This is a genomic window from Arenicella chitinivorans (assembly GCF_014651515.1).
In the GTDB taxonomy this organism is placed as follows: Bacteria; Pseudomonadota; Gammaproteobacteria; order Arenicellales; family Arenicellaceae; genus Arenicella; species Arenicella chitinivorans.
Genome location: NZ_BMXA01000001.1, coordinates 461371 through 519041, shown reverse-complemented (window position 1 = coordinate 519041; position 57671 = coordinate 461371). Strand labels below are relative to the sequence as shown.

50 protein-coding genes (1 of these 50 running past the window's edge) are annotated in these 57671 nt (G+C 51.0%); 26 read left to right on the top strand and 24 right to left on the bottom strand.

Features of this window, described 5'->3' with window-relative positions; translation table 11 throughout:
- Positions 1–566 precede the first annotated feature (566 nt).
- Complete coding sequence (xerD, locus tag IE055_RS02320) at positions 567–1475, bottom strand: site-specific tyrosine recombinase XerD (RefSeq protein ID WP_189398388.1); 909 nt, start codon at positions 1473–1475, stop codon at positions 567–569.
- Positions 1476–1611: 136 nt separating this feature from the next.
- Here xerD and IE055_RS02315 point away from each other — a divergent pair, with 136 nt between their 5' ends.
- Entirely contained in the window at positions 1612–2199 is a 588-nt protein-coding gene (locus tag IE055_RS02315) for a Maf family protein (protein WP_189398387.1), read from the top strand.
- Positions 2192–2965: a glycosyltransferase family 2 protein gene (locus IE055_RS02310; RefSeq protein WP_189398386.1), complete on the top strand. Its 774-nt coding sequence runs from the start codon at positions 2192–2194 to the stop codon at positions 2963–2965. The genes IE055_RS02315 and IE055_RS02310 overlap by 8 nt, the downstream gene beginning before the upstream one ends.
- A 10-nt stretch (positions 2966–2975) precedes the next feature.
- Here the strand turns inward: IE055_RS02310 and IE055_RS02305 are convergent, their stop codons facing one another.
- From IE055_RS02305 to IE055_RS02290, 4 genes are read right to left on the bottom strand one after another with little or no spacing between them, the layout of a single operon-like run.
- On the bottom strand, positions 2976–3962 hold the full coding sequence (locus IE055_RS02305) for a S49 family peptidase (RefSeq protein ID WP_189398385.1): 987 nt from the start codon (positions 3960–3962) through the stop codon (positions 2976–2978).
- A gap of 44 nt (positions 3963–4006) precedes the next feature.
- Entirely contained in the window at positions 4007–4378 is a 372-nt protein-coding gene (locus tag IE055_RS02300) for a Rieske (2Fe-2S) protein (RefSeq protein WP_189398384.1), read from the bottom strand.
- Positions 4375–5043, bottom strand: a complete 669-nt coding sequence (locus IE055_RS02295; RefSeq protein WP_229794081.1) for an HAD-IA family hydrolase — start codon at positions 5041–5043, stop codon at positions 4375–4377. The genes IE055_RS02300 and IE055_RS02295 overlap by 4 nt, the downstream gene beginning before the upstream one ends.
- Positions 5043–6026, bottom strand: coding sequence for an RluA family pseudouridine synthase (locus IE055_RS02290; protein WP_189398383.1), 984 nt, complete (start codon positions 6024–6026; stop codon positions 5043–5045). Before IE055_RS02290 ends, IE055_RS02295 begins: the two co-directional genes overlap by 1 nt.
- Before the next feature lie 1336 nt (positions 6027–7362).
- Here IE055_RS02290 and IE055_RS02285 point away from each other — a divergent pair.
- From IE055_RS02285 to IE055_RS02275, 3 genes are all read left to right on the top strand, one after another.
- Positions 7363–9468, top strand: coding sequence for an Rne/Rng family ribonuclease (locus tag IE055_RS02285; RefSeq protein WP_189398382.1), 2106 nt, complete (start codon positions 7363–7365; stop codon positions 9466–9468).
- Between the two features lie 294 nt (positions 9469–9762).
- On the top strand, positions 9763–11538 hold the full coding sequence (asnB, locus tag IE055_RS02280) for an asparagine synthase (glutamine-hydrolyzing) (protein WP_189398381.1): 1776 nt from the start codon (positions 9763–9765) through the stop codon (positions 11536–11538).
- On the top strand, positions 11528–12733 hold the full coding sequence (locus IE055_RS02275; RefSeq protein ID WP_189398380.1) for a glycosyltransferase: 1206 nt from the start codon (positions 11528–11530) through the stop codon (positions 12731–12733). Before asnB ends, IE055_RS02275 begins: the two co-directional genes overlap by 11 nt.
- Before the next feature lie 4 nt (positions 12734–12737).
- Here the strand turns inward: IE055_RS02275 and IE055_RS02270 are convergent, their stop codons facing one another.
- Both IE055_RS02270 and rlmD read right to left on the bottom strand, forming a co-directional pair.
- Complete coding sequence (locus tag IE055_RS02270; protein ID WP_189398379.1) at positions 12738–13208, bottom strand: Dps family protein; 471 nt, start codon at positions 13206–13208, stop codon at positions 12738–12740.
- A gap of 145 nt (positions 13209–13353) precedes the next feature.
- Positions 13354–14709 (bottom strand): 23S rRNA (uracil(1939)-C(5))-methyltransferase RlmD, encoded by a 1356-nt coding sequence (gene rlmD, locus IE055_RS02265; RefSeq protein ID WP_189398378.1) that lies wholly within the window; start codon positions 14707–14709, stop codon positions 13354–13356.
- Positions 14710–15020: 311 nt separating this feature from the next.
- Here rlmD and IE055_RS02260 point away from each other — a divergent pair, with 311 nt between their 5' ends.
- Positions 15021–15413, top strand: coding sequence for an MAPEG family protein (locus IE055_RS02260; protein WP_189398377.1), 393 nt, complete (start codon positions 15021–15023; stop codon positions 15411–15413).
- Between the two features lie 26 nt (positions 15414–15439).
- On the opposite strand, the gene IE055_RS02255 is transcribed toward IE055_RS02260, so the two are convergent.
- The 4 genes from IE055_RS02255 to recJ all read right to left on the bottom strand — a co-directional run bounded on the left by IE055_RS02255 (position 15440) and on the right by recJ (position 19690).
- Positions 15440–16228, bottom strand: coding sequence for a 3'-5' exonuclease (locus IE055_RS02255; RefSeq protein WP_189398376.1), 789 nt, complete (start codon positions 16226–16228; stop codon positions 15440–15442).
- 9 nt (positions 16229–16237) lie between these two features.
- Positions 16238–17137, bottom strand: coding sequence for a cysteine synthase CysM (gene cysM, locus IE055_RS02250; protein WP_189398375.1), 900 nt, complete (start codon positions 17135–17137; stop codon positions 16238–16240).
- A gap of 27 nt (positions 17138–17164) precedes the next feature.
- Positions 17165–17872, bottom strand: a complete 708-nt coding sequence (locus IE055_RS02245) for a Bax inhibitor-1/YccA family protein (RefSeq protein ID WP_189398374.1) — start codon at positions 17870–17872, stop codon at positions 17165–17167.
- Positions 17873–17959: 87 nt separating this feature from the next.
- Positions 17960–19690 (bottom strand): single-stranded-DNA-specific exonuclease RecJ, encoded by a 1731-nt coding sequence (gene recJ / locus IE055_RS02240; RefSeq protein ID WP_229794080.1) that lies wholly within the window; start codon positions 19688–19690, stop codon positions 17960–17962.
- Positions 19691–19733: 43 nt separating this feature from the next.
- On the opposite strand from recJ, the gene IE055_RS02235 reads away from it, so the two are divergent.
- Positions 19734–20168: a hypothetical protein gene (locus tag IE055_RS02235; protein WP_189398373.1), complete on the top strand. Its 435-nt coding sequence runs from the start codon at positions 19734–19736 to the stop codon at positions 20166–20168.
- Between the two features lie 151 nt (positions 20169–20319).
- Positions 20320–24852, top strand: a complete 4533-nt coding sequence (locus tag IE055_RS02230) for an ATP-binding protein (protein WP_373299166.1) — start codon at positions 20320–20322, stop codon at positions 24850–24852.
- Between the two features lie 75 nt (positions 24853–24927).
- Here IE055_RS02230 and IE055_RS02225 read toward each other — a convergent pair whose 3' ends face one another.
- Positions 24928–25653, bottom strand: a complete 726-nt coding sequence (locus IE055_RS02225; protein WP_189398371.1) for a DNA-3-methyladenine glycosylase I — start codon at positions 25651–25653, stop codon at positions 24928–24930.
- Positions 25654–25725: 72 nt separating this feature from the next.
- On the opposite strand from IE055_RS02225, the gene IE055_RS02220 reads away from it, so the two are divergent.
- Genes IE055_RS02220 through IE055_RS02210 form a run of 3 tightly spaced genes read left to right on the top strand, consistent with a single transcriptional unit; the run spans position 25726 to position 29505 of the window.
- Positions 25726–27654: an ATP-binding cassette domain-containing protein gene (locus IE055_RS02220; RefSeq protein WP_189398370.1), complete on the top strand. Its 1929-nt coding sequence runs from the start codon at positions 25726–25728 to the stop codon at positions 27652–27654.
- Positions 27651–28673 (top strand): 2-dehydropantoate 2-reductase, encoded by a 1023-nt coding sequence (locus IE055_RS02215; RefSeq protein ID WP_189398369.1) that lies wholly within the window; start codon positions 27651–27653, stop codon positions 28671–28673. The genes IE055_RS02220 and IE055_RS02215 overlap by 4 nt, the downstream gene beginning before the upstream one ends.
- Positions 28654–29505 carry a Rossmann-like and DUF2520 domain-containing protein gene (locus IE055_RS02210; protein ID WP_189398368.1) on the top strand — a complete coding sequence of 284 codons (852 nt, stop codon included), beginning with the start codon at positions 28654–28656 and terminating at the stop codon, positions 29503–29505. The genes IE055_RS02215 and IE055_RS02210 overlap by 20 nt, the downstream gene beginning before the upstream one ends.
- 74 nt (positions 29506–29579) lie before the next feature.
- On the opposite strand, the gene IE055_RS02205 is transcribed toward IE055_RS02210, so the two are convergent.
- Entirely contained in the window at positions 29580–31106 is a 1527-nt protein-coding gene (locus IE055_RS02205; RefSeq protein ID WP_189398367.1) for a fumarate hydratase, read from the bottom strand.
- 264 nt (positions 31107–31370) lie between these two features.
- Between IE055_RS02205 and IE055_RS02200 the strand changes: the two genes are divergently transcribed.
- Together IE055_RS02200 and IE055_RS17790 are read left to right on the top strand one after the other, a co-directional pair.
- On the top strand, positions 31371–33098 hold the full coding sequence (locus IE055_RS02200) for a proline--tRNA ligase (RefSeq protein ID WP_189398366.1): 1728 nt from the start codon (positions 31371–31373) through the stop codon (positions 33096–33098).
- 23 nt (positions 33099–33121) lie between these two features.
- Entirely contained in the window at positions 33122–33889 is a 768-nt protein-coding gene (locus IE055_RS17790) for a lytic transglycosylase domain-containing protein (protein ID WP_229794079.1), read from the top strand.
- Positions 33890–33891: 2 nt separating this feature from the next.
- Here IE055_RS17790 and IE055_RS02190 read toward each other — a convergent pair whose 3' ends face one another.
- Positions 33892–34779 (bottom strand): YihY family inner membrane protein, encoded by an 888-nt coding sequence (locus IE055_RS02190; RefSeq protein WP_189398365.1) that lies wholly within the window; start codon positions 34777–34779, stop codon positions 33892–33894.
- A 25-nt stretch (positions 34780–34804) separates the two neighbouring features.
- Here IE055_RS02190 and arsC point away from each other — a divergent pair, with 25 nt between their 5' ends.
- Positions 34805–35155 carry an arsenate reductase (glutaredoxin) gene (gene arsC, locus IE055_RS02185; protein ID WP_189398364.1) on the top strand — a complete coding sequence of 117 codons (351 nt, stop codon included), beginning with the start codon at positions 34805–34807 and terminating at the stop codon, positions 35153–35155.
- Positions 35152–35742, top strand: a complete 591-nt coding sequence (wrbA, locus tag IE055_RS02180) for an NAD(P)H:quinone oxidoreductase (protein ID WP_189398363.1) — start codon at positions 35152–35154, stop codon at positions 35740–35742. Before arsC ends, wrbA begins: the two co-directional genes overlap by 4 nt.
- On the opposite strand, the gene hda is transcribed toward wrbA, so the two are convergent.
- Both hda and IE055_RS02170 read right to left on the bottom strand, forming a co-directional pair.
- Positions 35739–36464, bottom strand: coding sequence for a DnaA regulatory inactivator Hda (hda, locus tag IE055_RS02175; protein ID WP_189398362.1), 726 nt, complete (start codon positions 36462–36464; stop codon positions 35739–35741). The genes wrbA and hda overlap by 4 nt on opposite strands.
- Positions 36464–37018 (bottom strand): CDP-alcohol phosphatidyltransferase family protein, encoded by a 555-nt coding sequence (locus IE055_RS02170; RefSeq protein ID WP_189398361.1) that lies wholly within the window; start codon positions 37016–37018, stop codon positions 36464–36466. The genes hda and IE055_RS02170 overlap by 1 nt, the downstream gene beginning before the upstream one ends.
- Positions 37019–37172: 154 nt before the next feature.
- On the opposite strand from IE055_RS02170, the gene purM reads away from it, so the two are divergent.
- The 3 genes from purM to IE055_RS02155 all read left to right on the top strand — a co-directional run bounded on the left by purM (position 37173) and on the right by IE055_RS02155 (position 39652).
- Positions 37173–38216: a phosphoribosylformylglycinamidine cyclo-ligase gene (gene purM, locus IE055_RS02165; RefSeq protein ID WP_189398360.1), complete on the top strand. Its 1044-nt coding sequence runs from the start codon at positions 37173–37175 to the stop codon at positions 38214–38216.
- A 6-nt stretch (positions 38217–38222) separates the two neighbouring features.
- Positions 38223–38882: a phosphoribosylglycinamide formyltransferase gene (gene purN, locus IE055_RS02160; protein ID WP_189398359.1), complete on the top strand. Its 660-nt coding sequence runs from the start codon at positions 38223–38225 to the stop codon at positions 38880–38882.
- A 155-nt stretch (positions 38883–39037) separates the two neighbouring features.
- A complete protein-coding gene (locus IE055_RS02155) occupies positions 39038–39652 on the top strand; it encodes a DUF3108 domain-containing protein (protein WP_189398358.1) in 615 nt (204 codons plus the stop codon).
- Positions 39653–39770: 118 nt separating this feature from the next.
- Here the strand turns inward: IE055_RS02155 and clpA are convergent, their stop codons facing one another.
- Positions 39771–42053, bottom strand: a complete 2283-nt coding sequence (clpA, locus tag IE055_RS02150) for an ATP-dependent Clp protease ATP-binding subunit ClpA (RefSeq protein WP_189398357.1) — start codon at positions 42051–42053, stop codon at positions 39771–39773.
- Between the two features lie 51 nt (positions 42054–42104).
- The gene (gene clpS / locus IE055_RS02145) at positions 42105–42443 is read right to left on the bottom strand and encodes an ATP-dependent Clp protease adapter ClpS (RefSeq protein WP_189398356.1); all 339 of its coding nucleotides are present in this window, start codon (positions 42441–42443) and stop codon (positions 42105–42107) included.
- Positions 42444–42729: 286 nt separating this feature from the next.
- On the opposite strand from clpS, the gene IE055_RS02140 reads away from it, so the two are divergent.
- Entirely contained in the window at positions 42730–42939 is a 210-nt protein-coding gene (locus IE055_RS02140) for a cold-shock protein (RefSeq protein ID WP_189398355.1), read from the top strand.
- Between the two features lie 168 nt (positions 42940–43107).
- Here the strand turns inward: IE055_RS02140 and IE055_RS02135 are convergent, their stop codons facing one another.
- The gene (locus IE055_RS02135) at positions 43108–45345 is read right to left on the bottom strand and encodes an NADP-dependent isocitrate dehydrogenase (protein ID WP_189398354.1); all 2238 of its coding nucleotides are present in this window, start codon (positions 45343–45345) and stop codon (positions 43108–43110) included.
- Positions 45346–45676: 331 nt separating this feature from the next.
- On the opposite strand from IE055_RS02135, the gene IE055_RS02130 reads away from it, so the two are divergent.
- The gene (locus tag IE055_RS02130) at positions 45677–46117 is read left to right on the top strand and encodes an NUDIX hydrolase (protein ID WP_229794078.1); all 441 of its coding nucleotides are present in this window, start codon (positions 45677–45679) and stop codon (positions 46115–46117) included.
- Positions 46114–47208, top strand: a complete 1095-nt coding sequence (gene mnmA / locus IE055_RS02125; protein ID WP_189398352.1) for a tRNA 2-thiouridine(34) synthase MnmA — start codon at positions 46114–46116, stop codon at positions 47206–47208. The genes IE055_RS02130 and mnmA overlap by 4 nt, the downstream gene beginning before the upstream one ends.
- A gap of 49 nt (positions 47209–47257) precedes the next feature.
- On the opposite strand, the gene IE055_RS02120 is transcribed toward mnmA, so the two are convergent.
- Entirely contained in the window at positions 47258–48049 is a 792-nt protein-coding gene (locus IE055_RS02120) for a DUF2726 domain-containing protein (protein WP_189398351.1), read from the bottom strand.
- Positions 48050–48425: 376 nt separating this feature from the next.
- The gene (locus IE055_RS02115) at positions 48426–48629 is read right to left on the bottom strand and encodes a dodecin family protein (RefSeq protein ID WP_189398350.1); all 204 of its coding nucleotides are present in this window, start codon (positions 48627–48629) and stop codon (positions 48426–48428) included.
- A 147-nt stretch (positions 48630–48776) separates the two neighbouring features.
- Between IE055_RS02115 and IE055_RS02110 the strand changes: the two genes are divergently transcribed.
- Entirely contained in the window at positions 48777–49373 is a 597-nt protein-coding gene (locus tag IE055_RS02110) for a TetR/AcrR family transcriptional regulator (protein WP_189398349.1), read from the top strand.
- 97 nt (positions 49374–49470) lie between these two features.
- Positions 49471–49755, top strand: a complete 285-nt coding sequence (locus tag IE055_RS02105; RefSeq protein WP_189398348.1) for a hypothetical protein — start codon at positions 49471–49473, stop codon at positions 49753–49755.
- A gap of 430 nt (positions 49756–50185) precedes the next feature.
- Here IE055_RS02105 and IE055_RS02100 read toward each other — a convergent pair whose 3' ends face one another.
- The 3 genes from IE055_RS02100 to IE055_RS02090 form a co-directional block, all read right to left on the bottom strand.
- The gene (locus IE055_RS02100; RefSeq protein WP_189398347.1) at positions 50186–50746 is read right to left on the bottom strand and encodes a DUF2799 domain-containing protein; all 561 of its coding nucleotides are present in this window, start codon (positions 50744–50746) and stop codon (positions 50186–50188) included.
- A 3-nt stretch (positions 50747–50749) separates the two neighbouring features.
- Positions 50750–51733, bottom strand: a complete 984-nt coding sequence (locus tag IE055_RS02095) for an aminopeptidase (RefSeq protein ID WP_189398346.1) — start codon at positions 51731–51733, stop codon at positions 50750–50752.
- A 128-nt stretch (positions 51734–51861) separates the two neighbouring features.
- The gene (locus tag IE055_RS02090; RefSeq protein WP_189398345.1) at positions 51862–53724 is read right to left on the bottom strand and encodes a DEAD/DEAH box helicase; all 1863 of its coding nucleotides are present in this window, start codon (positions 53722–53724) and stop codon (positions 51862–51864) included.
- A gap of 317 nt (positions 53725–54041) precedes the next feature.
- Between IE055_RS02090 and IE055_RS02085 the strand changes: the two genes are divergently transcribed.
- The 3 genes in view from IE055_RS02085 to IE055_RS02075 are tightly spaced (at most 35 nt apart) and all read left to right on the top strand, a layout consistent with a single transcriptional unit that may run on beyond the window.
- Entirely contained in the window at positions 54042–55451 is a 1410-nt protein-coding gene (locus tag IE055_RS02085) for a hypothetical protein (protein ID WP_189398344.1), read from the top strand.
- 35 nt (positions 55452–55486) lie between these two features.
- Entirely contained in the window at positions 55487–56581 is a 1095-nt protein-coding gene (locus IE055_RS02080) for an SMP-30/gluconolactonase/LRE family protein (RefSeq protein WP_189398343.1), read from the top strand.
- Between the two features lie 27 nt (positions 56582–56608).
- On the top strand, positions 56609–57671 hold the 5' portion of the coding sequence (locus IE055_RS02075; RefSeq protein WP_189398342.1) for a di-heme-cytochrome C peroxidase. The gene runs 1169 nt beyond the window's last position; the window shows 1063 of its 2232 coding nt (coding positions 1–1063); the start codon lies at positions 56609–56611; the stop codon falls past the right edge of the window.

Sequence of the window (57671 nt, the reverse complement as noted above, 5' to 3'; positions counted from 1 at the left end):
GGCCAGCAACTGACTGTACCTCGCCAACATGAGGATGCCACCGCTGGTCACAGCATGGCACAAACCTGACCTCACATATTCCAGTATTCAAAACACGCTGTATTGAGTCGATACAGCGAGCACTAAATACCAGGCTCTAATGCTAGTTACCCAGTTATCGTAAAACGTTAAACCAGCAACACCGTGGAGCGTGTCGCACTGCCGATACGCGATGGGGCCGCGCCGTCGATCAAACCAAGTTCTACCTAACAGACACGCTCAAAGGCAACTGTCTGATACGGGGCCGAATCGGAGCGATGTCAAGAAATTAACAAAGGCTGTCGCACCTTCCCTACAACTAGAATGCGTTTTCGCTGGATTAACCTTTATATAGTGACGAACACGATTTGTTAAACCCCGCTCGTCCTGGCCACGGCGATGATAATACGCAGCAACGTGTGCCGCCATCTATGTGCCAGATCGACACGCAAATTATTCTTCTTCGACTAGCTGCGTGCTGGAATCAATTTTCCAGTCCACATTTTGCCCAACTTCGCCCCCAGTTACCAGTACTATTTAATAAAAAATCAGCCTCTTGGGTGGTGACGCATATGCAGTGCTTGGAGTCGTTCACGGGCGATGTGTGTGTAGATCTGTGTGGTAGAAAGATCAGCATGTCCAAGCAGCATTTGCACGGAACGCAAATCTGCACCATGGTTAATCAGGTGAGTGGCAAATGCGTGACGCAATGTGTGCGGCGACAACGTCTGCCGAATACCGGCTGCCAATGCGTATTTCTTTATCAAATGCCAGAATGCTTGACGCGTCATTGGACCACCGCGCGTCGTCACAAATAAGGCGTCACTGTGTTTAGTCTTGAGCAATTCATCACGTGCACTATTTTGATAGTGCTGAATCCAGTCAATTGCCTGTTCCCCTAATGGCACGAGACGCTCTTTATTGCCCTTCCCAACGATGCGCACCACGCCAACATCGAGATTAATCTCGAGCAAGGTAAGCGCAACCAGCTCGCTGACACGCAGACCCGTAGCATATAAGGTCTCAAGCATTGCGCGGTCGCGCAATCCGAGCGGACCCTGAACATCTGGAGCCTCTAGTAGCTCGGTCACCTGGCGCTCACTCAGCGTCTTCGGCAATGGACGGCCTTGCTTAGGCGATCGCACTTGTGCACAGGGATCATCCGGCATCGTGCGCTCACGCACAGCGTAGCGATAAAAACGCCTCAGGGTGGACAACACGCGCGCACTGCTGCTGCTCTTCATGCCTTGCGCCATCAGCGCAGCTAGAAAACGCTGAATATCCACCTGTTCCACCGCGTGCAACGACTTTGCCTGCAAGAACTGTGCAAAACTGGTCAGATCCGATCGATACGCAGCGAGTGTATTGTTTGATAACCCGGATTCGACCCACACCGCATCAGTAAAAAGATCAATTAGGTCTGCGTTGCTGGACGTTATGTCCTTTTTTTCACTCATAAGATGGACTATACCATTAGTTTCGAAAGAAACCTTGAAGACCCAGTTTGACCATACCGACTGCGGCACAGGGTGCAAGTGCACGCGGTTTGACGCATAATCGCGTGTTAATCAACCTTTTTATCACTACTCGCGCATGCTAAACCCGCCACTGATCCTAGGCTCATCCTCCCCGTTTCGAAAAATGTTGCTGGAACGCTTACAGGTCAACTTCACAACGGAAAGCCCGGCTATCGACGAAACGCCACTTACTGGTGAATCACCGATCGCGTTAGTAGAACGCCTCGCGGTAGAAAAAGCACAAAAAATCGCAGAACAGCACCACCAAGGCTTGATTATCGGATCCGACCAAGTCGCAATGCATGGCGCTGAAATCGTTGGCAAGCCGAACACGCACGAACGTGCCGTTGAGCAATTGCGCACCGCCTCAGGCAAATCAATCAAGCTATACACCGGGCTCGCGCTTATCAATGCGCACACTGGCAATATTCAGTCCGAGGTCGTTCCTTTTACAGTGCACTTCAAACCACTGAGCGACGAGATTATCGAACGCTACTTGCGCAAAGAGCAACCGTATAATTGCGCGGGCAGCGTGAAGTCCGAAGGGCTCGGCGTGGCGTTGTTCGAGCGTTTTGATGGTGATGACCCGAACGCGCTGATTGGTCTACCTTTAATTCGCTTGGTATCGATGCTGGAAGCCGAAGGATATGATCTTTATGCCTGACGCCGGTTTTCTGTCCTGCATCACCCCGGTCATTTTAACCTATAACGAGGCAGCCAATATTGAACGGACTCTAGCGCGTTTGAGTTGGGCGAAGCGTGTACTGATCCTCGATAGCTTAAGTACGGATGACACGCAGGCACGCTGCCTGGCGTTCCCCAATGTTGATTTCAAACAACGCCAATTTGATCAGCACGCCAAGCAATGGAATGCAGCAATCGAGCATGTAAAAGATGCTGAGTGGATTCTTTCTTTGGACGCGGATTATGTGCTCAGTGAAGCTCTGATTGACGAGCTGAGGAGCCTCGAACCCGCCGATGACGTAATCGCCTACTGGTCAACATTCATCTACAAAATTCGCGGCAAGAGCCTCAGAGGCTCATTGTACCCACCGGTACTGACACTGTTCCGGCGCGGTGCTGGTCACTACGTTCAGGATGGCCACACGCAACGCTTAGAGGTCCATGGTAAAACGGTTGAGCTAACCCATCCGATCTACCATGATGATCGCAAATCGGCAAAGCGTTGGCGTCAATCTCAACGCAAGTATGCGCTGCAGGAAGCGCACAAGCTTGCCAGCACTCCATTCAACTCGCTGCGACTGCAGGACAAACTGCGCGTCCTTGGGCTCGCGCCCCTGCTGGTAATTCCCTATACACTACTCGTACGTAAGGTGCTTTTCGATGGTTTGCCAGGGCTTGAATACACCTGGCAACGCACCTTAGCTGAATGCTACCTGCAACTGGCTCGCATCGGCATATTTAAGTAATCACCCGCGCTTAACGAATGGTCGTGGCGTTCAACCCTAAGGCATTGACGACACCGGCCCCGACTGACGCACCAAAATCTTGAGTTAGCTGCTCGAAAAAGCCGGGGCGGTAGGTGTAATCCACCACCGTTTCCTGGCCAATCACATCCCGAGCCACTGTTCCCAAGCTTCCATATTCATCGACTAACCCCAGTGACTTAGCCTGCGCGCCACTCCAAAACAAACCTGTAAATAAATCCGGGTCATCAACCAGCTTGTCACCCCGCCCAGCTTTGACTTTATCAATAAACTGCTGATGCACAATGGCCAACATGGTCTGCGCGTGCGCTTTTTGCTCAGCCTGTACTGGCAGGAATGGATCTAAAATCGACTTGTTCTCACCGGCGGTCAGCGAACGACGCTCCACCCCCAGCTTTTCGATGGCATCAACAAAGCCAAAACTGTCCATACGCACGCCGATGGAGCCGACAATAGATGAAGGATTCGCGTAAATCTTATCCGCCGCCGCCGCGACATAATAGCCACCCGAAGCACACACATCTGAAATCACCACATGAAGTGGCTTTTCCGGATACTTGGCACGCAAGCGCGATATCTCACTATTGATATCGTCAGACTGTACCGGGGATCCGCCCGGACTGTTGATTCGCAGCACCACTCCCTTCGAGTTCTTAGAGGCGAATGCGCGACGCAAGCTACGATTCATTTGATCTGCATCAACCCCACCACTGACACCAATTGGCCCTTCTAGCTCAACCAAGGCCGTGTGCGGTTTAGACGCATTCAAATCGGTGCCAGCACTGCCAGCAAAAAGCATCAACGACATCAAATACAACACCACCAAACCCAGTACCAGAAACTTGAAAAACCGACGCCATTTCCGGTCATTCATATAATCCTGCGCAAGGCGCTCCAGAATTTCATCGCTTGACACCCCAGCCCGATTACTTCCAGGTAACGGGCCAGGGTAGGTCTTATTCTCTTTACGTCCAAACATATTTTCTCTCGTTAACTCATTGCTCAAATGACTGATTGCCCTCGTCAATCAACCAGCGTGTAATTGTCATTGGCCAAATATAAGTGTTGGTTTTCTTCTACGATTTCAATAGGTGTCAACCCCACACCATAACAAGGCCCACCCAGACACGCACCTGAATCCGGCGCATATTCAGCACCGTGTGTCGCACAAACCAAGGTGCGCCCATCATCACTAAAAAACTCACCCGGCATGTAATCTAACTGAATAGCAATATGCCCACACTGGTTAAGATAGGCAAAATATTGACCATCAAAACACACCACAAAGGCTGGAATAAGGACCCCGGCGGCATTGCGCACATCAAAACGCACGCCTTTACCACCCTCATTCAAATCGGCGGTACTGGCCAACGCAACTCGTTTATGACTGCTCATGTGAACACCTTTTGCAGTCGGCCGCTGGATAACCATGAACTGACATCATGAAAGGAAGACACCACATCCAACGCCGAGGTGGCACCAAGGTCGGACGCCCCGTGCACACCATAGCTGACGGCCAAACCGTCAATATCGGCATGCGCGGCCATCTCCATGTCAAAGGTGGTATCACCAATCATAAGCGCCTTATTTGGGTCAACTGCGGTGAAATTCAGAATCTCCTCCAACATTTGCGGATGCGGCTTGGATCGCGTTTCGTCGGCACATCGCGTATAGGTGAAATGTGAACCCAACCCTGTGGTTTCAAGGGCGCGCGTCAACCCAGCGCGCGACTTTCCGGTCGCCACGGCCAGCAATGCACCGCTATCGGCGATATACCTAAGCCCTTCGAGCACGCCATCAAACAATCGTTGCTCGGTGACATCGCCGGTAACAAAGTGATATTTGTAGGCCGTGATCAACGCTTCCAGCTGCTCGGGCGAGGCTTCAGGAAAAAGGCGTTGCATAGCCTCCAGAAGTCCCAAACCAATAATCTGCTGAGCGTCATGCGTCGAAGGAACCGCTAGCCCGACATCTCGGGCAGCCGCTCGAATACAGTTAGATATTTTGGCAGCCGAGTCCATCAGCGTGCCGTCCCAGTCGAAGATAATTAATTGATACATCAGTTCAAGCTTAGCGTTAATTGAGTCAATACGGCGTTCAAGTCGTCTGATAACGGCGCCTCGACTTGCAATTCGGCATCCGTAATCGGGTGACGAAAACGCAGACTCACCGCATGCAGAAATAACCTTGATAAACCGAATGCTTTCATGGATTTATTAAATTCCAGGTCCCCATACTTTGGATCGCCGGCAATTGGATGACCTTCTGACAGGGCGTGCACGCGAACCTGATGGGTACGTCCGGTCAACAACTTGACTTCGACCAGTGATGCAAGGTCGGACACACTAACCGGACGCATGATTGAGCGCGCGTACTTGCCCTGCGCATCCACAATGACCACGCGCTCACCATGTTGTCGTGCCTCGGTGTTCAGCGGCTTAACCACATTACGTTCTCCATGACGCCAGCGGCCTTTCACTAACGTATAGTAACGCTTATCTAATCGGCCTGTGGTCAATGAGTTGTTCTTAAAATCTTCATGTAGAGCTTTTAATACACTGGCTTTTTTAGCGAGCACCAAACACCCCGATGTAGCACGATCCAGGCGGTGTACTAATTCCAGATACCGCAAATCCTGTCTTACCGCGCGCAACGCTTCTATCAGGCCAATCTGAATACCACTTCCAGCATGCACAGCCATACCAGAAGGCTTATTGATAATCAGTAAGGCGTCATCTTCAAACAGGGTTGCTCGCTTTAGAAACTCGTAACGCGTGGCGTCAATATTTGCCGCAGTACGCTCTGCCAACCGGATTGGTGGAATACGCACTTGGTCACCGACCTTAAGCTTAGTGGTTTGTTTAACTCGCCCTTTGTTAACCCGCACCTCACCTTTACGGATAATGCGATAAATATGCGTTTTTGGCACACCCTTTAAATGCGTGAATAAAAAGTTATCCACGCGCTGACCAGCATGCACGTCATCAATCGTGACAAATGAGACCTGGTGATGCTGTTTTAGTGTTGGCGGAGTTGGAGACACACGGCTTCTCGGCAGAATCAAAGGCGTGATTATACGGCAGTTTTACATCTCGCCCAATCACCGCCAGCGCTAATATTGGTGCGCAATTAGGGCAATTGCGTATTCGATTCTTAACTGTTATTATCCGCCAGTCCGGTGCTATTGATGGTAACCGCGATGGTTTTTCGGGCCACGCATCCGAACACCTCGCGGCCATGTGAGATATCACAATTCATCTTGCATCGAACACGACAAAACTCTGTAAGTTGTATTGCCACTGAATGGCTCGCCCCGCGTTCCTCCAGTTCACAATAGACTTACCGGAATCAGTAAAGACAAAATCGGTTTATACACACTAAATGAATCGAGGCTGGTCAAGCTGGTTACACCACCTAAATGCTTGCCTCTCACTTATTTGATTAGCTGGCATCCTACGGTGGCTTCTGCTGCATTGGAATCGCAAAATGATGGACTTCACATCTCGTGAACATCATTTTCATCGCATGATCGACACACGCTCGATCTGTTGAACAGCGTAGCACTCTAGCGCACAGGCGTTAATAGACGTAACCACCGCCACCTCTTTTTTCGCAAACCGACGAGCAACACATGGCTCATTTGTACTTTACACCCAGGGCAATGCGCTTCACCCTGATTTATGAAACGCAACGGGCAGCTAAATTTAATTAAACACTGCCAAAACAGTTGATGATCAAGGACTAGGCACAGCAGTTATTGCGCTTACTTGATCGTGATGAGCGAGCAGAATTTTCTGCGCGAATCGGACCATAGGACCGTTTCAGTGCAGGCAAGCCAGTTCTGACGTTCGCAAGCTAGCGAAATCGTTAGTGATTGAACAGATTACGCTCGACACTTGATGACGAGCAACCGGACTTGGTTGGAGCCCGAACAAGCCGCACATACTTCAGTGACGAATTATTGAAGTCAGTACGGTTAGATCGAAGAACTGTCGATACGGCAAATCCACCAAGTACGTAATGACTGGTCCACACACGCGACAGGCACCACGCCGACGCAATGTTAGATCCGTTATCAATGCAGCCCAACACAAGGCCTTATGATTGACTTACAGTCAGTCGTCTCAGCCTTGAACCTGATTAGGCGAGGCGCATTTCATAACGACTTTGACTTATAGTGTCACGACCATGACAACTCAGTTGAATCACTGACGCCGGTGTTCTACCGGTTTATTTCGCCACATATCGCGTGCAGCTTGGCCATCCGAATGGTCTAGTTACACACTCTATGGCCGGTTTGCAGCCTCACGATTTAGCGCATCGCTTGGTGCCCTCCCGACACCACTGTTTTCGAACTTGCCAACGGCAAAGAGGAAGACATGAAAAGAATGCTTTTTAACGCAACGCACCCAGAAGAACTGCGCGTTGCGATTGTAGATGGACAAAAACTGGTTGACTTGGATATAGAGTCAGCCAGCACTGCTCTTAAGAAAGGCAATATCTACAAAGGCAAAATCACTCGCATCGAGCCAAGTCTCGAAGCGGCGTTTGTTGAATATGGCGGCAATCGCCAGGGCTTCTTGCCAATGAAAGAAGTGTCGCGCACTTACTTTCAAAACTATAAATCAGAAACACCTATTTCGCAGGTCAAGATCGCTGACGCATTGAAAACCGGTCAAGAACTGCTGGTCCAAGTCGAAAAAGACGAGCGTGGCAACAAGGGCGCAGCTCTGACCACCTTTATTAGCCTAGCAGGACGTTATTTGGTGTTCATGCCGAACAACCCGAAAGGTGGCGGCATCTCACGTCGCATCGAGGGCGAAGAGCGTCAAGAACTGCGTGACGCCATGTCACAACTCGAAATCCCCAAAGAACACGCCTTAATTGCGCGTACTGCGGGTATCGGAAAAAGCCCTGAAGAACTGCAATGGGATCTGGATTATCTGCAACGCTTATCTGACGCTATTCAGGAAGCGGCCGAATCACAACCAGCACCTTTTCTTGTCTACCAGGAAACCAATCTGGTAGTTCGTTCGATTCGAGACTATTTCCGCAGCGACATCACCGAAATCATCATTGATGACAAAGAAATTTTCGAGCGCGCTACTCGCTTTATGAATCAAGTGATGCCGCAAAACGTCATCAAACTTAAGCTTTACGAAGACACAGTACCGCTGTTTTCACGCTATCAGGTTGAGCATCAAATCGAGTCGGCTTACGCCCGCGAAGTCCGTCTACAGTCTGGCGGCGCACTGGTCATTGACCCAACTGAGGCGTTAACCTCAATTGATGTCAACTCCGCACGCGCGACCAAAGGCGGTGACATTGAGGAGACCGCATTGCAAACCAATTTGGAAGCGGCCGAAGAAATAGCACGTCAGTTACGTATCCGCGACCTCGGTGGCCTCGTCGTCATTGACTTCATCGATATGCTCGCAAACAAAAACCAACGTGCTGTAGAACAGTGTTTACAGAAAGCGCTGAAGGCGGATCGGGCACGGGTGCAAGTAGGACGCATTTCGCGCTTTGGCCTGCTGGAGATGTCACGTCAACGCTTACGCTCCTCAATCAGCGACTCAAACTATCATGTCTGTCCACGCTGCGAAGGTAATGGCCATATCCGCAGCGTCGGCTCGTCGGCCCTAAGCGTGCTGCGAATCATTGAAGAAGAGGCGTTGAAAGAGAACACAGAGGCGATTAATGCGCACTTACCAATCAAAACAGCAACGTATCTGTTAAACGAGAAACGCCACGAAGTCAGCTTACTTGAAAACCGACTTGGCACAAACATCACGATCGTGCCGACGATTGAGCTCGAGACACCGCACTTTAAAATTCAACGCCTGCGCAGTGAAGATTTGGATGAGATGCCGAATTTGCCGAGCTATAAAACTGAAATTCAAGAGCCCAAAGAAGATACGCGCAAGGCCAAATATCAAAAGAAGAATCAAAGCAGTAGCGTCGTAATCGCGCCGAACACGGCACCTGCGGTCGCCATTGAATCGATCCAAATGGACAATGCACCTGCCCCCGCACCGAAACCTGAACCAGTACAACCTGGTCTTTTCGTACGGTGGTGGCGCGCACTGTTCGGCACAGGCGAAATTGAAGAAACCAAGCCTAAGAAGAAAAGCCATAAGGGCAATAATCAAAAGTCACGTCAAGGTGGTAACAACCGCGGCGGCAAAAAAGGCGGTAACAGCAACCGGAACCAGAATAACCGCGGCGGCAAAGGCAAACAACACAGCCAAGGCGGTAACAATAGAAATAGCGACCAAGGCAAGAAGGACGGCGGTGCGCCGAACAACAATTCCGAAGGCAAGCCAGGCGGAAACAACCGTAACCGGAATCGCAACCGTAACCGCAATCGCAACCGCAATCGCAACAACCAAAACGGAAATAAGCAGCAAAATTCGAACGATCAAGCTGCAAAGCCCGCTAACAAAGCGGCCAACACCGCGCCTGCAGCGGAGAAAGCCAGCTAAACCCGTCTAAACGTCGGCAGCACATTATTAATAAGTGCCCGCCGCTAACCCGTGACGTCACCCAGCCCTCGATTGGCATACTTCAAGCTAATCGAGGGTTGCTCGTTGGGGATTCATTCTGCAACCAAAGCGCATACGGCACACGGACGCCGACCAAAAGGATGAAATCGGTCTTACGAGGTAAAAAAACACCCTCGAGCACGCCATTCCAGAGGCGCATTCTGCGACGAACTACGCATTTCGCTAAGTTGCTGATATAGTTACCAATCTTGTAGCTATTCACGTCATAAAATTATGTGTGGTATTGCCGGATTACTCAGCACCAAACCTCGAAGTGACATTGCCACGCCACTCGCGGCGATGCAAAAAGCGCTCCGCCATCGTGGTCCCGACGGCCACGGCGATTACGTCGCTCCGTCCAAGCAGGCGGCCCTCACCCACACGCGTCTCGCGGTTATTGACCTGTCTGCCAACGGCAAACAGCCAATCAGCACCTCAGACGGTCGTTTCACCATTACCTTCAACGGCGAGATATATAACTACCTGCAACTCAGACGCCGATTGGAAGCCGATGGCGAAACGTTTAGCACCCAAACCGACACCGAAGTCATTCTTAAAATGTACCGAGCCAAAGGCAGCAAATGCATTCACTTTCTGCGCGGCATGTTTGCATTTGTAATTTGGGACGAACAAAAGAAGGAGGCATTTGCAGCACGCGACCCGCTTGGCATCAAACCGTTCTATTATGTGCAACACACATCGGAATTCGCCTTTGCCTCTGAACTGCGGGCTACGTTGGCCAGCGGACTAAGTCATCGTAAACTATCGAGCGGCGGGTTGACCGGCTATTTTCTACGTGGCACCCCGCAAGAACCTGCCACGCTAATCCGCGACATACGAATGCTGCCGGCCGGCGCCTACCTCACTTGGCGACAAGGCAAAGTACGCGTTAAAAATTACTGGTCTTTGAAATTCAAACCACAGTATGTCAACCGCAAACAAGCTACCGAAATCACTCGCACGGCACTCGAAGACAGTGTGCGCGCACACTTCGTGAGCGACGTCCCGGTAGGCATCTTCCTAAGCGGTGGTATTGACTCTACGGCACTCGTGGCGTTAGCAAAAAAGGTTACCAATAAGCGCATCAACACGTACTCATTGGCATTTTCCAACCCCGAGTGGAACGAAGCAGACATCGCGAAGCGCACAGCCGCACATTTCGGCACCAACCACACCGAACTAACGATGACGCCGATGCTGGCTTTACCGCTTTTCCAGCAATATCTGGATGCGGTAGATCAACCTACTATCGACGGATTCAACACGTTTTGCGTTGCCAAACTGGCACATGACCACGGCGAAAAAGTTGTGCTTTCGGGGCTTGGCGCCGATGAGCTGTTCGGTGGCTACAAGTCCTTCAGCTTGATCCCAGACATGTTGCGTCAGAGCGCACGCGTCCGACCGGCACTACCGATTATTCAGGCCTTAAAACCTAGCTTGCAGAAGTTTGTGCCCGTCAAATATCGTCGCATGCTGGACGCACTGTGCAATCCGAAATCCATTGCAGCCGCGCATCGAAGTTTGCGGGGCATTTTTGCCACCGGCGAAGCACTCGTACTGACTTCACAATACGCTGATAAAGCGGGCGGTATCCCTAGATTGCCGAAAGACGCATTCGAAGACATGGCAGACAATATCAGCGCACATGAAATCAATGTATATATGCGCAATCAACTGCTACGAGATAGTGATATGGCAAGTATGGCTTGGGGCTTGGAACTACGTGTTCCGTTTGTCGACAAAATCTTGGTCGACCGGGTCAGCACGATCCCATCGGATATGCGACTTATGACCGGCAAACAACTTCTAATCGATGCGGTACCCGAGCTACCGAAATGGGTAACAGAACGTGAAAAGCGAGGTTTCCGCTTCCCTTTTGACGAATGGTTTTCCGATGAATGGCAGTCCCTCACACGTCCGTCTGTGCCAAAATGGATTCCGTTAACACCATGGTACCGTCAATGGAGTTTGATTGTGTTTGAAGAATGGCGAAAACGGCATGTCCGCTAAGTTAGCTGCTATGCGGGTACTGCACGTCATCCCATCCGTGGCTCCATGCCGAGGCGGTCCCAGCAAAGCAGTAATCGAGATGGTTTCAGCCTTGCGACGAGCCGGCATCAATGCCGAAATCGCGACCACCAACGATGATGGCCCGCGTAAGCTTGGGGTCAACATCAACGCGTTGACTGAATATCAAGGGGTTCCGGTTCGCTACTTCAACCGGATCTCGTTCCCAATAACAGCATTGCGCGAATACAGTTACGCACCGGGGTTTGGGCATTGGTTGAAGCATCATATTCATGACTACGACATCATTCACGTACATGCGATATTTTCGTACTGCTCAACAAGGGCAATGCAACTGGCACGCAAAAACCGCGTACCGTACGTAGTTCGTCCCATCGGGCAACTTGAAAGATGGTCATTACAGCAATCGAAGGGGCGTAAGCAGTGGTACCTTGATTGGATCGAACGAAAAAATATTACCAACGCTGGCTTTGTGCAATTTACCGCCGCTGCCGAAATGCAGCAAGCTCAAGAAGTCATTCATGCGATGAAGTCGGAGGTCATCCCGCTTGGGCTTGAAATGCCAATGGAAGTTCGCGGCGCTCGTGAAAAACTTGTTGCCCGACTGAAACTCAAGCGTGAATGTCCGATCGTGCTTTTCTTATCACGCCTACACCGCAAAAAAGGGTTGGAAATACTATTCGAATCGGTGGCTAAAATTCCTGACTTAAACGTTCAGCTCATCGTTGCTGGTGACGGCGAACCGGACTATGTTCAGCATCTCAAAAACCTTTCCACATCCTTGAAAATAAACAACAATTGCCACTTCGTTGGTTTTGCCAAAGGTGCCGAGAAAGCCCTATTACTGCAGGGCGCAGACCTGTTTGCATTGACTTCTTTTTCAGAAAATTTTGGTATCGCTGCATTGGAAGCATTGGCCGCTGGCACACCCACCTTATTAAGCACCGAGGTTGCCTTGTCGCGTACGGTGGCTGAACATGACGTCGGGTACGTCACCGAACTTGATGTCGACGACATTGCCCGCACTCTGGCACACGCCGTGACGGACCTCGAAGCACTACAGGAGATGGGCAATGCGGCCAGAGACTACGTGGAACAACACTTTCAATGGTCCCACGTAGTTCAGCAATTAATCAGAAACTACACGGCAATACGAGATTCATCGCCAGTGCGATAACACCTTAAGGGTTCAACGCACGCAACATCCACGCTGTTTTTTCGTGAATGCGCATTCGGTCTGAAATCAACGCGGCAGACGATTCGTCATCAGCCTCTTGGGCAACGGTTAACGCTGCTCGGCAAGTTTTTACCACCTGCTCATGCCCTGCTGTCAAGATAGCCACCATGTCGTCGGCAGATGGAACACCGTCGACTTCTTTAATCGAACTCAACTGCGCAAACGCTTTGTACGTGCCTGGCGCTGCAATGTCCAGACTACGAATTCGCTCAGCGATATCATCTACCGCCACAGCCAACTCAGTGTAGTGCTCTTCAAACATCAAATGCAGTTGATGGAACATCGGCCCAGTGACATTCCAATGAAAGTTATGGGTCTGCAAGTACAGGGTATATGAATCCGCCAGTAGCTTCTTGAGATGTTGTGCGACGGCTTCGCGATCAGCTTGGTTAATTCCAATATCAATATCACTCATGGTAATCCTCATCGTGTTGGGTAAAGTAGGAATAATTCGTTACTTGAATAGAGTACAAGGGCTCTCGATTAATGTGAAATCAATAATACCGAAGCTTATGATCTATTTTACAAAACGAAAGCGAGCCAACAATCTATTAGATAAATCAATCTTTTTCGAATACCGCGATCGACTCAACGTGCGCAGTGTGCGGGAACATATCTATCACGCCAGCATGCGTCATGCGATACCCATGCTCATTTACCAACACACCAGCATCGCGTGCAAGTGTGGCTGGGCCGCACGACACATACACTATTTTACTCGGATTGAATTGGGGGATACGCTTAACCATCTCTGCCGCGCCAGAGCGCGGTGGGTCCAGCAACACTTTATCAAAAGACTGTTCCAGCCAGCCGCCATGCGACTCACTCGTCATGTCTTCTTTAAACAAGTCGCCGAAATGGAATTCAAGGTTGTTCAGCTTATTGAGCGCTTTGTTATGGTCAGCCCGATCGACCAACGCACGATCACCCTCGACGCCAACCACGTGGGCTGCACAGCGAGCAAGCGGCAAGGTAAAATTACCTACCCCGCAAAACAAATCCAGCACGCGGTCGGTTTCTTGTAAGTCAAGTAACTCGATTGCCGTAGCCACTAAGCGATCGTTTATGCCGCCATTCACTTGAATGAAGTCTGTTGGCAGAAACTCAACCGTGATATCAAACGCATCAAACCGGTAATAAAGTGGCTCTGGACTCGGCGGATACAACGGGTGTACGCTTTTGAGGTTGCCCGGCTGTAAAAATAGCTGGATTTCGTGCTGCTTGGCAAATGCTGTCAGCAGATCTAGATCTTGTTGAAGCAACGTCTCCAGATGGCGCAAAATCATGACCGTGGCATTATCCGCAACCGAAATTTCCACCTGCGGTAGCTTGTCATTGCACGAGATTTTCCCCAGCGTGTCGCGTAACGCCGGAATTAAATTCGACACTTGCGGATACAACACCTCGCAGCGCTCGGTAGGTTGAATATAACTTGAATTTCGTTCCCGAAAACCGACAATCATCCCGCCCTTCTTGGGCACAAATTTAGCACCCAGACGGGCACGACGGCGATATCCCCATTGTGGACCGACCATTGGTGCCAACAGTGTTTCAGGTTGAACGTCGCCGATTTTTTTGAAGTTTTCCAGCAAGGCTTGCTGTTTGTAGTGGATCTGTTTCTCAGGCTCTAGATGTTGTAGCACACACCCACCACACTGACCAAAAACCGCACACTTTGGCTCAATTCGATGTGGCGACGCCTCTAATACCTCGATGGTGGTCCCGAATAAATAGCTTTTACGGTTCATCACCGGCACATACTTAACACGCTCTCCCGGCAACGCGAAGTCAACAAACACCACCTTACCGTCTTCACCACGACCAACACCACGGCCGTCATGTGCCAGCGAATCAATCTGAATTTCGCGCGGCGTTAAATCCAGTTGCTTACGGGCACGTCTGCGTCTTCTTGCCATACTCTGATCTCTATTTGGAGCAATTAAGTTGATTAGGACTCCATATCAGAGTCGGTTGCGACGGATAAACCGCCTCCGCCTGAAACCAAAGTGGCCTGTCGGCAGCAAAAGTGGCGTGATTTAACCAGTTAAGCGCGCCACTGACAACTAAGTCGGGTAGAAAAATCCGCTCGACCTCGCGTACCGATTACTAATGGTGTGGTTTCGACTACGTCTACGAAGCGATTGACGATCAAAACGACAACTGTACAAAACCAATTACCGCAGGCTATGCTAAGTGGCTTTGGACTACCCATTACAGGAGAGATGACATGACGCTTCACTACGTCGCACTGGTATCGGTGCTCATTCTGGCACAATACATTTACTTTATTGCGCTCGCCGGTCAGGCACGCGGCAAAGAAGGCGTTAAAGCACCCGCCATGACCGGCGGTGTCCGCTTCGAACGCGCTTTGCGTGTGCAGTTAAATACCTTGGAGCAAATGGTATTAGCCCTACCTGCGCTGTGGCTGTGCGCCACGTTTTTTCGCCCCGATGTCGCAGCCGGGCTCGGTGTGGTTTATTTAATCGGACGGTTTCTGTATGCCCGCGGCTACCTGTCAGATGAGCCATCGCGGCGCGGTCCCGGCATGTTAATTACCGGTCTGGCCAGCGTGGTAATGCTGTTGCTAACAGTATTTGGCGTTATTCGAGACTTGCTGTAAGTTTCGGTAAATAAGTTTCTCGGTACCTACGACGCTCTACCCTGACCCCACGCGTCCAGAAATGCGATCAAGTGCGGCTCTGACTCTGCCAGCGCCGTACGCACCACCGCTTGTTCCGCGGCTAGGCCTGTAGCGTCTAGCTGACCGCGCATAAATTGCCATTGCAGATACACTAGATAGGTATTTAAGGCGTCGGTTTCACAGTAGTCTCGAATCGCTTTGATTTCGCCAGCCTTATACTGCTCCCAGACGTGCGCGCCGCTCATGCCCATCTTGCCGGGTAAGCCAAGTAACACGGCAATTTCATCCAGCGGCGCAAATGCACGATTATTGTAACCGGCCATCACATCCATCAAATCAGTATGACGCAAGTGAAACCGGCCAATGTAATTGTTCCAGCGGAAATTCGAATCGTCTTCCCCCAACTCCCAGTATCGTGCAGCCTGAATTCCGTTGATCAAGGCTCGGTAGTGCAGTACGGGCAAATCAAAACCAGACCCGTTCCAGGTCACCAAAGTTGGCGTGTGCTTATCGATGCCGGCAAAAAAATTCTCTACAATCTCCGCTTCCGTACTTTGCTCATTTCCGAGCGTCCATACCGAAAATTGATCTTTGTGGCTGTTCCGATACACCGCCGAGATGGCCACCACCTTCTGTAAATGTGTGGCAATAAAGTCCGACCCCGTTTTCTCTCGTCGCTTAGCAAACATAGCCTCAGCCACGTCCGCATCGGAGAGCTCATCGGACAAGCCCAATAGCCGTCGCCCTCCAGCTACATCGGGAATGGTCTCTATATCAAATGCCAATACGTTCATAACGGTTAATTAATACACACCAGTCGACAAGTAGCGGTCACCACGGTCACACACAATCGTGACAATCACTGCCGTGTTGCCCAGCGCTTCTTGCTCAGCGGCGACTTTCAGGGCAATCGCCATGGCGCCGCCGGACGATACGCCAGCAAATATCCCTTCCTTTTTGGCCATCTCGCGCATGGTGTTCTCTGCCACTGACTGTGCGACATCCAAGGTGCGGTCAACGCGACTCGGTTCAAATATTTTTGGTAAGTACGCGGCCGGCCAGCGCCGGATTCCAGGTATCTGCGAGTGACCATCGGGTTGCACACCAACGATTTCGACCTCACAAGATTGCTCCTTTAAATACCTGGAGACGCCCATAATGGTTCCCGTGGTACCCATTGAACTGATAAAGTGCGTGACTTCGCCATCGGTGTCGCGCCAGATTTCCGGGCCAGTCGACTCGTAGTGCGCCATCCAATTATCGGGGTTCGCAAACTGATCCAGCACCTTGCCCTTACCCTCTGCCTGCATTTCCAACGCCAGATCGCGCGCCAGCTCCATACCGCCGGCCGCCTGTGACACAGAAATGATCTCGGCACCGAAAGCACGCATCGAAGCTCGCCGTTCTTCGCTCATATTGTCCGGCATGATTAAGGTCATCTTGTACCCTTTCATGGCCGCAGCCATCGCCAGCGCAATGCCGGTGTTACCACTGGTTGCTTCTATTAAAGTATCACCAGGCTTAATGTCACCGCGAGCTTCCGCTTTGGCGATCATATTGAGCGCCGGGCGATCCTTTACCGAACCGGCCGGGTTATTCCCTTCCAATTTCGCGAACAGGTGGGCATGCTGACCTTGCCACAACCGCTGAATTTTGACCAGCGGCGTGTTGCCGACAAAGTCTTGAAGGGTGTTTATTTTCACGACTGCTCCGTCAAAATCGGCTTATGCCTAATCATCACCCAGTGACATCAACAATTGAATCACATACCAAAGCATCAATGCGATGCTGGCAAATAGCGCCAAGGAGGCGGCGACATGTTGATCTTCACGATACGTGTGTAACACGTTAGACGTGGTATACAACACTGAGCCACCAGCGAAGGCAATCATAATTCCAGAGAACACGGTGCCGAGCGTGAAACCAAACGCGATTGAGGCCGCAATCACGCCCAGGGCGACAAAACCGCCAATCGACAAGATCGGGCCTAGAAACGAAAAATCCTTGCGCGTCGTGAAGACGATAAAGGTTAATGCCGTCACTAACGCGCCTGTAATTACCGCGGCATTTTGAATCACGCCCGGCGCATATAATTGCGCGATCGCGATCAGAGGCAGAAAGATGATGGCTTCGGCGACCACATACAAGCCTAGGCCTGCGTACTGCAGCTCACGTGATGCGCCGCTGTGCGCCCAACGGTTTGCAACAAAACTCACGGCCATAAATGCAGCCAGTACAAGCAGCCAACTCCAACGACTGACTGCCAGCAATTGCATGGCTTTCTCACCCCAGCCAAGTGACAGAAAAAACGACACCAACATAGCGAAGGCGGCCAATGAGCCAGCCACATGCACGTAGGTGCGTTTGATAAATGCAGCCCGCGCCTCTCCGGGCAGTTCACTCACGACCGCGTCAGATGCAACATTCATGTAACTCATAAAATTTCTCCTAAAAAATAATCGTTGTGTATGGGGCTTGCCACCAAAAAAGCAATCATAGCATGCAGTGTTTTTATCATGGCGGCGTTAGCAAAGATGAATATGTTTCACCATTAACTGTAGCGTTCTACGATCGCGAAACTCATTCACATCCAACTGAAAGGCCGCGTAAATGGTGCCAGTGGGCAACTCAGCATGGGTGTCCAGATAACCGAAACAAATGGCGTCCAACGGCTGTTCTCCAACGCTTGGACGCAATACGAGTTTGGCATGCGACTCGCCAACAATGCGCGCATCCAGAACTTCAAACTCACCTTCAAATAAGGGTTCTGGAAATCCCTGCCCCCAAGGCGTCATGGTACGCAGCTGCTCTGCAATTTCCTCACTGAACTCGACCGCATCGAGCGCACCGTCGGTCCAGATGATTTGACGCCAATCGTGACCCTGTGTCAATTCAGTTGCGACCGTGCTCAAGGCCTTGGTAAACGCTGAGAGGTTGGCATCGGTTACGGATAATCCAGCGGCCATAGCGTGTCCGCCAAACTTGGTGATCAGGCCTGGATGGAGTGCGTCGACGCGAGCCAATAAGTCTCGAATATGAATTCCATCAACACTGCGTGCCGAGCCTTTCCATTCACCTTCATTGTCGCCCGGCGCTAACGCAACCACCGGTCGGTGAACGCGCTCTTTAATCCTCGATGCAACCAGACCAACGACCCCTTGATGCCAAGTCGGGTCAGATAAAGTCAGTATCGCCGGCAGGTCACCGTCGTCGTCAATTTGTATTTGCTCGACAATGGCAAGCGCGTCTTGTTGCATACTTCGCTCAACATCACGACGCTGCTGGTTTAACTCGTCGAGTTGTAAGGCCATCGCCATTGCGGCATCGACATCGTCTGTGAGTAAGCACTCGATGCCGAGCGACATATCATCCAATCGCCCTGCTGCGTTCAGACGCGGCCCGACGGCAAACCCGAGATCACTCGAAGACAATCGGGCCGCATTCCGCTTTCCGACTGTCAGCAAGGCCTGAATGCCCGGGCAGGCAGCCCCCTGACGAATCCGTTGCATGCCCTGCTGAACCAAGATTCGATTATTCGCATCCAACGGAACCACATCCGCAACAGTACCTAAGGCCACCAGATCAAGAAAATGCGACATATTGGGTTCTGCGATGCCCTGTTGTTCAAACCACCGCTGCTGACGCAACTCTGCGCGGACAGCCAACATGACGTAGAAAATCACACCAACGCCAGCAAGATTTTTACTGGCAAAGCGATCGCCGGGCAGATTCGGGTTGACGATCACATCCGCGGTCGGAATCTCCTCGCCGGGCAAATGGTGATCTGTGACCAATACCGACATACCGAGCGCTTGCGCGGCATGCACACCACCAACGCTGCTGATGCCATTATCAACAGTAACCAGAATATCCGGCTGACGCATGGCAGCTACGCCGACAATTTCTGGCGACAAGCCGTAACCGAATTCAAACCGATTGGGCACCAAGTAGCTCACTGAAGACAAACCGAAAGCGTTTAAACACCGAACAGCCAGCGCACAACTTGTGGCGCCATCCGCGTCGAAATCGCCAACAATCACGATATTGGCACCGGCCATTACGGCGTCAGCTAACAGCGTACCGGCTGCCTCAATATTGGTTAATGAATGCGGTGGCAATAAACGCTTGAGACTATACTCAAGTTCATGCGGGGCGCTAATACCGCGGTTGTGCAACACGCGCTGGACAGACGGTGACAGGCCAGGCAACGGTCGAGACGATTGGCTGGCGCGCGATTTAATGAGTAATTCAGTCACAATACTTGAGGGAGTTTGCCTTAGCAGGCGAGAATTATGAACTATGCTCAGATTAGAAGCAAAATGGTTTTACCGCATGCTGCTGCTCACAGTGCTGAGTATCGGTAGTTATGTCGTCTTGCAGCCACAGTACAATTTTTCGCATTGGATGCCTCACCGAGCACTGCGCTCCGTCGGCGTGCCTTACGACGCAATCCTGTGGTTCGAGCAAAACGCTGACATTGCTTTACACCTGCTTGGCGGACTCTTCATCACCGCGTTATTATATGCATCCAACCTGCCACTATTAAAACAGTCCGCTGCAAAGGTGTTGGCCTGTACGGTTGGCCTGTGTTTACTTGCTGAAATCCTACAACTTGGTGTCGGCCGCAATGTCGAACTGAAAGATTTACTACTCGGAATCTCAGGTAGTTTCATGGCATACTTAACCATTAAGCAAAAGAAAAAGATAAATCGTCATCACACTCGTACATACTGATCATTTTGACCAGCAATCAACGGTGAGCGCAGGATATCGCCGGATTGAAGGTGGATGACGAACCTGACTCAAACCACAACATACAGTAATCAACTCTAAAGGGTAAGTTACGTTGAATACGAACGATCAATCCAAAGTGAAATCTGACCAGATGATGAGTCTGTTCAAAGATATCGAACGACGCGCAAACAACCTGTCCCTGAATGGCACCAAACACCCATTCAAATGGCATCAAAATATCAGCGGCTTACTCAGCCCCAAAGACGTTGAAGCAACGCGCCAAAGCCTCAAAAAGCTCTCTGTCGATGACTATGTGGCCAAAGTTCTTGACCCCGCTGAGTCGGCCAATCGGCCGAGCGCGAAAACCATCATCAGCCAGTTACGCGGCAAGATCCATCAAGAATTCGAGCTTGGCCCGTTATATGCAATCGAGCTTTCACTGGAATACAACGGTGATACGCGCCGCATCGCCATGATTGCACAAAACCGCAGTGTGGCAAACGGCGTCTGGAGTCCTGAGCATCACCTAGAGGCATGTCGCCTAGTCGACGGCTACGCGCGTCGAGCCATTCCGATCGTGACCTTTATGGACACACCCGGCGCTGATGCTGGGACGGATGCCAACGCATCTAACCAGGCACACTCAATTTCACGTTTGATTGCGGTGATGGCCGCCGCCAAGGTGCCATCTATAGGCGTGATTTATGGTTTAGGTTACTCTGGCGGTGCAATTCCACTGGCGACTACCAATCTGCTGCTCGCCGTTCGCTGCGCTGCATTCAACACGATTCAACCGAAGGGGTTGGCCAACATTGCCCGTCAATACAACTTGTCTTGGCAGGAAAGCGCACGCTATGTCGGAGTATCGCCCTCGGAACTGTACCGCAGCGGCGCCATCGATGGCGTTATTGACTGGGACCCAAGTGACAACAACGACGATACGTCCAATCTGGTCGCTGCGATTTTCACAGGCGTTAAGGAAATCGAAGCAGACGCCAAGCGTGAAGTATTGGAAAACCCCATTGTTGGCACCGATTACCTAGACAATGTGCGGACTGAAAAGTTGCACCGTGACAGTTTCGCTGAGTTACAAAAAGCAGCGCAATTTGAACTGTATGGCGAACTCACGGAGTATCCTAGTGTGTACTCACACGCCATGATGTATCTGCGTTCTTTGTCACTGCGCTGCCGAATCCATTCTGCGACCATCGAGACTTACGGCCGATTAGCAGACAAAGAAATACCCAAGGGCGACCTCAAGGACCGCCTGCGCCAAATGCGCGAGAAAGCGTTTGAACAGTGGCTATCGGACCCGGAAAAGCTGGTTTATAACGATGAACTTGCGAAAGCTTGGGCCCACCTAAAAAGCAAGCGTGACGAGCTGAATACCGACCGCAACAAGATTACTGCGCTGATTCTCGGCGACCCGCAAAGCAATTACCGCAGCGCCCAGAAGAATTACTGCTTCGTACTGTGCTTGTATTTGTACAATCGCTGGAAATCGGACGCCGCGTTTAATTTCGTAGAAATGAACAATCGCCTCAGCGAATTGAGCAACGAAAGCGACGACTATCTGTCCAAACCAGAAGCCGAACTGACACTGTTGGACACACTCAACGAGCCAACCATTCGCGATATCCTGCACACACAGTTCCGCGACATTCTGATCTTTGACGCGCTGTACAACAATATCGTCGATAATTTTGGCGAAATCGCTGAGGAGTCGAAAGCCTTCGAGTCCTTATCCGAAAAAACGTTGCGCAAAATTCTAGATTCCTCGCTAGAGGAAGTGGCCAGTAACGTGACCGGCTCAATGGCCGATGGCGTCGTCGACAGCGATATCAAGTCCGAGTTTGCTAAATGGCTCGGCCATTTCGTCAAGTACGATCAACGTGGCGAATTTCTGTCGGCGGTCGAGGAATGGAAGCGTGTAAACTTCCCGCGCATGTCAGACTCACTGCTGGTGCTGATCACCTATTTCTTTGAAACCCTGGTGCCGCGCTTTATCGAGGCACAGATGAGTGGCAAAAGCTACAACGGCCAGATCAACCCGTGGCGCATTGGTAAACGCAAAGACTTCTGGAATCAGCTGAATATCGCGTATCAAGATTTGCTAATCCAACGTGTTCTGACATCGTATAAAAAGCAAAAGGCCACCACCGTTGATGCGTTCAAACAACGTTTCTTTATCGACTTTGAAGAAACTAACGCCAATAAAATGACCGCCAACCCGGTCTCGTTTCCGGGCTTTCGTCAATCTATCGAGAAGGCTTTGAACAATAACGTCACACCATGCGGTGTGATCACCGGGATCGGCAAGTTCAAGTTAGACGACGACGGCAACACTCGCGAAGTCGGTGCATTGATCTCTAACGTGGCGTTTCAGGCTGGCGCCTTTGATATGGCCGGCGCCGAAAAGTTGTGTTCGCTGTTGCTCGACTGTGCTGAGCGCGGACTGCCCGTCGTGTGTTTTGTGTCATCCGGCGGCATGCAAACAAAAGAAGGACCAAGCTCCTTGTTCTCGATGGCGATTGTGAATGACCGCATCACCAATTTCATTGCCGATACTGGCTTGCCCGTCATGGTGTTCGGCTTCGGCGACTGCACCGGTGGTTCCCAAGCGAGTTTTGTCACTCACCCATTGGTGCACACCTACTACCTTAGTGGCACCGACATGCCATTTGCTGGCCGAGTTGTCGTCCCTTCTTTCCTACCGTCGATGGCGACCACATCAAACTACCTAGCCAGCAAGCCTGGTGCAATGCAGGGGCTTGTGAAACACCCGTTTGCCGACGGGTTGGATGAAAAATTACGTGAAGTTGACCCCACTATTGAGTTACCCACTGAGACCATTAATGAGGTGGTCAATCAGGTCATATCTGGCGCTGCCAGCATGCGTCGACGTGAGCCAGAGGTCAAAATCCATCGCGCTATTGACCAGATGGGTAAGATCGAGAAAGTCCTGATTCACGCACGAGGCTGTACCGCGGTCAAGCTGATCCGCGTGGCACAAGCCCAGGGCTATCAGGTGCTGCTCGTACAATCCGATCCAGACATGGATTCGGCTGCGTGCGACATGTTGACTGACCGTGACGAAGTCGTTTGTCTTGGCGGCCAAACACCCGGAGAGAGCTACCTAAATGGTTTGTCGGTGGTTACCATTGCCCGTGCGCGCGATGCGGACTCATTGCACCCAGGCATCGGTTTCTTATCGGAAAATGCGGGCTTTGCGCGCTTGTGTCGAGCCAATGGGCTGAACTTTATCGGACCCAAAGCCAGCAGCATGGACACCATGGGCAACAAGTCGAATGCAATCAGCACGGCGATGGCCAACAACGTACCCGTGGTCCCTGGTTCGCACGGTATTTTGACCAGTGCTGAAGCGACGGCCAAAGTAGCAGAAGATATTGGCTACCCCGTCCTGCTCAAGGCGGTTCACGGCGGTGGTGGTAAAGGCATTAAGGTTGTACGCAGTGCCGCAGACATCAAAAACGCATTCAATAACGTCTACAGTGAAGCACGCAGCGCGTTTGGCAATGGCGACTTGTATTTAGAGAAGTTCGTCGAGTCGATGCGTCATATCGAAGTGCAAATCCTGCGTGACGCGCATGGGTGTACGCAGGTACTCGGCCTGCGTGACTGCACGGTCCAGCGTAACAACCAGAAAGTATTGGAAGAGTCCGGCTCAACCATGTTACCGAAGGATCTGGAGCAGAAAGCCTATGAGTGCGCGGCCAATCTAGCGGATGCCGTAGATTATTTTGGCGCTGGTACGGTCGAGTTCATTTACGACCTGAAGGCCAACACCATTTATTTTATGGAAATGAACACCCGTCTTCAGGTTGAGCACCCAGTCACCGAGTGGACATCGGGTGTGCCGATCGTAGCCAAACAATTTGAAATTGCCGAAGGCGCTTCAATCAAAAATTTAAAGATTGGCAACAAAGGTTTCTCAATTGAGGCACGTATCACCGCCGAAAAAGCGCGTTTGGATTCCGATGGCGTGATCGACTTTCTGCCAACACCAGGCCTAGTCACCGAGTGTAAGTTCCCATCCGGCGATCATATCGAAGTCATCGCATCAGTCTCCGAAGGCAAGACCATTTCGCCATTTTATGACAGCATGATTGCTCAGCTTGTGGTACACGGAAAAAACCGCAAAGATGCCATCAAGAAGCTGATTGAAGCACTGGAGCAAACGGTCATCAAAGGCGTGTGCACCAACATTTCACTTTTAAAGCGCATCCTCAAGGATCCCACTTTTGTTAAAGGCGATTATGATACCGGTTATCTACCAGCCTTCCTTGATACGCTGGATAAAAAGCAAATCGTGCAAGAAATGGCCTACACCGGTGTCGATAAGGCCGACAGTGATGTCAGCAGTCTGAAGATCGCTGGCACCGATGAAATCAAGGTGATTTCGCCAATGACGGGTATTTATTACTCAACACCAACACCAAGTGAACCCGAGTTCGTTGAGGTCGGAGACAAGGTCAACTTGAGCCAGACTTTATGTCAGGTCGAGGCGATGAAGCTGTTTACGCATATCTCATTGTCGAGCGTACCAGGCTCAGGCGAAATCTTCACTGCCGACAAAAGCTACGAGGTGGTGCGAGTGAATCAGGCCAATGGGGCACAAGTGAATGCCGGTGACCTGTTATTTGTTGTCAAACCAACCAAGTAACAACGCAGTTCACAAAGTACTCAATCAGGGCGTTGACCAATCGGTTAGCGCCCTTTTTTGATGCCGCACGGCCCCTTAAGTCAGTGTCTGCGAACCTTGATAGCCGGTCAATACATCCACCGGCACATTATCGCCCACCGAATAGCTCAAGACCTTGCTGATATGGGTATAGGGCAAACCCGACTCCTTTTGCCAGTTGTTAAACGCGGTCTGAACTGATTTCAAGTCACGCTGGCTAGTTACTGGGTTGTTCACCTCGACCCCGTTGGCGATCAACGCGGTAACCACATCATCACTCAGTACAAACCCGTCCTTGCCACTGAATCGAATAAACCACTGCGCTGTTTTGCCGCCAAGGCGCGCACCATGCTTGTGTAAATAGCGCATCAAACCAACTTGGTCGTCGATCGGCCAATCGGCAAAAAAAGCCGCAAAACTCCCGTGTTCGGCCGCGATATCCTCAAACATCAACGCATTTTCATACACGGTTTGAATTTTCTGCCAATTTCGGATGATACGGGTATCTTCCAGATACGCCTCCCACTCTTCTGGCGACTTGGTCAGTAAATGACCTAAATCGAAACCGTGAAATGCTTTTTCGAATCCGTCCCACTTAGATGAAATCACTCGCCAATGAAACCCAGCATTAAACACACACCTGGTTAACTGGGCTAAATAACGATCATCGCTCACCTGTCGAAGGTAGTCAGGCGACCGTACCGGTACCAACAGTTTACGCAATTCCTGTTCGCCACCTTTACGCTTGACCGCAGCCTCATAAATAATTGAAAATTTTTGCATAGGCCTATTAATAGTCATTCATGCCATTAAAACAAGGTTTGTATCAATCTCAGTTACCGCTACACTAGCGACATGATTCAGTTTGAAAATTTATCCATTCGCCGTGGCGAAAGTCTGTTATTTGACAATATGAGTTGTCAAATTCACCCCGGGCAAAAAGTGGGCTTAACGGGCGCGAACGGGTGCGGAAAGTCCAGCCTATTTGCGGTATTACGCAACGAGCTTGTAATCGACAAAGGCGATGTAAAAATCCCACGTGACTGGGTCATGGCCCACGTCGCACAAGAAGCACCCGCCAATGAACGACCTGCCATCGAGCACGTTCTTGATGGCGATCAGGAATGGCGCGAACTGGACGCGAAGGTCCAAGACCCGGATCATCCGCGGTTCCTAAATTTTCAGGCTCGTTACGAAGAAATAGACGGGTATTCGGCGCGCGCGCGCGCGGCTCAACTCTTAGACGGTTTGGGCTTTAAACCCGAAGACATCGACAAACCTGCCAAAACCTTTTCGGGTGGCTGGCGAGTACGGCTTAATGTTGCCAAAGCACTCATGTGTCGATCCGATCTATTGCTGCTTGATGAGCCAACCAACCACCTCGACTTAGACGCCGTACTGTGGCTGGAGCGGTGGTTAAAACAGTACCGTGGCACCCTGATTTTGATTGCGCACGATCGCGATTTTCTGGATGAGCTCACCACCCATACCTTGCATATAGAAAACCAGAGAGCCAGTTTGTTCAAAGGTAATTACTCTGCTTTTGAACGGATTCGAACCGAGCAACTAGCGAACCAGCAATCTCAGTATGAAAAGCAACAGCGCGAAGTTCTGCACATGCAAGACTTTGTGCGTCGTTTCCGCGCCAAAGCTAGTAAAGCCACACAAGCTCAAAGCCGGCTTAAGGCGCTGGAAAAAATGCAACAGATTGCGCCTGCGCACGTGGACTCACCATTCGGGTTTAGCATCCCTGATCCAGAAAAAAATCCCAGCCCGTTATTAAGCTTACATAAAGCCTCGGTAGGCTATGCGGATACACCCATCGTCAATGGCATTGAATTTGCCATGGCGCCTGGCGACCGCGTCGGCTTAATTGGACCGAACGGCGCGGGCAAGTCCACACTGATTAAACTACTGGCCGGCGAACTCAAGTTATTAAGTGGCAACTATCACGCGTCCAAAGAAATCAATATTGGCTATTTCGCACAACATCAAATTGAACAGTTGCAAATGGCGCATTCGCCGATGGAGCACCTCGCCCTACTCGACAAAGAATGCAACAATGGTCAAGCGACCGACAATCAGCTACGGCGCTATCTGGGCAGCTTCGGGTTTACCGGCAGTAAAGCCACAAGCAAGGTCGCGCCTTTTTCCGGCGGTGAAAAATCACGCCTCGCACTGGCGTTGATATGTTACCAGCGACCAAATCTTCTGTTGTTGGATGAACCCACCAACCATCTAGACCTCGAAATGCGACAAGCTCTGGCAGTGGCACTGCAGGATTTCAGTGGTGCAGTGGTTCTGGTGTCGCATGACCGCCATTTATTGAAAGTAAACTCGGACAAACTGATTCTGGTTGCTAATGGTCGCGCTACCGAGTTCCAAGGCAGTGTCGATGATTACCCCAAATGGTTGGCTGAACACAATCGTGGCGACCGAGGACAGTCCGCGCAAGGCGATGAGAAGCCTCGACCTACGAACACGGCAGCAGCGAAGAAAGAACAAAAGCGCCTGGACGCCGAGCGCCGTAAAGAACTGCAACCGTTGAGCAATAAGATCAAACGCGCCGAGCGCGTGATCGAAAAACTGACTGAACAGAAAGAAGCAATCGAAGCGCAACTCGCTGATACCGAACTCTATAACGACGACAACAAAGACAAACTCAAAGCGCTGTTAACCGACCAAGCCTACGTACAAAAAGAGTTAGACCAAGCCGAAACCGACTGGATGACATTCAGCGAAAAGCACGAACTGCTTTCTTTACAATTGCGAGAGAGCGCATGACACAGCTGGTTTTTGGAGCAGGCCTAGTTGGCGGTTACCTTGCTGGTGCTCTGAGCGCGCAAGGCTTGACCACCCATTTGGTCGCACGCCCCAATATCCAGGCCAAGCTCGAAGCGGGACTCACCTTGACTGATTTAGATACCCACCGGATCGAGTCTATCCCGCTGCGCTTTCACACCGCAGAACACAGCGACGCGGTTTCCGTACTCTGGTTGACTGTGAAATGCACAGCAGTGGCCGCCAGTCTCGTCGACCTGCAAACGCTGATCGAACCCAATACAGTGGTGATTTGCTGTCAAAATGGATTCGGCAGCGATCAAATTATTCGAGATGCGTTTCCGAACAACACCGTGCTCAATGCCGTGGTCGGATTTAATGTGGCCGAACAGGCGGCCGGACACTTGCACCGCTCCACCGACGGTAAGCTGGTAGTGGAATGGCACCCTAAAGTCGCGCGCCTGATACAACAGTTGAACTGCGACCTGTTGCCAGCGACCTGCAGCCGCCAATTCCTGGCTGATCAGTGGGCTAAATTACAGTTGAACTTAGCCAATCCAGTGAATGCACTGGCGGATATTCCCGTCAAAGCCATGACCGAGGATCGCGGCTATCGGCAAATCATCGCAGACCTGATGCAAGAACTACTGGCAGTCACCAAGGCGCTGCAACTGGAGCTACCCAAAATCACCGCCGCACCGCCCTCCTTAATTCCTCATTTGATGCGCTTACCCAATTTCATCTTCACGCGTATCGCGCAGAAAATGCTGGCCATTGACCCCACAGCACGCACATCAATGTGGTGGGATGTCTCGCAAGGCAAACAGACTGAGATCGAATTTTTAAATGGCGCGGTCGTTCGTGAAGGGAAAGCGCTCGGTATTGATTGCCCGATGAATGCGGCCATTGTAAGACTGATTCGCCAAGTTGAGGCGGGCCAGCAGACCATTGGCCTAAGCGCTGCGGAATTGCAAACGGCGTTAAGCCGATCAGTCTCAAAAAATGACTCGCGGAGTAACTAACCCGAGCGTAAGCATCATCGGTGCGGGCAAGGTTGGTCGCAGCCTGCATCAGCTGATGCACCTGATCGGAATGGACGCGAGCTTGACGGGCCGCGACCCGAGCGCGCAAAGTAACGCAATGCGGACTGCCGATGTTGTACTCCTTACGGTGCCTGACGGCAAAATCCAGCCACTGGCCGAGGCGCTGGCAAGCGAGTGTCAAGGCGATACCGTCGTGGCGCACTGCTCGGGTGCACTATCAAGCCATTGCCTCACGGCGATACAGCAAGCTGGCGGGCGCACTGCATCAATTCATCCACTCAACACCTTCCCCAGCGTGGATGCCGCTCTAGCCCGATTCAATAGTTTGACACACCAAAGCCATGCGTTCGTAGAGGGCGACCCTGTTGCTGTCGACCTGCTCACCGTACTGTTCAGTCGACTCGGGTTTGAGGTCAGCCACTTGAATGCCGAGTCGAAGGTGTTGTATCACGCGGCCTGTGTATTTGCCTGCAACTATCTCACGGTCTTACTGGATGTCAGCGTGGAGATGGCCGAACAAGCGGGACTCTCTGGTGACACGTTCCTAACCGCAATCAAGCCGCTCGTGACCGCCACCCTGGAGAATCTGCACCAGTTTGGCACGGTGGCGGGGTTAAGCGGACCAATCGCGCGTGGCGATGCCACCACGGTCGGTGCGCATCTGGACGCCCTGCCCGACGTCGACCAACGCTTGCTTTACCAGGCACTCGGCCAACGTGCTGTATCGATGGCCGAGCAGCGCGGTGAACTATCCGAAGCCAGCTTGAAAGAGTTAAAAACCTTGCTGACCGAAGGCAAATCAAGACCGTAGTACCGAATCCTGAACGACCTCACCATGAGGCCGTCAGGTATTTTCCTATGCTGAAGCTTCCTTCGTCTCAGCGCCTAGGCAACTTCAACCTTTATACGGTCTGAAATAATACTCTTCCATTTGGCCGGGCCAGTGGTATGTACCGCTTCGCCGCGCGTATCAACTGCCACTGTCACGGGCATGTCCTTGACCGTAAACTCATGAATGGCCTCCATGCCCAGTTCTGGAAACGCGATTACTTTGGCGTCCGTAATCGCTTTAGATACCAGATACGCTGCGCCACCGACTGCCATTAGGTACACGGATTGGTGCTTGGCGATGGAGTCAACCGTTGCTGGGCCACGCTCTGCCTTTCCAACCATACCGATCAAGCCTGTCTGTTCAAGCATCATATCGGTAAATTTGTCCATGCGCGTTGCTGTGGTTGGACCGGCTGGACCGACTGCTTCATCACGTACTGCGTCAACCGGGCCAACGTAGTAAATAAAGCGATTGGTAAAATCGACGCCGTCTGGCAGACCTTCACCACTGTCCAGCAGCGACTGAATGCGTTTATGCGCTGCGTCTCGGCCGGTTAGAAGCTTGCCAGACAAGAGCAGTGTTTCCCCCGGTTGCCATTCCAGCATATCGGCTTTTGTAACGGTATCCAGGTTGACATGACGGGCGCTTGGCCCCGCATCCCATGTAATGCTCGGCCAGTCGCTTAGATCTGGCGGGGTTTGTAAAGACGGACCGCTGCCGTCCAGTACAAAGTGCGCGTGGCGTGTGGCCGCACAGTTTGGAATCATAGTCACCGGCTTTGACGCAGCATGAGTCGGGTAGTCCTTAATTTTTACGTCCAGCACAGTGGTCAAACCACCCAGGCCTTGCGCACCAATACCCAACTGATTGGCTTTCTCGAATATCTCGATGCGCAGTTCTTCCAATCGTGATTGTGGTCCACGGGCGATCAGTTCATGAATATCAATTGGCTCCATAAGGACTTCTTTCGCCAATACCGCAGACTTCTCGGCAGTGCCACCGACACCAATACCCAGCATGCCTGGTGGACACCACCCTGCACCCATAGTCGGCAACGTTTTGAGCACCCAATCCACTAGGTCGTCACTCGGGTTCAACATCACCATCTTCGATTTATTTTCAGAACCACCACCTTTGGCAGCGACATCAATCTCGACTTTGTCGCCTTCAACCACTTCGTAGTGAATAACCGCCGGCGTGTTGTCGCCGGTGTTCTTACGTGCACCTAAAGGATCAGCCAGGATTGACGCACGCAAGACGTTGTCTGGATGCTGATACGCTTGTCGTACCCCTTCATTGATCATATCGGTCACGGACAGCTCAGCATCCCAGCTAACGTCCATCCCAATCTTCGCAAAGACGGTCACAATACCCGTATCCTGACAAATCGGACGTCGGCCTTCAGCGCACATCTTGGAGTTAATTAGAATCTGCGCGATGGCGTCTTTCGCGGCCTGCGACTCTTCCTTCAAATACGCATCGTGCATCGCGTCAATAAAATCCTTGGGATGATAGTAGGAGATAAACTGCAGCGCATCGGCCACACTGGCGATCAAATCTTCTTGTTTTATAGTAGTCATAGTACTTTTAGCGTAGTGAAATTGACGACTGAAGGACTCTAGCCTCAGACGCCCTGTAGTTTAGCAAACCTCGCCAAGATTAGGCATCACTAGCGCGACTGTGCAGTATTTATGCCTATCCATCAAAAAGGCTGCGCAGCGCATTAAATATCAGGTCGAAACGCCTGATTTTTATCACCATTTAAATTAAAATCAACGGTTCCCTGTGATGTATCCTCTGTGATCCGCACCGACTTATTTTTTCCAAATACGCTTTTAGACGACATGCGAACCAGCAATTTTTTACTTTCCACCTTAAAAGAAACCCCGGCCGACGCCGAGGTCATCAGCCATCAACTCATGTTGCGTGCGGGCATGATCCGTAAAGTGGCGGCCGGAATCTACAATTGGTTGCCCGTTGGATTGCGTGTTTTACGTAAAGTTGAAAACATTGTGCGGGAAGAAATGGACCGTGCTGGGGCGCAGGAAGTATTAATGCCCACGGTTCAACCGGCCGAATTATGGCAAGAGAGCGGTCGCTGGGAGCAATATGGTGGTGAATTGCTGCGCATGCAGGATCGACACAATCGTGACTTTTGCCTAGGCCCAACACACGAAGAAGTGATTACGTCTCTGATCAGCAATGAGATCCGCAGCTACAAGCAATTGCCTGCGAATTTTTATCAGATTCAAACCAAATTCCGAGATGAACGTCGACCACGCTTCGGCGTCATGCGCGCGCGTGAGTTCATCATGAAAGACGCGTATTCATTTCATCTGGATTCCGACAGCCTAGGACAAACATACGACTTAATGTTTGACACTTACAGTCGAATTTTCACACGATTGGGATTGCATTTTCGCGCCGTCGAAGCCGACACCGGCAGCATTGGAGGCAACGCATCGCACGAATTTCACGTGCTAGCAGACTCCGGTGAAGACGCCATCGCTGTGTGTGACAAATATGAATATGCGGCGAACGTCGAGCTGGCGGAAGCGTTGGCAGTCGGCGGGCCGCGACCAGAAGCGGCGCACGCGCTGACCAAGGTTGACACGCCAGATCAAACGACCATCGATCAGGTCTCACGCTTTCTTGATATAAACGCATCCAATACCGTCAAAACACTACTGGTCCAAGGCGCAGAAGGTGGGCTCGTCGCATTGGTACTACGTGGAGATCACGAGTTAAACGAAATTAAAGCGCAGAAGCATCCGCTGGTCGCCGACCCTCTGGTCTGGGCTACGGATGATGAAATCAAACAAACCATTGGCTGTGCGCCTGGCTCGATCGGCGTGGTCGAGCTCGCCGTCCCCGTGGTGGCGGACCGCTCCGCAGCCAACCTCGCGGATTTTGTCTGCGGTGCAAACCAAGATGGTGTTCACTTTACGGGCGTCAATTGGGGTCGCGACTGTGCTGAACCAGAGGTTTTCGATTTACGCTCTGTCGTGGCCGGCGATCAGTGTGCACGAGCTGATCACAATAACGAAGAAGATCAATTGTCCATCACGCGCGGCATTGAAGTCGGCCATATTTTTCAACTTGGCACCAAGTACAGTGAAGCGATGAACGCGACCTGCCTCGACAATAACGGCAAAGCGGTGGTAATGCCCATGGGTTGTTACGGCATCGGCGTCTCTCGCATCGTCGCATCGGCGATCGAACAAAACCATGATGCACGCGGCATACTTTGGCCTGATAGTATGGCCCCATTCCAACTGGTCATCACGCCAATCGGGTATCACAAGTCCGACGCTGTCAAAACCACCTGCGATGAACTGTATAGCACCATGCAACAACATGGCATGGAAGTGTTATTAGACGACCGCAATGAACGGCCCGGCATTATGTTCGCTGATGCGGATTTGATCGGGGTTCCGCATCGCGTGGTCGTTGGTGACAAAAGTTTGGCAAACGGCACTATCGAATATAAAAACCGACGTAAAGACACCGCAGAAGACGTGCCACAAAATGGCATCGTTGAGTTTTTGCTGGATCGTATGCTAAAAGACTAGGCTTAATTGGTAGGGGTAGCATCATGCTAGGGGTAGCAGTGCTTAGAATAAAAACAGAAAATATCGAGCTGATCCGCACAGCACTCAAGTATGCGTCGCGACTCGCATGGCGCTTGTTTGGGCTCATCGCGACAGTGGTCATCGTCAATTCTGGGCAGATCCCGCTCGCACAAGCTGACACTTTCCGTGTCGAACCCGCGCGCGTCGAAACAACGGACCCAGCGTTGATTCAAGCTTTGCAGCAAGCGACACAGGACGTGCATGAACAACGCACCGACCTGGATTCCTTGGTCTGGTTGTCCACCATGTCTGACAAGCTGGTACAGCGCATTCCGAACCCGTTTTACCGTATTCGTTTACTCAAAGCCGTTCACAGTGAGGCCCACGCAGCCGGCCTGGACCCGCAACTGGTTCTCGCCGTGATCGACATCGAGAGCAATTTTGACCGTTATGCCCTGTCGAATGCGGGCGCACAGGGGCTTATGCAGATAATGCCATTTTGGAAAGATGTATACGGTCGACCCGATGATGACCTATACAACCCATTGGTTAGTCTACGTTATGGCTGCGCAATTTTGCGACACTACATGAATAAACATACGAAGCTAGAAGATGCACTCGCTGCGTACAACGGGTCTTTGGGTCGCCAAAAATATCCGCGTAAGGTACTCGGTCGCCTGGCACGACAATGGGAGTTCAAGTCAGATCGGTATTCACGACGCCTACCGACGGCAGAAATGGCGGTTAACGACATTGGGACGGGGCTTCCGTCCGGCGCACCATTAAATTAGACTCAATTTTCAGACTCTTCGACTGGCGCACTCTCCGCTGAGTGAAATAAGTCACCAACCTCGATCTCAAGCAAGTGTCGCTCCTGCAACACGGCAACCAGTTCTGCGCCAATCAGCGTCACAACCCAAGATAAATACACCCAGACCAATAGAATGGGTAACGTCGACAGCGCGCCGTAGACCACATCGTAATCAGCATAGTTGGCAATATAGCGTGAGAATAGACCCTTGGTCACTTCAAACAACACGGCCGCCACCAAAGCACCGGTGAGCGCATGCACAGTACTGACACGCACGTTTGGCATAATCAAGTACAACATTAGGAACGCCAAGACCTGCAATACAAACGGCAGGATACTCAGCCCCATTGAATGCAATTCGCCCGAGTTTCCGATCGACATTGACAATAAATACGTCGACAAGGTTAAACTGCCCCCCATCAAAAAAGGGCCCAGCGACAGCATCGCCCAGTAGACGGTCAAGCGGGCAGCGAATGGGCGCCCTTTGTCGACCCGCCAGATATCGTTAAATGACTGTTCAATACTGGCAAGCAAAATTAACGCAGTGAGCAGAAAGAAGAACAGTCCAAACAAAGTGAGTTTGCCAGCCTGATCTGCAAACTCAGCAAAATACGACTTCAGCTCATTCCCCGCTGTTGGCAGCAGAAACTGATAAATAAAGTTCTCGAGATTAACGGCCATTTCTTCAAACCCTGAAAACAGCGAGAACAAAGAGAAGACAATTGCGGCCATCGGTGCCAGAGCCAACAAAGAGCTAAATGCCAGTGCCGCTGCATGCCGAAGCAATCGATCCGTGCCAAAGCGACGAATCACCGCGATGGGGACTTCCCAGAGTTGAATTAGCACTTTCTTTAACCAATAATCAGCCATGAATCAGCTATCCATCTAAATCCGTATGAAAATTGTTATCTATCATAACCCAAGATGTTCCAAGTCCCGACAAACACTGGAACTGCTCACCGAACGCGGGATTCAACCAGAGATTGTAAAGTACCTTGATACCCCGCCGTCGCACCAAGAGCTGGACAGCATCCTGCGTGGACTCGACATGGAACCGCGTCAGCTAATGCGCAGGAACGAAGCGGAATACAAGGAGCTGGGACTCAACAATGACACACTGACACGCAATCAATTAATTGACGCCATGATCACGCATCCAAAGTTAATCGAACGCCCAATCGTGGTTGCCGGTGACCGGATTGCACTTGGACGGCCACCGGAAGCAGTACTCGAAATTCTTCCATGAACATCCTGATTGTCTACGATACACGCCTCGGCTCAACCCAGAAGATGGCGCGCCTGATCGCGCGCGGGGTCGAGTCGGTGAACCACTGCCAGGCAGTACTACGAATGGTGCCACCGGTCGGCACCGACGATCAGCCCGCTCCCGTTCGAGAGTCAGGCGACCTCTGTGTGGCACCACAGGATTTGCTCGAATGCGACGCATTGATCATCGGGAGTCCGACCCGCTTTGGCAATATGACTGCCGCACTGAAGCATTTTTTAGACGGAACCTCAAGCCTCTGGGTGAATGGCACGCTGGCAGGCAAGCCAGCTGGCGTGTTCACCTCGTCCTCGTCGATGCACGGCGGTCAGGAAGCCACGTTGTTATCCATGATTATTCCACTCATGCATCATGGCATGCTCATCACTGGCATTCCGTTTACCGAATCCGCATTGTCGAACACTGAGTCTGGTGGCACACCTTATGGTGCCAGCCATGTTGCTGGACCGAGTAATTCGCGCCCAATTTCAGATGAAGAAAAAACACTCAGCCTCGCGCTGGGCAAACGCATCGCCACACTCGCGGTCAAGTTAGCCAATTCAGCTTAGTTTGGTTCGTCTTCTGCGCGCTTTAGCAGTTGTTGAATGAACGGAATTGTGACACGGCGCTGCTCCGCCAGTGAGGCGCGATCAATATCATCCAACACCCCAAAAATTGCCGTCGTATCTCGTGACATTCGGCTCAACAAGTATTTGAATACATCCGTTGTAACTGACAAACCTCTTTGCTCAGCACGCAGCGACAAAGCTGCCAGCATTTGCGTATCATTCAGCTCATGCAAGGGGTAGATAAGTCCGCTTGACAAACGGCTCACCAGATCACGCAACCCGAAGCCGCTTTTCTCGGGTGGCTGCGCCGCGGTGACCAATAACCGTCCACCAGCGTGTTTGATCCGTTCGAATAAGGCAAATAATGCCCGCTCTTTCACTGCGTCCCCGCTCCAAAGGTGCACATCGTCGAGACAAACAAGTTGTGCCGGATCCACCATCTCTAGCATTTCGGCGCTGACGTGCGGATTCGATAATGGCTGAAAACTGCCGGGCTGTTTACCACGTTCGGCCATACGCAGCGTGGCGAATAGCAAGTGACTCTTTCCGGCGCCTGGCGGACCATATAAATAGGTCACGCGCGCGCCCTCTACCCCGGTCATGGCTTGCAATGCCTTAACGAGCTCTGTGTTACTTCCAGTCCAGAAATTATCGAAACTAGCTTTATCCTGTGCAGCAATCGCCAGCGCAAGCTGACCCGATGCCGTCTCGGTAGACACCATTACAGATGAGACTCCTCAATACGGTTGGTCGCTTTAACCGACCAGATATAAACATACGCCAAACCACTCACCACGCTGGTAACGAGCACCAAATACCCAACCCAGTGGATCAATGTACTTAGTTGCAACTGCCAAGCAAGTGCGCATAACGCCAGACCAATGTAACTGATCTGAAAGAATGTGTTCAATTTGCTGATTTTCAAGGGCTGCATCTGAACTGCGCCAAAGAACAACACCATGATTAGGTAACCGCCGACTATCACCACATCACGAAACACCACAGCAACCATCAACCAGAACGGAATCAGCCCCATCACCGACAGCATGACATACGCGCTGACGAGCAAGGCTTTGTCCGCCACGGGGTCCAATATTGCACCGAGCTTGCTGCGAGCATTGAAACGCTTGGCGATATAACCATCCAAGCCATCGGTAATGCCTGCAATCACAAATACGGCCAGTGACCAGCCGAATTCTGATTCTTGTAACAACACCAACAACCACGGCACCAGGCCGATGCGAGCAAGCGTTAACAGGTTTGGAATATAGATCATTAGCGTAATACGATTCTGGCGCCTTTGCACAGACGAAGTATCAATTATCTCCGCGTTTTATTCGATACACAACCGTTAGTGAAACCGCTACAATAGCGCCCCTATGATGGGAGGCATCGCCTCCAGGCTGCAACCGTAACCGGAGAACGAAATCGTGTCTCAATCTGATAAACCCGATTCTTTAAGTTATCGCGATGCTGGTGTCGACATTGACGCCGGAGATGCGTTTATTGATGTTATCAAACCCGTTGCCAAGCGCACACAACGCGAAGGCAGCTTAAGCGGGCTCGGCGGCTTCGGCGCGCTGTTTCAGATTCCAAAAGGTTACGAGGAACCCATTTTGGTGTCCGGCACCGATGGCGTTGGCACTAAGTTGAAATTGGCGTTCGATCTTAACAAGCATGACACCATCGGCATTGATCTGGTTGCCATGTGTGTCAACGACGTACTGGTGCAGGGCGCGGAACCACTGTTCTTCTTAGACTATTTTGCGACCGGCAAGCTAACGCCAGAAATCGCTGCGCAAGTCGTCACGGGCATCGGCGAAGGCTGTGTACAGGCGAATGCTGCCTTGATTGGTGGCGAAACGGCAGAGATGCCCGGCATGTACCAAGCGGGCGAATACGATCTGGCTGGTTTTTGCGTCGGCGCGGTCGAGAAATCGGAAATTATTGATGGCTCGAAAGTGGCCAGTGGCGACGTACTAATTGGTCTGGCTTCATCGGGAGCACACTCCAACGGGTATTCGCTGATACGTAAAGTAATTGATACCTACCAAGTACCGCTTGACACGCAACTGGACGGCAAAGCGCTCAGCGAGCTAGTTCTGGCTCCAACACGCATCTACGTTCGCCCAGTGTTATCGCTGATGAAATCCATCCCGGTTAATGCACTGGCACACATCACTGGCGGCGGCATCCCTGGCAACCTGAATCGGGTTTTGCCGCAAGACTGCCACGCGGTCGTACAGGAATCTGCTTGGGAATGGCCTGCACTGTTTCGCTGGCTACAGGAAACAGCCAATATAGAACAACAGGAGATGTACCGCACCTTTAACTGTGGTGTAGGCATGATCTTGGTGGTGAAACCCGAGCACGCAGACGAAGCAATTGCACACCTTAACGCAGCCGGAGAAATCGCCTTCTTGCTCGGCGATATCCGCGCTGGCGCCAAAGATCCGCAGATTCAAATCGTCTAAACACCCATGATAAATACTCCTGCGCGCTGTAAAGCGGTTGTATTAATTTCTGGCGGCGGCAGCAATCTGCAAGCGTTTATTGATCAGATTGAGGCAGGCCAGCTGCCTCTGGATATTGCACTGGTTATCAGCAATAAGCCTGAGGCTTTTGGTCTTGAGCGCGCCACACGTGCCGGGATCGACACGCTAGTGGTCAACCACAAAGCTTACCCCTCACGCGATGATTTTGATCGGGCGCTGCAGCGAGCGATTGACGCGGCAACCCCGGACTTGGTTATTCTGGCCGGATTTATGCGGATTCTGACCGCAGATTTTGTTAACCATTTTCGTCACCGCCTGATTAACATTCACCCGTCGCTACTGCCTAAGTACCCTGGCACCAATACGCACCAACGGGCGCTCGATGCCGGGGACACCTGGCATGGTGCGTCCATTCACTTTGTGGTACCCGAGGTCGATGCCGGCCCGATCATTCTGCAAGGCCGGCTCAAAATTCGCTCGGACGACAATGCCGACCAGCTGCAACAGCGCATCCATAAAATAGAACACCAACTCTACCCGCTGGCGGCGCGGTGGTTCGCCGAGCAACGACTTTCACAACACAATGGCAAAGTATTACTGGATGGTGAAACCTCTGACCAGCAGTTGCAAACCTTTGACCTCTGAGTTAGCGTAGAGCGCGTTAATAACCAATCCGCGCATCATCTATTTTGCCAAAATTAGTCACCTTTTGCGTCGCGGTGCTGGCCGCGTTTTTCGTCATGCCGCAACCTGCTCATTCTAGTCCGCTTGAAGACACGTCCATCAGCTACACAATCAAGATGAACAGCTCTCGGTTCGGCAACGCCACGCTGGGGCAGGTTGAAACGAGCCTGACGCAATCCGATAATGGGTATGTCATTGAGTCGGTTACCAAGGCGCAAGGCATGGCCGCTATTATTATCGGCAGCAATCGGCAAGAAGCCTGTGAATTCGAAATAGCAAACGGGCAAGCAGTAACCAAAACCTACCGTGGTGGACGGGTTGGAAAAACTGACTATCAGGTCGACTACGACTGGCATGATCGTAAGGTGAACTTTGATTCTGGTGATTCGCTCGACATGCCAGACGGCTTACTGTTTGATAACTGCATGTTCTGGTTTGCGGCGGCATTACTGAAAGGTGAAGGCTTTGCTGACCAAAGCACCTATGTCGTCGATGGCCGTTCTAAACGCATACGCGGATACAAACTTCGCAGCAAGGAAACGGAAACAATTGAGACCGCAGTGGGCAAGAAAGACGTGGTGAAAGTCGTGCTTGAACGTGAATTGCGCCCCGGACGAACCGTTACTTTCTGGCTTTCTCCAGACGATCAGTTTCTGCCATTACGGATACAGGAGTCACGCAAATCACGCACCATCACTTTCGACGTCGAACAGCTCGAGCGCGACGCATAGCATAACTAGTTTGATGGCGGCTGGCTTCGGGCACACACGGACTAAGCCACCCAGCCGTTGAAAGCGCCAAGCCCCGCCACCGTCACAAGATGCGCCGCTGCGGGGCTAAATCGTAATATTAGTGTAATGCCAGGGGTTTCTGGTCGCGGCTCGGTGTCGCTCCACTGAGATCAAACTCCAATCCATCGTCGCCCACGCTAATCTTAACCTGACCACCGTGTTGCAATTCACCAAATAGCAATTCGTCAGCCAGTGCGCGTTTCACTTCCTCCTGAATTAGACGCCCCAAAGGCCGTGCTCCCATCGTTGGGTCATAACCATGCTCGGCCATCCAATTACGAGCCGGCTCGTCCACCTGTAACTGTACATTTTTCTCGAGTAACAAGCGCTCCACCTCAAGCAATTCTTTATCCACGATCTTATGAATAACCTCTTTACTCAAACCGGAAAAACGCACTACCGCGTCCAGTCGATTGCGAAACTCTGGAGTAAATAACTTATTTATTGCCGCCACATCATCTATCGCATTGTCCTGCTTGGTAAAGCCTACCGAATTGCGAGCTACTTCGACCGCGCCAGCATTGGTGGTCATCACGATGATCACATTGCGAAAGTCTGCCTTGCGGCCATTGTTATCCGTCAATGTTCCATGATCCATAACTTGCAATAACAAGTTAAATACGTCTGGGTGGGCTTTTTCGATTTCATCTAACAGCAAAACGGCGTGCGGATGCTTATTGATTTCATCCGTTAGCAGCCCGCCTTGATCAAAGCCAACGTACCCTGGCGGTGCGCCCAGCAGACGCGACACCGTATGCCGCTCCATATACTCAGACATATCAAAGCGAATCAATTCAACGCCCAACGTCATTGCGAGCTGGCGTGTGACCTCGGTCTTACCTACCCCAGTCGGGCCAGAAAACAAAAACGAACCAATTGGCTTTTCAGGCTTACCCAGACCTGAGCGTGACATTTTAATCGCCGACGCTAAGGTGCTAATCGCCTGATCCTGACCAAACACAACCAGCTTGAGATCACGCTCAAGATTTTTGAGTGCATCGACGTCTGAGGCCGACACATTTTTTGGTGGGATGCGTGCTATGAACGACACCACTTCTTCTATTTGTTCGGTGTCGATAACGGGGATCTCACCTTCTTTACGTTCAAACAAACGCGTACGCGCTCCCGCTTCATCAATCACGTCGATGGCTTTGTCGGGTAAAAACCGTTCATTAATATAACGTTCGGCCAATTCGGCAGCCAACGTCAAGGCTTCAGCGGTATACGTTACCTCATGGTGTTCCTCAAACCGGGTTTTTAATCCGCGCAGAATCTGCACTGTTTCCTGCACCGTGGGCTGCTCAACATCGATCTTTTGAAAGCGCCGTGAAAGCGCACGATCTTTCTCAAAGATGCCACGGTACTCTTGGTACGTGGTGGAACCAATGCATTTTAGCTCACCACTGGAAAGCGCCGGCTTTAGCAGGTTGGATGCGTCCATGGCACCACCTGACGCCGCACCGGCACCAATAATGGTGTGAATCTCATCGATAAACAAGATCGCATGGTGTTCATTCGCCAGCGCTTTAAGCACCGCCTTCAATCGCTTCTCAAAGTCCCCACGATACTTAGTTCCGGCTAACAAGGCACCGAGGTCGAGTGAATACACCACCGCATCAGCCAACACCTCAGGGACCTCTTCTTCAACAATTTTTTTCGCCAGCCCTTCAGCAATCGCGGTCTTACCCACACCAGCTTCCCCCACGTACAATGGGTTATTCTTGCGTCGACGAGATAGAATCTGAATAGTCCGCTCGACCTCCTTCTCTCGCCCAATCAAGGGGTCGATTAGGCCATCCGCTGCACGCGCATTCAAATTTACCGTGTAGGCATCTAGCGGGCCTTCTTTCTGCTCCGCTGCCTGCTCCGTTTGATCTTCCGGATACGGTAAACCTTCCGGATTGGTATCCTGCTTGCTTATGCCATGTGAAATATACGACACCGCATCAAAACGTGTCACATTTTGCTTGTCGAGGTAATAGGCGGCGTACGAATCTTGCTCTGAAAACATCGCGACCAGTACATTTTCACCTTCCACCTGCGACTTACCTGAACTTTGAACGTGCACGATTGCTCGCTGCAGCACACGCTGAAAGCCGATACTCGGTTGCGTTTTCACATCGTGTTCTTCGTCCACCTGGGTCAGATGATCAACCAGATGCAGTTTGAGATCCGACCGCAACTGATCAATGTTGGCATCACAAGCCTGCAATACGGCTAAGGCTGACGTGTTTTCCAATAACGCCAGCAACAGGTGCTCTGTGGTAACAAATTCATGCCGAGCTTCATGCGCCATCTGCACTGCAAGATTGAGCGATTTTTCAAGGTCTTTCGATATCATGTATTACTCCGGTTACCACTAAAATTGGGGACAACTGCCAGTCCGCACTGTTTATTCGCCGTCCGGCTCGGAATCCGGCTCCATCGTGCACTGTAATGGATGCTGGTTTTGCTGCGAATACTGCAACACCTGCTCCACTTTTGTTTCTGCGATCTCTCGTGTATAGATACCACATACGCCAGCGCCTCGTTGATGCACATGCATCATAATCTGAGCTGCTTTCTCTTCCGAGTGATGAAAAATGGACTGCAGCACCTCGATAACAAACTCCATGGTGGTGTAGTCGTCATTAAGTAACAGCACTCGATAAAGCGGTGGTCGCTTTAGCTTCGGCTTGGCCGTCTCGAGCGCAAGCTCATCGTTATTTATTGGTTCTGGTAAGTCACTCATAATGGATTATCGGGGGTTGGCACAAGCGCCACGTCGAGAGTCTTCTCTAATTTTGCGCTCTCGAATTGATTTTTCAAGCGCTTTTTGTAAGACATTGATCTATTTAATGCAGATAAATGATAGGCCAAGCTTGACCTTTATTAAACGACGATGTTTACTTGCTGCGTCAAATTATTACAAAAAGTTTGATGTGCGTTGTGAAGTTAAGTAAGACTATTGACTCGCTGTACTTCGCAAAAATACCTGAAGCTAATATCAGGGTTTATTACCAAAGTGAGGAAAAAAGATGGCAACTAGAGGAACCGTAAAATGGTTTAACTCTTCGAAAGGGTTTGGCTTTATTGAACCAAGTGAAGGCGGCAACGATGTGTTCGCACATTACTCGGAAATTGAAATGGACGGGTATAAAACGCTGAACGAAGGCCAAGAAGTAGAATATGAACTAGAAGACGGAGACAAAGGCCCTAAAGCTGCTCGAATCCGCGCCGCTTCATAAACTACTACTTCAATAACGTTGAAAAGCACGCACTGCTTTCAAATGTGCGTGCTTTTTTTATACTTGAATCGCTTAGAATGTGTACCGTCCGCTAAGGTCGCCATGCAATCTGACGCACTGGTGTAAGCTGCACGACAGATCACACCAGTAACATCATGCTAAAACCGCTTACGCAGTGAAGCCGGCTAGAATTGAATTCAAGGTCTCACTAGGCCGCATCGCCGCATTGGCTTTCTCTTCCGACGGGTAATAATAACCATCAATATCGACTTCATGACCTTGTGCGGCATTCAGCTCTTCGACAATCTTAGCTTCGTTATCAGCAAGCTGTTTAGCCAAATCAGCAAATTTCGTTTTCAGATCTGCGTCATCATTCTGCGCGGCAAGTGCTTCCGCCCAGTACAGCGCCAAATAGTAATGACTACCACGGTTATCCAACTCGTTGACTTTGCGCGAAGGTGATTTACCTTCAGTCAACAACTTGCTCGTCGCCGCGTCCAAGGTTTTTGCCAACACGTCTGCTTTGGCATTATCCGTCGCATCAGCCAAGTGCTCAAACGAGGCTGCCGTGGCTAGAAACTCACCCAGTGAATCCCAGCGCAAGTGCCCTTCTTTAACAAACTGCTGTACGTGTTTTGGTGCTGAGCCACCAGCGCCAGTTTCGAACAAACCACCACCGTTCATCAATGGCACGATGGATAACATCTTGGCACTGGTGCCCACTTCGAGAATCGGGAACAAGTCCGTCAAATAATCACGCAATACATTGCCGGTCACAGAAATCACATCTCTACCTTCGTTAATCACTTCCAGTGAGTAACGCGTCGCTTCGGCCGGCGACATAATCAGAATAGTGAGGCCTTCTGTGTCGTGGTCTTTTAGGTACTCATTAACCTTGATAATAAGTTGCGCTTCATGCGGACGATTCTTGTCTAACCAGAATACGGCTGGAGAACCGGTTTTGCGTGCACGTGTCACGGCCAGTTTAACCCAGTCTTGAATCGGGGCATCTTTAACCTGACACATACGCCAGATATCGCCCTCTTCCACTGCGTGTTCAAACAGTATCATGCCGTCGGCTTCATCAATGACACGCATGTAACCGCCATACTGCATTTCGTAGGTTTTGTCGTGTGAACCGTATTCTTCGGCTTTCTGCGCCATCAAGCCCACGTTTGACACGCTACCAATCTTAGTCGGGTCTAGGGCACCGTGCTCTTTACAGTAGTCAATGACTTCCTGATAGATATACGCATAGGTGCTCTCTGGAATCACTGCTTTGGCGTCTTGTAACTCGCCGTCCATATTCCACATTTTGCCGGAATTGCGAATCATCGCAGGCATGGACGCGTCCACGATCACGTCGCTTGGCACATGCAGATTCGAAATACCTTTATCGGAATCCACCATCGCGATTGCGGGGCGATCCTTATAGCAAGCCATGATGTCCGCTTCGATTTTCTCGCGCAGATCGCCTGAAATCTGCTTGATGATATTGTACAGATTACCCAAACCGTTGTTTGGCTGCACGTTCAACTCTTCGAACAGTGTTGCGTATTTCTCATACACATCTTTGTAGAACACGGTAACCGCATGACCAAAAACAATCGGATGTGAGACCTTCATCATGGTCGCTTTGACGTGCAAGCTAAAAAGAACCCCTTTGTTTTTAGCGTCCTCAATCTGCTCCTCGTAGAACTTACGCAAGGCTTTCTTGCTCATAAACATGGCATCGATTACTTCGCCCTTTAACAGCTCTATACCATCTTGTTTGACTGTCTTATTACCGTACTTGTCGGTGAACTCAATTTTGACCGAACAGGCTTTGCGCAAGGTCATTGAACGTTCGCTGGAGCGAAAATCACCACCGTTCATGGTCGACACGTGCGACTTTGAACTCGGCAACCACTCGCCCATAGAATGCGGATTTTGACGTGCATAATTTTTCACCGCAGCAGGCGCACGACGATCTGAGTTACCTTCGCGAATAACCGGGTTTACGTTACTGCCTTTTACTCGTTCGTAGATCGCACGAATCTCGATCTCTTCTTCAGTTTGCGGATCATCTGGCAAATCAGGAATCGCAAAGCCTTTCGCTTGCAATTCAGCGACGGCCGCACGAATTTGTGGAATCGACGCTGAAATGTTTGGCGTCTTGATTACATTCGCACTTGGCTGGAGAACCAATTCACCCAACTCGGCAAGCGCGTCGGGTACGCGCTGTTCAGGCTTCAAGTAGTGGCTGAAGTTGGCGAGAATACGACCCGCTAAAGAAATATCTTTGGTGTCGATATCGACGTCACAGGCAGAGGCAAAGGTCTGAAATATAGGCAGCAACGAGCGGGTAGCTAAGGCTGGCGCTTCATCAGTCAGCGTGTAAAAAATCTTGGATTCTGCGTTACTCATTATCGTTTCTTCTCGCTTAAAGTCATGATAGAAGGTTGTGGAGGAAAAGCGGTCGTAGGCTCTGCGGCTAAGTCACCGTCCATGCAGAGGCTCTGCGGTCGCCCAATGGGCAATCATAGTGACTGCCCTGCACCTAAGTCTGACTGGTAAGCTCTGACCGACAAGTCAAACCGGCGTTGCAAAAAAGTGGCGCAAGGATATCACAAAATCCAACACTCGGCATTGTAAAACCTATGCTTAACCCTCACACTATAGTCGTAAAAAACGGTTTTATTATGTACTTTCACTGCCTCGCCAATTCGCAACTACCATTCCTTCAAGCTCAATGACCATGTGGACGCCAGATGTCACCGTTGCCGCTGTGTGCGAGCACCAAGGCCGCTTCCTGCTAGTCGAAGAACGCGCCAAGTCCAGTGGTGAGATTGTATTCAACCAGCCTGCAGGGCACCTGGAACCTGGCGAATCGCTGATCGACGCAGTGATTCGAGAAACACTAGAAGAAACCTGCCGTCACTTCACGCCCCGTGCTCTGGTCGGCCTGTATCGCCTAGAAGCAGCGAACGGTAAAACTTATATTCGTTACACCTTTACCGGCACCGTGAGTGAGATTGATCCTGCGTACGAATTGGATCCCGACATCCTTCGCACGCACTGGATGTCGGTCGACGAATTGCGCCACCACACGCAGCTCCGCAGTCAGCTGGTGCTTGGGTGCGTCAACGATTATTTGGCAGGTCACCACTACCCGCTGGACATACTGAGAGAGCTATGAACACCGAAGTAAAACCCGCACACGAAACCCATGTGGTCGTCGGCATGTCCGGCGGCGTCGACTCCTCCGTTACTGCCTACCTGCTACAACAACAGGGTTACCAGGTAACTGGTATGTTCATGAAAAACTGGGAGGAAGACGACACGCCGGAGTATTGTGCCGCGGCCGAGGATCTAAAAGACGCAGCCCAAGTCTGTGAGCGACTTGGGATCAAGTTACATGAGGTAAACTTCGCGCACGAATACTGGGAAAACGTGTTTGAGCATTTTCTACATGAATACCAGGCCGGACGCACACCCAATCCCGATATCCTTTGCAATAAAGAGATAAAGTTTAAGGAGTTCTTGCTGCAAGCGGAAGCGTTAGGCGCGGACTACATTGCCACCGGCCACTATGTTGCTAAAGGCCAAGACGGCGAACAAGCCTTACTGCTTCGTGGCGCCGATACCAATAAAGACCAGAGCTACTTCCTCTACACCTTACAACAGGCGCAGCTAACCAAGAGCTTGTTTCCTTTGGGCGAGATCACAAAACCTGAGGTTCGTGCTATTGCCGATGAACAGGGTTTCGTCACACACAATAAGAAAGACAGTACCGGAATTTGTTTCATTGGTGAACGGCGCTTTAAAGACTTTCTTAGCACCTACCTTAAACCTAATCCCGGCCGCATGGTTGGCGTTGACGGCAATACCGTAGGTCAACACGATGGGCTAATGTATTATACGCTGGGGCAACGACAGGGACTGAATATCGGCGGGCCGGGCGAGGCCTGGTATGTGGCCGCAAAAGATGTCGCGCAAAACGAGTTACTCGTGGTACAGGGACACGATCACCCAGCAATGCTAAGCACACGCGTGACCGCTAACACACTGGACTGGGTCAGCGGTGTACCGCTGACGCTTGGCCAAACGGTGACGGCCAAAACCCGATACCGACAACAGGATCAAGCTTGTGAAGTGACACATATTGATGGCGACGAAATCGAAGTACGTTTCCTGCAACCCCAGCGCGCAGTGACGCCAGGGCAAGCACTGGTGTTCTATGATGAGCGACGTTGCTTGGGTGGCGGTACAATCACAGCCTATGCATGAGACGTAACATGCGGTGTTCGCACCGGATTTTTGAACTCAAACGTGTAAACTAGCCGGCCCAATCACTAAACCCAGCCTTTTTAACCTTTTTCTGCTCCTGCTTCTGCATTTTAAGATATTTCGCATCGGTCATGGAAACTTGGTAATCGCAGTACGGATACTTCCGGCACATCAGAAACTTTTCGCCTATCCGCTTTCCTTTTACCGCGACTTTGGATACCAGGTCGTTGTGGCACTTGGGGCAGCTTCTCAGATCAGTGAACTGAGTTACCGAGGCGCTTTCCGAGGCAAGTTCGACTTTTTTAACTGAGCTGTTACTGTTGGACTGCGGCTTCTTCCGTGCAGACTTGCCGGTCACTAACCGTCGAATGTCCATGCTGCGGTAATCTTGACGGATATCAAAGTAAAATACACGCAAATTCGCCCGTTTACAGACTTCGCCAATCAACTTCTCACGTGCGGCACGCATCTTACGATCAGTGCCCTTTTCGAACGTCTCAAGCTCAACCACGCCAAAGACCGACATATCTTGCTTTTTACACAGCAAGTAATCGAATGTTTCATCTGTTAGGCGCAACTTGATCTGTTGTTCTTGAAACCAGCTGGCATCGGAGCCCGCCTGCAATACATCTGACACACGCATTTTGGCAAAAACATAGAACTCGTTGCCAAGCGACTTCATTAATCCTTCAAAAAAATTCCGTTCTGCAGCCGACATTAGGCTGCGCTTGCGTTGTAAATCGAATTTGGATGCTGGCGCCTTATTACTGGCCCACCAACATGCAGCGCCACCGGCTGACGCCAGCACGAGCGATCCTATAAGCGTACCTACCAGAGACATGTGTGTTCCTCCAGCACATGATTCTTAATCTGCGCGCACCCTGTCGATGAATCTCGACTGTAACTCCCCATCAACAAAGCCGCTAAACAAAGAACGTAAGTCGCTTGCCAGTGACTTCGAATACCCAAATCCGAGCACAGAGAGGTTTGTAACCTCAAAATTGTGATAATTTTTCAGCAAACTTAATTACTCACAACCCATCTGTGAGCTTTTTTCTACTGAACCAGAATTTGCCTCAACCGCTGAGACTAAGCCCGAAATATATCATGTAAACGCAGTGATGGCGCGGTTTGTTACAACAAATCTATTGGCTCTATCGCCGCGCAGCATGGGCGTCATCATAACTGCGCTTAACACGCCGGTAAAATACCAATGACTACTCTTCGAGCACGAAGGTAATCTTCAGTTTCACACGGTACTCCGTAATAACACCATCAGCAATCGCCACTTCTTGATCTTTAATCCAAGCTCCGGACACATTTTTCAAGGTTTTAGACGCTCTTGCGATACCGACCTTGACGGCGTCATCAAAACTCTTTTTCGAAGAGGCCGAAATTTCCGTAATACGCGCAACACTCATAATTCACTCCGGTGGTTCAGTCAAATTGCATGACGTTGAATTATACCTAAGATGACACGCCAATTCAGGAACAGTTGAATCACTAATCATTCAGCACGGAAACCGACCAGCTTTTATGACAAAGGCATTTGACTTTTACTATACAGAATGTATATTCTGCTTCCTATGGCACGCACGCGCGAATTCGAACCTGAAACTGTCCTAGACGCTGCACTCGATCTCTTCTGGAGAAAGGGTTACAAAGCCTGCTCTATGGCAGATGTTGTTCGACATTCCGGTGTCGCGCGCTACGGTTTGTACCAGGCGTTTAAAGACAAAGACCAGCTGTATTGCGCGGCACTTAAGCGTTATCAGCAAAAAATCCACGATCACTTTGTCAAACCTTTTAGCGGCCGACGCGCTAGCTACCAAAGCCTGGTTGAGCATTTTGATCGGGTACTAGACCAGCTTGAAAATGGCGAGCACCAAGGTTGTTTCGCTCATCAAGCCGCCATCGAACGAGGTGGTAAGCACCCTGATGTCGACAAAGTAATTCAGTGCATTTTTGATAACAGTCGGAAATCTTTTCAAACGGTAATTGAAAATGCTATTGAAGACGGTGAAATCCGACCTTTGCCGGTGGAAGAGCTGGTCATCTACGTGATGGGGATACAACGCGCGTTGATTGCTATGACAAAACAAAATTGCGCCTTGGACGAGCGTCAAAACTACGTCCGCTGCGCACTAGCATTGATGAAACCATAACCTAATTTTTTTAGATTTTTTCCAGAACACACATTCTGTTATAACCGGGGCGAATTTGACCCATAACTCGTTTTCATAACGATTTCAGAGGAAAACCATGAAATATTTGACCAAATTGACAGCAACTACCGCACTTTTAATGTCTCCAATGATGCTGGGCACCGCCAATGCGGCAGAAGTAGACAGCGCCGGACAAGCAATCGGCTTGTGTAAAGAAAAAGCGCAACTGGCTCACCCAGGATACAAGTTAAGCAAATCCACCAAAATCAAACAAACACGTGGCGTCTATAAAATCACCATGCGTGTGGTCACCGAAGATGAGCGCTTGAAAACAATCTGTGAAGTCACTAAAGACGGTGAAGTAACTTACTCAAAAGTATAAGTCAGTCACCACAAGTAAGTTCGTTGGTCTTACACCACTGCGGCCCACACTCCTGAGCGCAAAACCTGCCAACCGAGCACAAATAAAGTTCCTTTAAGGTCGACATGATCGACACTTTGGTAATTGTATCGATGCCCACCCTTCGTGGTGGTGCATCGATTTTTTTTACCTCGCGACTTACTTTAGCGACCAGACTGTCATGATTGAACGCGATACGTAATTGGGCCACGTCGTCTGGCCATCCACGCAGAACCACGAACGACCTAGCGTGATCAACCCCTCTACGCAGCTTGAGGCACACCCTAACCGGCACCCTTATGCCGGTCTGCGCCAAACCAGTTGCGTATTGACTTAGACCTAAAAAAGCACCTACGGCACTGAGACCGACAAAACAGCGCTGGTCAGCCAACCCAATCCGTGTGTGTTACCGCTATAGACGGTCGAGCGTGTGTCGTAACCACGCATTCAATTGGAATCTGCGTTCACTGATAGTGCGAAGTTCAGACTCCAGCTGCTCGGCTTGGTAACGTGCGCGTGCACGCTGCTTTTCAGACTTCAAATACAGCGCATCGTGTCTTGCATAGTCGAGGTCACGTTGCACTAGATCGTAAGCATAATCTAGCTCCCGAATCTGATCACTTAGCCCCTTGGCATATTCACGTAAAAAATCTTTTTCCAGATGCGTGGGACAAACATAAGCGTAATCACGCTCCGCAAGACCTTCCAGGTAACCGTTTTCGGGTTGGCAATAATCAGTTAACCCCTCCGCATGGCCTGCAAAGTACGCTGCGTCGTCACTCGACACACCGTGTTTTGCACACGCACGCTGATGAGTTTCCAGTCGATCTACCCGGTATCCGCGTTGACCATCTAGCGAACCAATTTCAAACCAATCTCCTTTTAAGCACTCCCGCTCACTGAGACTCGCACAGCCAGCCAGCGCAATGAGCAACACCATGACCAAACCAGTCTTACCTAAACTTTTTTTCACTCGTCAACCCTCATCGTGGCGGTCGCATTGTGTCGGGACAACAACGTCGTGGCCCTCAAATGCTACCTGCTCTAAGCGCTGATAAAACCGCGCCAAATCACCAGCACACTTAATCAACAGTTGTGACAACATGGGAATTTTCGCACGGTAGGTGGAAAACCCAGCAAGGCGTGCGTTATTCACCGGCTGCCGAAACCAATTGTCAAACCATGGCTTACCATTCCATTGCTCGTCACGCATACGCGCATATTCTTGCTGCATCTGAGTCAAAGCCAGCTGCTTTTGTCGACGTTTGGTCTCGGCACTCACATTGAGCGCATACACTGACTGCAAGGTAGCTTTGGTCGATTGCACGAGCTCGCCGAATTGTTCAACCGCCTGAATTCGGGCGTTGTAGTCAGGCAGTGCATGCGGCCGATATTGTCGTAACCAGCGACGCGTCCCTTCTTCGCCAACCAATGATGCGAATGCTTCGTTGAACTCACTGTCGCCGTTCACATACAGCCGTTGATGCGCCATCTCATGCAGCAAGGTTTCGATAAACGCGACATCACCGTAGCGCAGCATTGAAGGCAGAATTGGGTCAGCAAACCAACCGAGTGTGGAGTAAGCCGAGGCACCAGACACTGAGGTTTCAAACCCATCCTGTGCTAAACCGTTCGCATAAGCATGTGCGCTAGACTGTTTAAAATATCCGCGATATGCGGCGCAGCCAATCACCAAATAGCACCAATATTTGGGCTCAATGGAAAACTCTTCAGCAGCAACCACATTCCAAACTGGGTATTCGCGGTTCAAGGCTACATAATGACGATAACTGCGGTTGTTCGGTAACCCGAGCTCATCCACCGCGAAGCGTCGTACCTGCTTACTCAAAATTAGCTGCGAACGCAGCGGCTCAGTCGCCGTATCAATCGCTTCCTCAACGGGTTGCCGGGCTAGCATAATGCGCGTGTGTCCGACCACGCTTTGGGAATAGTAGCTCACGGTAGAACAACCGCCTAATGCCGTACCCAGCACTAAGAGCAAACACAGCGAATAAATTAAGGAGCGACGCATTCCGCCAGCATAAACCAGAACCAAGGCGCGATAAAACCCCTGATAATGATGAGCGATTAGCGCTTGCGCTCACTCCGTTTTCGTTTCGCATAGTCTGAGGTAGCCTTACGTTTTTTACTGTTATCGTGCTTACCCTTTTTTGACTCGTATCGTTTTTTACCCGGCGCGGATTTCGTTGACCTTGGTCGACTCACGTGTTCGTCGGAGGCCACAACATCCTCAGGCGAGTAGTAACCGATTTCCATTGGACGACCGGCTACGCGTGCGCGCTTCAGAATCGCCATAATTTCCTTTGGCATATCGGCTGGCAGGTCGACCGTGGAGTAGTCGTCACGAATTTCGATTTCACCAATGTATTTGCTTTCCAGCTCGGCTTCATTTGCGATCGCACCAACAATATTGCCAGGTTTCACCTGATTGCGCCGGCCGACTTCAATACGAAACCGTCGCATTTCAACATCCGGGAAATCAGTCAGCGGTGTTGCCTGTGCAGCTGGCACTGGCTTAGCACTGGCTCGATTCGAGCGGACGTTATCGAAATCGGCGTCACGTTGTTTCGCCGGGCCATGCGCACGTTCGGCTTTGAGTTCTTTTTCGTCCAACAGTAGAGCCGTGTCACCCTGTGCCATAAAGGCCGCCGCCGCGGCAATTTGCTCGGCACTCAACTCTTCGTCGTGTTGCAGTTCGGCAATAATCTGCGAGAACAGATCTAAGTTCTCGCTGGCCACCGCAGCAACAATACTCTGTTTAAAGCGATCAACGCGAGAACGATTGATATCCGCCACGCTGGGTAAGTCCATCGCTGTAATCGGCTGATTGGTCGCACGCTCGATGGCATACAGCATGCGTTTTTCGCGCGGTGCCACAAACAAGATTGCCTGCCCAGATCGACCGGCACGCCCAGTCCGACCGATGCGGTGAATATAACTTTCGGTATCGTGCGGCACATCGTAGTTGATCACGTGACTGATCCGCTCAACATCCAAACCGCGCGCCACCACATCCGTGGCTATTAAAATATCCAATTTACCGCCACGCAGCCGATCAATAATTTTCTCGCGGTTGGCTTGCGGGATATCACCGTTCAATGCGTCACTGCGAAAGCCACGTGCAGACAGCTTATCTGCTAATTCCACCGTCGCGGTTTTAGTGCGCACGAAGACAATCACGCCATCTGTCTCCTCGATCTCGAGAATACGTGTAATCGCATCCAGCTTGTGCGTTCCACGAACGATCCAATAACGCTGTTGAATATTTGCTGCCGTCGCTGTCTTACTGGCAATTTTGATGTGAACCGGATCCGCCAAATGCGAGTCAGCAACTTTTTTAACCTCACGCGGCATGGTGGCAGAAAACAGGGCAATCTGGCGCCCGGGTGGTGATTGTTCAAGCACCCATTTAACGTCATCAATAAACCCCATGCGCAGCATTTCGTCGGCCTCATCCAACACCAGTGCTTTAAGATTGTCCAACGACAGCGTATTGCGCCGCATGTGGTCCATCACTCGACCAGGGGTGCCAACCACCACTTGTGCGCCACGCGACAACTGCTTGAGTTGAATGGTGTATGACTGACCACCGTAAATTGGCAATACACTCACGCCTCGCAAATGCTTGGCATATTGCTGGCAGGCTTCCGCCACCTGAATAGCAAGCTCTCGGGTTGGCGCCAGAATTAACAGCTGGGTATCTCGACGCGTTGGGTCGATCTGACTCAGCATCGGCAAGGCAAACGCGGCGGTCTTACCGGTTCCGGTTTGCGCTTGGCCAAGCAAGTCTCGACCGCTCAGCAAAGCTGGAATACTTTCTGCCTGAATTGGCGATGGTTGTTCATACCCCAACTCCAGAACGGATTGGAGGATCGACTCAGGTAGACCCAAGTCAGAAAATTTGATCTCAGTTGGCTCACTATGCGCCATATTATGCTCCTGGACACGCACTCAATTGCGTGACGCTGATTACGGGCATTGTTGGCTCAGCATGCGACACATTACGCAATCACACGTTACACAGTTCAGACCAATCTAACCCTTTGTTTACTGTCGTCGGCCCACTCTCTCTGCCGCTCGGCGGCGGAGTATACAGGCCCATTGTGGCAGACTCCATCGCAGAATGACGATAGTTCAGTTATTTGCAAGTCGCCCTTTTATTGCCTCTCGCCGACGCAAACCGTGGTGTTGCATGTAGGGCTGCTTTATAATCATCACCAGATGCGACCCTACACACCAAAATTCCCGTGCAAGTAGCTGAGTACGTCGTTCAATGGTTGACTGACAATGAATCTGCCCTCTCGGCTGTGGCGGCCATCTTGGTGATCGCGGGCATTTCTTATGGGGCGCTGCGTTACATCCTGACGCCTATCCTTCAGCGTGGAGCGAAAGACAGAGCCAAACTCGAGCAAGACAACGAGACTGACAAGGTCGTGGCCTTGAACAATAAAAACTTTTCCATTGCGGTGCTTTTATTCAACGCGCTATCGAGCAATGAAGAAGACGAATACATCGCTGCCGGCATTACCTCTGAAGTCATCGCGCACGTCACCATGGTGCCAGACATCCGAGTCAGCTCACGTCTGTCTTCGTATCAAATGAGCAAAGGCAAGGCGGATATTCAACGCGTTGCCGAACAGCTCAACACACGCTTTGTGCTCACAGGCAGTCTGCGCCACAAAGATGATCGGATTCGCGTCATCGCGCAGCTTTCAGACATGCACGTCAATGCTGAGATCTGGGCACAAACCTACGATCGTAAAATACAGGACTTGTTCGAGGTCCAACAGGATATCGCGAAATGCATCGTTGGCGCGGTGCTCGGCGAAGTAAAGCTGGCCGAGACCATCTTCGCTGGGGCATTGCCAGTACAGAAACTGGACGCTTGGGGCTTGGTGCAAAAAGCTTATCACTTCTGGCTGACTAACTTTACACCAGAAGGCATTCTTAAAGCGGACGGCTATTTGCGCCAAGCCATCAAAATAGACCCGGAGTATGCCAGTGCGCGTGCTGCGCTCGCCATGCTACTCGCACAACAAATGACAACTCGCATCTGCAAGGACTATGACGCGTGTGTCAACGAAGCCAGTGAGCTTATCGAGATGGCTTATCAGCAGGCACCCAATGACATCGACGTGTTGGAGAACGCTGGCGTCGTTTGGCAAAACATTGGCGAAAGTCGCCGCGCAGAGTTGGCCTTACGTCGGGTGGTGCAGATGGCACCACTCAATTTGATCGCACGTGGCTATCTAGCATTACTACTCGCCTTTACGGGTTCAGATGCGGATGTCGCCGAGGCTGAACAAATCATTCTAGAGAACTTTGCCACCGCACCCAAGCACCCATCGGCGCCCTATTGGAACTTTTTCATGGCCGTAGTTCAACAACGCTATGGCAACCAAGAAGAAGTTATTGCACTGACCAAGAAGAGTCTGATCCAGCAACCTGGCTGGGTCCACAACTACTTTTTGATGGCTAATGCCTATTGCGAGCTCGGTGACGAAAGCTCGGCAATCGTCGCCATAGACAACGCCGCCACCATCAACCCCTTGTTGACGGCACAATTATATGCCGAAAATGTCTACAAAATTGTTGGTGGCTCTGAGAACGCTGCCGCATTTATTGAGGGCTTAAAGGAGTACAAACTCATCAGCTAATCAGTCTCTCGCCAACTCAACCTATGGAGCACATTATGGCAGCACTCGACCTCTCGACTTTGGAAATCATGGCCTCAAACCTAGGCTACCCGGAAGGCCCAGTGCACTGCAGAGACGGCAGTATTTTGCTGGTGGAGATCAAGAATGAGCAATTATCACTGATCCCTGCTGATGGGGGCCCAAAAGAGGTGGTCGCAACGATCCAAGGCGGGCCCAATGGCGCTGCTATCGGCCCGGATAACCGAATTTATGTCTGCAATGATGGTGGTTTTGACTGGTTATCAATTCCGCTACCAAGTGGCCAAACATTGGATATTGCTGGCAATCAACCAGCAGATTATCTTGGCGGCAGCTTGCAAGCATACAACCCAGCCAACGGCGAACTCCAAACACTCTATACAAGCAGTCAGCAACGGCAGAATCCGCCCGGCACCAAGATAGAAGACTGGTCGCCTGCTTACCCTTTATGCGGACCAGACGATTTGGTCGTCGATGACGCGGGCGGCATTTGGTTTACCGATTACGGCAAAATCCGCGAACGCGACCGCGACATCACTGGGCTTTATTACGCCGCAGCCGATGGCAGTGCCATCACCCAGGCTGTGTATCCATTGAATAACCCCAATGGCGTCGCGTTATCACCCGACGGTAAACGCTTATACGTGGCACTCACCTTCGAACGCAAGATCGTTTATTATGAACTCGCCAGCCCCGGTGTAATCATCCCCAACAGCGTCACCGGTCCCGATCAAGGAACGTTGGACGGCTCACATTTACTCACGGCGAATTTCGAGGGACAGGCCGTGCTTGATTCGATGGCGGTCGACCGCGAAGGGAACGTGTATGTGGCGACTATGCTGCCGAATGGCAACAACCCGATGAGCAACGGCGGGATATCCATTGTGTCCCCACAGGGCGAAGTCCGTTATTGTCCGATCGCTTTGCCAAATAGTGACTTTGCCCCACTGCCTTCAAATATATGCTTTGGCGGGCCAGACATGAAAACTGCTTACATTACCTGCGGCGCATCCGGCTACCTACTCAAAGTACGCTCTGAGGTCGCGGGGCTGGCGCTGAACTATAACGGCAGTGCCTTTGACCGCAACACCTTGAACTTAAAGTCTAGCTAACCCTGCAAACCGAGGAGAATCGCGATCATGACCGCAAACAATAAGTCTCTACGACGATCCAGGTTGCGTTCATGGCGATTCTGGCTTGGTGGTCTGTTAACCCTGTTTTTAGTGCTGTGTCTCGGATTGTATATTGCATTGTGGCGCATCTCGAACTATCCGGACATTCCGGCATATACACCCATCACCCAGTATCAGTTCCTCAATCCAAGTGCGGAACTGCGCTGTGACAATCCAACTCCGCAAAACCCCGACCCCAATGACCCAAATAATGATCTGATGATCCCAGCGTATCAGGGCTGGTGCGACGCGCAACGACAACACTATTACCGATTACCACAAGGCACCAACTTTTTTGGATTGCAGTACGACTGGATCACCGCACTAGAGAAGCCGGTCGGTAAAAAACCGTTAATAACGCGTAAATATATGCAACAGCTGGGCTATATCTACGACCCTTCTTCCAAAATAAACCCCAATAACCCAGGCGACCTCCCGATCGGTCTGACCTGGCACTATGACCGAAACAGCGGCGACAAGATACTGGACGTCAGCTGTGCCGCGTGCCATTCGTCACAACTGACCTATCAAGGCACTGCCTTGGTGATCGATGGCGGTGCTGGCGGTCACGCGCTGCCATCACTCGATCCGACTCAGTTTATGACCAACAGCGTGCTGTCGCTGACCGTCACCTACTTCAACCCGTTTAAATTCAATCGTTTTGCACGCAAGGTGCTCGCCGAGATACCAGAAGCAGATTATACCGCTGAGAAAGCCAAATTACGGAAGGCAACCTGGAACACCATTAAACAAGCGTTGGTCTATGGGCGACATAACTACTTTCTCTATCCGACCCCGGAAGGCTACGGCCGAACCGACGGCTTAGGTAGAATCGCCAACACGGTCTTCGGCGACTATATTTCGGATAAAAACTATCGCACCGCCAACGCGCCAGTCAACTATCCTCACGTTTGGGACATCTGGGCGTTCGATTGGGTACAGTGGATGGGTTCAGTTCGTCAGGCAATGGCACGCAATGTAAATGAAGCCATGGGCACACGTGCGCCGGCCAATTTTGTGCATGCCGATG

Excerpts from the sequence above, each read along its gene's own strand:
- IE055_RS02120 (WP_189398351.1), bottom strand. The coding sequence starts at position 48,049 with ATGTCTCTGGTAGGTACGCTTATAGGATCGCTCGTGCTGGCGTCAGCC.
- IE055_RS02110 (WP_189398349.1), top strand. The coding sequence starts at position 48,777 with ATGTATATTCTGCTTCCTATGGCACGCACGCGCGAATTCGAACCTGAA.
- IE055_RS02190 (WP_189398365.1), bottom strand. The coding sequence starts at position 34,779 with ATGGCTGATTATTGGTTAAAGAAAGTGCTAATTCAACTCTGGGAAGTC.
- IE055_RS02275 (WP_189398380.1), top strand. The coding sequence starts at position 11,528 with ATGTCCGCTAAGTTAGCTGCTATGCGGGTACTGCACGTCATCCCATCC.
- IE055_RS02210 (WP_189398368.1), top strand. The coding sequence starts at position 28,654 with ATGACTCGCGGAGTAACTAACCCGAGCGTAAGCATCATCGGTGCGGGC.
- IE055_RS02235 (WP_189398373.1), top strand. The coding sequence starts at position 19,734 with ATGCTCAGATTAGAAGCAAAATGGTTTTACCGCATGCTGCTGCTCACA.
- IE055_RS02090 (WP_189398345.1), bottom strand. The coding sequence starts at position 53,724 with ATGGCGCATAGTGAGCCAACTGAGATCAAATTTTCTGACTTGGGTCTA.
- wrbA (WP_189398363.1), top strand. The coding sequence starts at position 35,152 with ATGAACATCCTGATTGTCTACGATACACGCCTCGGCTCAACCCAGAAG.
- clpA (WP_189398357.1), bottom strand. The coding sequence starts at position 42,053 with ATGATATCGAAAGACCTTGAAAAATCGCTCAATCTTGCAGTGCAGATG.
- IE055_RS02155 (WP_189398358.1), top strand. The coding sequence starts at position 39,038 with ATGAACAGCTCTCGGTTCGGCAACGCCACGCTGGGGCAGGTTGAAACG.
- IE055_RS02255 (WP_189398376.1), bottom strand. The coding sequence starts at position 16,228 with ATGAACGTATTGGCATTTGATATAGAGACCATTCCCGATGTAGCTGGA.
- IE055_RS02130 (WP_229794078.1), top strand. The coding sequence starts at position 45,677 with ATGTGGACGCCAGATGTCACCGTTGCCGCTGTGTGCGAGCACCAAGGC.
- IE055_RS17790 (WP_229794079.1), top strand. The coding sequence starts at position 33,122 with ATGCTAGGGGTAGCAGTGCTTAGAATAAAAACAGAAAATATCGAGCTG.
- IE055_RS02295 (WP_229794081.1), bottom strand. The coding sequence starts at position 5,043 with ATGTATCAATTAATTATCTTCGACTGGGACGGCACGCTGATGGACTCG.
- IE055_RS02115 (WP_189398350.1), bottom strand. The coding sequence starts at position 48,629 with ATGAGTGTTGCGCGTATTACGGAAATTTCGGCCTCTTCGAAAAAGAGT.
- IE055_RS02270 (WP_189398379.1), bottom strand. The coding sequence starts at position 13,208 with ATGAGTGATATTGATATTGGAATTAACCAAGCTGATCGCGAAGCCGTC.
- IE055_RS02245 (WP_189398374.1), bottom strand. The coding sequence starts at position 17,872 with ATGAGTTACATGAATGTTGCATCTGACGCGGTCGTGAGTGAACTGCCC.
- IE055_RS02285 (WP_189398382.1), top strand. The coding sequence starts at position 7,363 with ATGAAAAGAATGCTTTTTAACGCAACGCACCCAGAAGAACTGCGCGTT.
- rlmD (WP_189398378.1), bottom strand. The coding sequence starts at position 14,709 with ATGGCAAGAAGACGCAGACGTGCCCGTAAGCAACTGGATTTAACGCCG.
- IE055_RS02135 (WP_189398354.1), bottom strand. The coding sequence starts at position 45,345 with ATGAGTAACGCAGAATCCAAGATTTTTTACACGCTGACTGATGAAGCG.
- IE055_RS02105 (WP_189398348.1), top strand. The coding sequence starts at position 49,471 with ATGAAATATTTGACCAAATTGACAGCAACTACCGCACTTTTAATGTCT.
- IE055_RS02215 (WP_189398369.1), top strand. The coding sequence starts at position 27,651 with ATGACACAGCTGGTTTTTGGAGCAGGCCTAGTTGGCGGTTACCTTGCT.
- IE055_RS02205 (WP_189398367.1), bottom strand. The coding sequence starts at position 31,106 with ATGACTACTATAAAACAAGAAGATTTGATCGCCAGTGTGGCCGATGCG.
- clpS (WP_189398356.1), bottom strand. The coding sequence starts at position 42,443 with ATGAGTGACTTACCAGAACCAATAAATAACGATGAGCTTGCGCTCGAG.
- purN (WP_189398359.1), top strand. The coding sequence starts at position 38,223 with ATGATAAATACTCCTGCGCGCTGTAAAGCGGTTGTATTAATTTCTGGC.
- IE055_RS02225 (WP_189398371.1), bottom strand. The coding sequence starts at position 25,653 with ATGCAAAAATTTTCAATTATTTATGAGGCTGCGGTCAAGCGTAAAGGT.
- asnB (WP_189398381.1), top strand. The coding sequence starts at position 9,763 with ATGTGTGGTATTGCCGGATTACTCAGCACCAAACCTCGAAGTGACATT.
- hda (WP_189398362.1), bottom strand. The coding sequence starts at position 36,464 with ATGGTGTCTACCGAGACGGCATCGGGTCAGCTTGCGCTGGCGATTGCT.
- IE055_RS02260 (WP_189398377.1), top strand. The coding sequence starts at position 15,021 with ATGACGCTTCACTACGTCGCACTGGTATCGGTGCTCATTCTGGCACAA.
- IE055_RS02230 (WP_373299166.1), top strand. The coding sequence starts at position 20,320 with ATGATGAGTCTGTTCAAAGATATCGAACGACGCGCAAACAACCTGTCC.
- IE055_RS02315 (WP_189398387.1), top strand. The coding sequence starts at position 1,612 with ATGCTAAACCCGCCACTGATCCTAGGCTCATCCTCCCCGTTTCGAAAA.
- IE055_RS02200 (WP_189398366.1), top strand. The coding sequence starts at position 31,371 with ATGCGAACCAGCAATTTTTTACTTTCCACCTTAAAAGAAACCCCGGCC.
- IE055_RS02080 (WP_189398343.1), top strand. The coding sequence starts at position 55,487 with ATGGCAGCACTCGACCTCTCGACTTTGGAAATCATGGCCTCAAACCTA.
- mnmA (WP_189398352.1), top strand. The coding sequence starts at position 46,114 with ATGAACACCGAAGTAAAACCCGCACACGAAACCCATGTGGTCGTCGGC.
- xerD (WP_189398388.1), bottom strand. The coding sequence starts at position 1,475 with ATGAGTGAAAAAAAGGACATAACGTCCAGCAACGCAGACCTAATTGAT.
- IE055_RS02310 (WP_189398386.1), top strand. The coding sequence starts at position 2,192 with ATGCCTGACGCCGGTTTTCTGTCCTGCATCACCCCGGTCATTTTAACC.
- IE055_RS02140 (WP_189398355.1), top strand. The coding sequence starts at position 42,730 with ATGGCAACTAGAGGAACCGTAAAATGGTTTAACTCTTCGAAAGGGTTT.
- IE055_RS02305 (WP_189398385.1), bottom strand. The coding sequence starts at position 3,962 with ATGTTTGGACGTAAAGAGAATAAGACCTACCCTGGCCCGTTACCTGGA.
- IE055_RS02300 (WP_189398384.1), bottom strand. The coding sequence starts at position 4,378 with ATGAGCAGTCATAAACGAGTTGCGTTGGCCAGTACCGCCGATTTGAAT.
- arsC (WP_189398364.1), top strand. The coding sequence starts at position 34,805 with ATGAAAATTGTTATCTATCATAACCCAAGATGTTCCAAGTCCCGACAA.
- IE055_RS02220 (WP_189398370.1), top strand. The coding sequence starts at position 25,726 with ATGATTCAGTTTGAAAATTTATCCATTCGCCGTGGCGAAAGTCTGTTA.
- IE055_RS02170 (WP_189398361.1), bottom strand. The coding sequence starts at position 37,018 with ATGATCTATATTCCAAACCTGTTAACGCTTGCTCGCATCGGCCTGGTG.